This is a genomic window from Simplicispira psychrophila DSM 11588 (assembly GCF_000688255.1).
Classification (GTDB): domain Bacteria; phylum Pseudomonadota; class Gammaproteobacteria; order Burkholderiales; family Burkholderiaceae_C; genus Simplicispira; species Simplicispira psychrophila.
This window is the reverse complement of the sequence record NZ_JHYS01000012.1, coordinates 1-55,741: the sequence shown is the minus strand read 5'-3', so window position 1 is coordinate 55,741 and position 55,741 is coordinate 1. Positions and strand designations below refer to the sequence as shown.

At 63.7% G+C, this 55,741-nt stretch carries 50 protein-coding genes (1 of these 50 cut by a window edge); 26 read left to right on the top strand and 24 right to left on the bottom strand.

The genetic code is table 11. The features are described from left to right. The 3 genes in view from Q390_RS0112505 to Q390_RS19180 are tightly spaced (each overlapping or abutting the next) and all read left to right on the top strand, a layout consistent with a single transcriptional unit that may run on beyond the window. Window positions 1–107: the 3' end of a hypothetical protein gene (locus tag Q390_RS0112505; protein WP_156949898.1), read on the top strand. Its footprint begins 403 nt before the window's first position; only the last 107 of its 510 coding nucleotides appear in the window; its start codon lies beyond the left edge, outside the window; it ends in the stop codon at window positions 105–107. After that, window positions 104–1,597, top strand: a complete 1,494-nt coding sequence (locus Q390_RS0112500; protein WP_027996369.1) for an ATPase domain-containing protein — start codon at window positions 104–106, stop codon at window positions 1,595–1,597. Before Q390_RS0112505 ends, Q390_RS0112500 begins: the two co-directional genes overlap by 4 nt. Continuing rightward, entirely contained in the window at window positions 1,566–2,399 is an 834-nt protein-coding gene (locus tag Q390_RS19180) for a GGDEF domain-containing protein (RefSeq protein ID WP_027996368.1), read from the top strand. The genes Q390_RS0112500 and Q390_RS19180 overlap by 32 nt, the downstream gene beginning before the upstream one ends. Before the next feature lie 19 nt (window positions 2,400–2,418). Here the strand turns inward: Q390_RS19180 and Q390_RS19960 are convergent, their stop codons facing one another. Next, a complete protein-coding gene (locus Q390_RS19960; protein WP_156949897.1) occupies window positions 2,419–2,622 on the bottom strand; it encodes a hypothetical protein in 204 nt (67 codons plus the stop codon). A gap of 310 nt (window positions 2,623–2,932) precedes the next feature. Here Q390_RS19960 and Q390_RS0112490 point away from each other — a divergent pair, with 310 nt between their 5' ends. After that, on the top strand, window positions 2,933–3,652 hold the full coding sequence (locus tag Q390_RS0112490) for a Crp/Fnr family transcriptional regulator (protein WP_027996367.1): 720 nt from the start codon (window positions 2,933–2,935) through the stop codon (window positions 3,650–3,652). 190 nt (window positions 3,653–3,842) lie between these two features. Beyond that, window positions 3,843–4,544, top strand: a complete 702-nt coding sequence (locus Q390_RS0112485; RefSeq protein ID WP_027996366.1) for a Crp/Fnr family transcriptional regulator — start codon at window positions 3,843–3,845, stop codon at window positions 4,542–4,544. 3 nt (window positions 4,545–4,547) lie between these two features. Here the strand turns inward: Q390_RS0112485 and Q390_RS0112480 are convergent, their stop codons facing one another. Together Q390_RS0112480 and purU are read right to left on the bottom strand one after the other, a co-directional pair. Further along, a complete protein-coding gene (locus Q390_RS0112480) occupies window positions 4,548–6,062 on the bottom strand; it encodes an FAD-linked oxidase C-terminal domain-containing protein (RefSeq protein ID WP_051603219.1) in 1,515 nt (504 codons plus the stop codon). A gap of 47 nt (window positions 6,063–6,109) precedes the next feature. Further along, complete coding sequence (gene purU / locus Q390_RS0112475) at window positions 6,110–6,955, bottom strand: formyltetrahydrofolate deformylase (protein WP_027996364.1); 846 nt, start codon at window positions 6,953–6,955, stop codon at window positions 6,110–6,112. Between the two features lie 31 nt (window positions 6,956–6,986). Between purU and Q390_RS0112470 the strand changes: the two genes are divergently transcribed. Next, window positions 6,987–9,680 carry a sensor domain-containing protein gene (locus Q390_RS0112470; RefSeq protein ID WP_245606915.1) on the top strand — a complete coding sequence of 898 codons (2,694 nt, stop codon included), beginning with the start codon at window positions 6,987–6,989 and terminating at the stop codon, window positions 9,678–9,680. Between the two features lie 26 nt (window positions 9,681–9,706). Here Q390_RS0112470 and Q390_RS0112465 read toward each other — a convergent pair whose 3' ends face one another. Beyond that, window positions 9,707–10,531: a ChaN family lipoprotein gene (locus Q390_RS0112465; protein ID WP_027996362.1), complete on the bottom strand. Its 825-nt coding sequence runs from the start codon at window positions 10,529–10,531 to the stop codon at window positions 9,707–9,709. 62 nt (window positions 10,532–10,593) lie between these two features. Here Q390_RS0112465 and Q390_RS0112460 point away from each other — a divergent pair, with 62 nt between their 5' ends. Continuing rightward, window positions 10,594–12,519 carry a type IV pili methyl-accepting chemotaxis transducer N-terminal domain-containing protein gene (locus Q390_RS0112460; RefSeq protein WP_027996361.1) on the top strand — a complete coding sequence of 642 codons (1,926 nt, stop codon included), beginning with the start codon at window positions 10,594–10,596 and terminating at the stop codon, window positions 12,517–12,519. A 5-nt stretch (window positions 12,520–12,524) separates the two neighbouring features. Next, window positions 12,525–13,238: a response regulator gene (locus Q390_RS0112455; protein WP_027996360.1), complete on the top strand. Its 714-nt coding sequence runs from the start codon at window positions 12,525–12,527 to the stop codon at window positions 13,236–13,238. Window positions 13,239–13,327: 89 nt separating this feature from the next. On the opposite strand, the gene Q390_RS0112450 is transcribed toward Q390_RS0112455, so the two are convergent. Both Q390_RS0112450 and Q390_RS0112445 read right to left on the bottom strand, forming a co-directional pair. Next, on the bottom strand, window positions 13,328–13,633 hold the full coding sequence (locus Q390_RS0112450) for a BTH_I0359 family protein (RefSeq protein WP_027996359.1): 306 nt from the start codon (window positions 13,631–13,633) through the stop codon (window positions 13,328–13,330). A 135-nt stretch (window positions 13,634–13,768) separates the two neighbouring features. Beyond that, on the bottom strand, window positions 13,769–14,980 hold the full coding sequence (locus Q390_RS0112445) for a DUF3108 domain-containing protein (protein ID WP_342666097.1): 1,212 nt from the start codon (window positions 14,978–14,980) through the stop codon (window positions 13,769–13,771). Between the two features lie 80 nt (window positions 14,981–15,060). Between Q390_RS0112445 and Q390_RS0112440 the strand changes: the two genes are divergently transcribed. Continuing rightward, on the top strand, window positions 15,061–16,041 hold the full coding sequence (locus tag Q390_RS0112440) for a fumarylacetoacetate hydrolase family protein (RefSeq protein WP_027996357.1): 981 nt from the start codon (window positions 15,061–15,063) through the stop codon (window positions 16,039–16,041). 43 nt (window positions 16,042–16,084) lie between these two features. After that, window positions 16,085–16,723 carry a response regulator gene (locus tag Q390_RS0112435; RefSeq protein ID WP_027996356.1) on the top strand — a complete coding sequence of 213 codons (639 nt, stop codon included), beginning with the start codon at window positions 16,085–16,087 and terminating at the stop codon, window positions 16,721–16,723. Window positions 16,724–16,840: 117 nt separating this feature from the next. On the opposite strand, the gene Q390_RS0112430 is transcribed toward Q390_RS0112435, so the two are convergent. Then, window positions 16,841–19,516 carry a hybrid sensor histidine kinase/response regulator gene (locus Q390_RS0112430; protein ID WP_027996355.1) on the bottom strand — a complete coding sequence of 892 codons (2,676 nt, stop codon included), beginning with the start codon at window positions 19,514–19,516 and terminating at the stop codon, window positions 16,841–16,843. Window positions 19,517–19,736: 220 nt separating this feature from the next. Between Q390_RS0112430 and Q390_RS0112425 the strand changes: the two genes are divergently transcribed. The 3 genes from Q390_RS0112425 to Q390_RS0112415 all read left to right on the top strand — a co-directional run bounded on the left by Q390_RS0112425 (window position 19,737) and on the right by Q390_RS0112415 (window position 22,831). After that, a complete protein-coding gene (locus tag Q390_RS0112425; RefSeq protein WP_027996354.1) occupies window positions 19,737–21,101 on the top strand; it encodes a dicarboxylate/amino acid:cation symporter in 1,365 nt (454 codons plus the stop codon). A 288-nt stretch (window positions 21,102–21,389) separates the two neighbouring features. Beyond that, on the top strand, window positions 21,390–22,388 hold the full coding sequence (locus tag Q390_RS18410) for a LysR family transcriptional regulator (protein WP_051603218.1): 999 nt from the start codon (window positions 21,390–21,392) through the stop codon (window positions 22,386–22,388). Continuing rightward, a complete protein-coding gene (locus tag Q390_RS0112415; RefSeq protein ID WP_027996353.1) occupies window positions 22,385–22,831 on the top strand; it encodes a DUF2214 family protein in 447 nt (148 codons plus the stop codon). The genes Q390_RS18410 and Q390_RS0112415 overlap by 4 nt, the downstream gene beginning before the upstream one ends. 27 nt (window positions 22,832–22,858) lie before the next feature. Here Q390_RS0112415 and Q390_RS0112410 read toward each other — a convergent pair whose 3' ends face one another. Next, window positions 22,859–23,173 carry a PsiF family protein gene (locus Q390_RS0112410; protein WP_027996352.1) on the bottom strand — a complete coding sequence of 105 codons (315 nt, stop codon included), beginning with the start codon at window positions 23,171–23,173 and terminating at the stop codon, window positions 22,859–22,861. Between the two features lie 123 nt (window positions 23,174–23,296). Further along, entirely contained in the window at window positions 23,297–23,584 is a 288-nt protein-coding gene (locus tag Q390_RS0112405) for a PsiF family protein (protein ID WP_027996351.1), read from the bottom strand. Between the two features lie 124 nt (window positions 23,585–23,708). Here Q390_RS0112405 and argS point away from each other — a divergent pair, with 124 nt between their 5' ends. From argS to rpoN, 6 genes are all read left to right on the top strand, one after another. Beyond that, window positions 23,709–25,406: an arginine--tRNA ligase gene (gene argS, locus Q390_RS0112400; RefSeq protein ID WP_027996350.1), complete on the top strand. Its 1,698-nt coding sequence runs from the start codon at window positions 23,709–23,711 to the stop codon at window positions 25,404–25,406. A 13-nt stretch (window positions 25,407–25,419) separates the two neighbouring features. Next, window positions 25,420–26,130, top strand: a complete 711-nt coding sequence (locus Q390_RS0112395) for an SPOR domain-containing protein (protein WP_027996349.1) — start codon at window positions 25,420–25,422, stop codon at window positions 26,128–26,130. Window positions 26,131–26,185: 55 nt separating this feature from the next. Then, a complete protein-coding gene (locus Q390_RS0112390) occupies window positions 26,186–26,833 on the top strand; it encodes a thiol:disulfide interchange protein DsbA/DsbL (protein WP_027996348.1) in 648 nt (215 codons plus the stop codon). A 122-nt stretch (window positions 26,834–26,955) separates the two neighbouring features. After that, on the top strand, window positions 26,956–27,591 hold the full coding sequence (gene lptA, locus Q390_RS0112385; RefSeq protein WP_027996347.1) for a lipopolysaccharide transport periplasmic protein LptA: 636 nt from the start codon (window positions 26,956–26,958) through the stop codon (window positions 27,589–27,591). Further along, window positions 27,588–28,382, top strand: coding sequence for an LPS export ABC transporter ATP-binding protein (gene lptB / locus Q390_RS0112380; protein WP_027996346.1), 795 nt, complete (start codon window positions 27,588–27,590; stop codon window positions 28,380–28,382). Before lptA ends, lptB begins: the two co-directional genes overlap by 4 nt. Before the next feature lie 39 nt (window positions 28,383–28,421). Next, on the top strand, window positions 28,422–30,056 hold the full coding sequence (rpoN, locus tag Q390_RS0112375) for an RNA polymerase factor sigma-54 (protein ID WP_027996345.1): 1,635 nt from the start codon (window positions 28,422–28,424) through the stop codon (window positions 30,054–30,056). A 52-nt stretch (window positions 30,057–30,108) separates the two neighbouring features. On the opposite strand, the gene Q390_RS0112370 is transcribed toward rpoN, so the two are convergent. The 4 genes from Q390_RS0112370 to Q390_RS0112355 form a co-directional block, all read right to left on the bottom strand. Next, window positions 30,109–31,020: a class I SAM-dependent methyltransferase gene (locus tag Q390_RS0112370; RefSeq protein WP_027996344.1), complete on the bottom strand. Its 912-nt coding sequence runs from the start codon at window positions 31,018–31,020 to the stop codon at window positions 30,109–30,111. A gap of 117 nt (window positions 31,021–31,137) precedes the next feature. Next, window positions 31,138–32,337, bottom strand: a complete 1,200-nt coding sequence (locus tag Q390_RS0112365) for a glycosyltransferase family 4 protein (protein WP_027996343.1) — start codon at window positions 32,335–32,337, stop codon at window positions 31,138–31,140. A 129-nt stretch (window positions 32,338–32,466) separates the two neighbouring features. Beyond that, complete coding sequence (locus Q390_RS0112360) at window positions 32,467–34,185, bottom strand: ABC transporter ATP-binding protein/permease (RefSeq protein WP_169737281.1); 1,719 nt, start codon at window positions 34,183–34,185, stop codon at window positions 32,467–32,469. A 299-nt stretch (window positions 34,186–34,484) separates the two neighbouring features. Further along, on the bottom strand, window positions 34,485–34,754 hold the full coding sequence (locus Q390_RS0112355) for a hypothetical protein (RefSeq protein WP_027996341.1): 270 nt from the start codon (window positions 34,752–34,754) through the stop codon (window positions 34,485–34,487). 230 nt (window positions 34,755–34,984) lie between these two features. On the opposite strand from Q390_RS0112355, the gene Q390_RS18405 reads away from it, so the two are divergent. Both Q390_RS18405 and Q390_RS0112345 read left to right on the top strand, forming a co-directional pair. Then, the gene (locus tag Q390_RS18405; protein WP_051603217.1) at window positions 34,985–36,277 is read left to right on the top strand and encodes a THUMP domain-containing class I SAM-dependent RNA methyltransferase; all 1,293 of its coding nucleotides are present in this window, start codon (window positions 34,985–34,987) and stop codon (window positions 36,275–36,277) included. After that, window positions 36,267–36,716 carry a putative toxin-antitoxin system toxin component, PIN family gene (locus Q390_RS0112345; protein ID WP_027996340.1) on the top strand — a complete coding sequence of 150 codons (450 nt, stop codon included), beginning with the start codon at window positions 36,267–36,269 and terminating at the stop codon, window positions 36,714–36,716. Before Q390_RS18405 ends, Q390_RS0112345 begins: the two co-directional genes overlap by 11 nt. Before the next feature lie 121 nt (window positions 36,717–36,837). Here Q390_RS0112345 and groL read toward each other — a convergent pair whose 3' ends face one another. Then, window positions 36,838–38,487: a chaperonin GroEL gene (gene groL, locus Q390_RS0112340; protein WP_027996339.1), complete on the bottom strand. Its 1,650-nt coding sequence runs from the start codon at window positions 38,485–38,487 to the stop codon at window positions 36,838–36,840. 84 nt (window positions 38,488–38,571) lie between these two features. Beyond that, window positions 38,572–38,862: a co-chaperone GroES gene (locus Q390_RS0112335; RefSeq protein ID WP_027996338.1), complete on the bottom strand. Its 291-nt coding sequence runs from the start codon at window positions 38,860–38,862 to the stop codon at window positions 38,572–38,574. Between the two features lie 346 nt (window positions 38,863–39,208). Here Q390_RS0112335 and Q390_RS0112330 point away from each other — a divergent pair, with 346 nt between their 5' ends. Genes Q390_RS0112330 through Q390_RS0112320 form a run of 3 tightly spaced genes read left to right on the top strand, consistent with a single transcriptional unit; the run spans window position 39,209 to window position 42,234 of the window. Further along, window positions 39,209–39,583 carry a DUF2304 domain-containing protein gene (locus Q390_RS0112330; protein ID WP_027996337.1) on the top strand — a complete coding sequence of 125 codons (375 nt, stop codon included), beginning with the start codon at window positions 39,209–39,211 and terminating at the stop codon, window positions 39,581–39,583. Beyond that, window positions 39,580–41,049, top strand: coding sequence for a mannose-1-phosphate guanylyltransferase/mannose-6-phosphate isomerase (locus tag Q390_RS0112325; protein WP_037472935.1), 1,470 nt, complete (start codon window positions 39,580–39,582; stop codon window positions 41,047–41,049). The genes Q390_RS0112330 and Q390_RS0112325 overlap by 4 nt, the downstream gene beginning before the upstream one ends. 27 nt (window positions 41,050–41,076) lie before the next feature. After that, complete coding sequence (locus Q390_RS0112320; protein ID WP_245606914.1) at window positions 41,077–42,234, top strand: glycosyltransferase family 4 protein; 1,158 nt, start codon at window positions 41,077–41,079, stop codon at window positions 42,232–42,234. A 25-nt stretch (window positions 42,235–42,259) separates the two neighbouring features. Here Q390_RS0112320 and Q390_RS19175 read toward each other — a convergent pair whose 3' ends face one another. The 9 genes from Q390_RS19175 to Q390_RS19165 form a co-directional block, all read right to left on the bottom strand. Next, complete coding sequence (locus Q390_RS19175) at window positions 42,260–43,342, bottom strand: acyltransferase family protein (protein ID WP_051603216.1); 1,083 nt, start codon at window positions 43,340–43,342, stop codon at window positions 42,260–42,262. Window positions 43,343–43,345: 3 nt separating this feature from the next. Beyond that, window positions 43,346–43,954: a YdcF family protein gene (locus tag Q390_RS19170; RefSeq protein WP_051603215.1), complete on the bottom strand. Its 609-nt coding sequence runs from the start codon at window positions 43,952–43,954 to the stop codon at window positions 43,346–43,348. Window positions 43,955–43,958: 4 nt separating this feature from the next. Beyond that, window positions 43,959–46,466, bottom strand: a complete 2,508-nt coding sequence (locus tag Q390_RS0112310; RefSeq protein ID WP_027996334.1) for a glycosyltransferase — start codon at window positions 46,464–46,466, stop codon at window positions 43,959–43,961. A gap of 71 nt (window positions 46,467–46,537) precedes the next feature. Continuing rightward, on the bottom strand, window positions 46,538–47,035 hold the full coding sequence (locus Q390_RS0112305) for a GNAT family N-acetyltransferase (protein ID WP_027996333.1): 498 nt from the start codon (window positions 47,033–47,035) through the stop codon (window positions 46,538–46,540). Beyond that, the gene (locus Q390_RS0112300; RefSeq protein ID WP_027996332.1) at window positions 47,032–47,319 is read right to left on the bottom strand and encodes a type II toxin-antitoxin system TacA family antitoxin; all 288 of its coding nucleotides are present in this window, start codon (window positions 47,317–47,319) and stop codon (window positions 47,032–47,034) included. Before Q390_RS0112300 ends, Q390_RS0112305 begins: the two co-directional genes overlap by 4 nt. Window positions 47,320–47,392: 73 nt before the next feature. Beyond that, window positions 47,393–48,655 carry an ABC transporter ATP-binding protein gene (locus tag Q390_RS20545; protein ID WP_037472934.1) on the bottom strand — a complete coding sequence of 421 codons (1,263 nt, stop codon included), beginning with the start codon at window positions 48,653–48,655 and terminating at the stop codon, window positions 47,393–47,395. Further along, the gene (locus Q390_RS0112290; protein ID WP_051603214.1) at window positions 48,652–49,482 is read right to left on the bottom strand and encodes an ABC transporter permease; all 831 of its coding nucleotides are present in this window, start codon (window positions 49,480–49,482) and stop codon (window positions 48,652–48,654) included. The genes Q390_RS20545 and Q390_RS0112290 overlap by 4 nt, the downstream gene beginning before the upstream one ends. 7 nt (window positions 49,483–49,489) lie before the next feature. Further along, a complete protein-coding gene (locus Q390_RS0112285) occupies window positions 49,490–50,515 on the bottom strand; it encodes a glycosyltransferase family 4 protein (protein WP_027996329.1) in 1,026 nt (341 codons plus the stop codon). A gap of 95 nt (window positions 50,516–50,610) precedes the next feature. Beyond that, window positions 50,611–51,981 carry a methyltransferase domain-containing protein gene (locus Q390_RS19165; protein WP_169737280.1) on the bottom strand — a complete coding sequence of 457 codons (1,371 nt, stop codon included), beginning with the start codon at window positions 51,979–51,981 and terminating at the stop codon, window positions 50,611–50,613. A gap of 356 nt (window positions 51,982–52,337) precedes the next feature. On the opposite strand from Q390_RS19165, the gene Q390_RS0112275 reads away from it, so the two are divergent. Beyond that, window positions 52,338–54,869 (top strand): hypothetical protein, encoded by a 2,532-nt coding sequence (locus Q390_RS0112275; protein WP_027996328.1) that lies wholly within the window; start codon window positions 52,338–52,340, stop codon window positions 54,867–54,869. Window positions 54,870–54,984: 115 nt separating this feature from the next. Beyond that, window positions 54,985–55,221 carry a DUF6447 family protein gene (locus Q390_RS0112270; protein ID WP_027996327.1) on the top strand — a complete coding sequence of 79 codons (237 nt, stop codon included), beginning with the start codon at window positions 54,985–54,987 and terminating at the stop codon, window positions 55,219–55,221. The last annotated feature ends 520 nt before the right edge of the window (window positions 55,222–55,741 follow it).

Below are 55,741 nucleotides of genomic sequence, written 5' to 3'. Positions count from 1 at the left end.
GCGACCTATTGGCCAGACTCCTCGGCGAAGCACTTTCGCAGAAGCTGCTCCAGCCGGTCTGGCTGCGTCCCACCCTCCACACCCCCACACAGGGCGACCCTTCATGACCCACGACAGAGCGATCATCCATCAACTACAGACCGGCGTCCCGGGCCTGGACGAAGTCCTTGGCGGCGGGCTGCCGGAATTTTCGTTCAATCTCATTGCCGGACAGCCCGGCAGTGGCAAGACCACGCTGGCGCACCAGATCATGTTTGCGCTGGCGAGCCCGGAGCGTCCGGCGCTGTATTTCACGGGGCTCGGTGAGCCCCCCATCAAGATGCTGCGCTACCAGCAGCAGTTCAAATTCTTCGATTTCGACAAGCTCAACCAATGCATTCGTTTCGTCAACCTGGCAGACGACACCGCCTCCGGCGTCCTCGACTCGGTGCTCCAGCGCATCGTCAAGGAGGTCGAGGCCAGCGGCCCGGGCTTGGTCTTCATCGATTCGTTCCGCTCGGTGCTGCTGGCGGGCCAGGGCGGTGATGCTTCTTATGAGGGCGTGCAGCGCTTCATCCAGAACCTCGGCGTGCTGATGACGAGTTGGCAGGCCACCACGTTCCTGCTGGGAGAGCACCCATCCGAAACCGAACACAACCCTGTTTTCACGATCGCTGACGGGGTGATCTGGCTGCGCCAGAGCGTGCTGGGCAACTCGATTGTGCGCAAGATGGAGGTCATGAAGATGCGCGGCCAACCCACCTTGCCGGGGTTGCACACCTTTCGCATGAGTAACAGCGGTATCCGCATGTTTGCGCCCTCCGCCCTGGTGCCGGCCTTTGCGGCGGACGTCGGGTTGGCGGCATCACCAGGCACACGGCTGGGGACAGGTGTCCCCGGGCTGGACGCGATGATGGGCGGCGGCCTGCCGCGCGGCTATTCGCTGCTGGTCTCGGGGCCTTCCGGCTCGGGCAAGAGTCTGCTGGCGTCGGCCTTCTTGCTGGAAGGCGCGCGCCTGGGCGAAACCGGGGTGATCGCCGCGTTCGAGCAGCGCGCGGCGAATGCGCGCGGTCCGGTGGTGGCAGGCCTGATTGCCAGCGATCGCATTGGCATGATCGATACCAGCGCCCCCGATCTTTCCGTCGATGAGATCGCCTCCCTGCTGGTCGCCGAGATCCACCGGCTCAAAGCCAGCCGCGTCGTGATCGATTCGCTGTCGGGCTTCGAACTCGCGCTGGCGCCCACCTTTCGCGAGGGCTTTCGCGAATCCCTGTCGCGCATGTTGTGGGCGCTGGCGAGTACCGGCGTCACGGTGTTGATGATTTCGGAACTGGAGGATCGCTTCAGCGAGCTGAGCTTCAGCCCCTACGACACCGCCTTTCTGACCGATGCCATCATCGTGCAGCGCTACGTGGAGGTAGAGAGCCGCCTGCAACGTGTGATGGCGGTGGTCAAGGTCCGTGCCAGCGCGCACTCCAACGCTCTGCGCCTGTTCAAGATTGATGACAACGGCATCCACCTCGGCGACATGCTTCCCTTGCAGGAAGGATTGCTCTCGGGCCGCCCGGGGCAGCGACTGGACATGGATGCGCTGGCTGAAGTTGAGCGTGATGCCTAGAAAAAGGAACACCCAGACGCTAGCCACGGCGCGCTTGCTGAGAGCGCTGCGCCTGGAAAATCAACGGCTGCGCGCAGAGCTGACAGCACAGAAGCGGGCGTTACCGACGTCATGGGCGTTGTCCGAGCCACCGCGCAGCGCCGACAGTGCGCATGCCGGGCTGCTGCTGGCGGCCAACGAGCGGCTGCTGATGACCGCGCTTGACGCGGATGCCCTGTCGGATGACCACGCCCTGCAAATCGAACTGCTCACGCGCACCAGCCAGCGCGATGCGCTCACTGGCACGCCAACCCGCGCCGTGATGGCCGACCGTCTCGACAAGGCGATCGGCATGGCGCGGCGCCATGGGCTGCGCACGGCGCTGCTGTTCGTGGACCTCGATGACTTCAAGTCGATCAACGACCAGCTCGGCCACCTTGCCGGGGACGAGGTGTTGCAACTGGTGGCGCGCCGCCTGGAATCGGGTGTGCGCGATTCCGACACCGTCAGCCGGCACGGGGGCGACGAGTTCCTGGTGCTGCTGGCCGAACTGTCGCATGCCAGCGATGCGGCGGCGATCGCCACCAAAATGCTCGCCGCCGTGGCGGAGCCGGTCTGTGTGGCGGGTCGCGAACTGGTGATCTCGGTCAGTGTGGGAATTGCCGTTTACCCCGAGGACGGCGAGGATGCCTTGACGCTGATGGCCAAAGCTGATGAAGCGATGTATTGCGCCAAGAAGAACCGGCACGGCAGCTTCGTGTTTTACCGCAAGCCTCCCTGCCTGCAGCTGCTCATCGTGCCAGGCGGTGCGGCGCATCGGTGAACTGCGCCCCAGGAACGCGTCAGAGCAAGGCTTGTGCCCTGGAGATGGCGACGCCTGAAACGCTGGCGGGCCAGGTTGCGCTCGGCGTTGCGCCGAGCAGCGTATCGGTACGCGCGCGTGCGGTATGGGGGGCCAGATCCAGTACCCGCTGCTCCGCCACCAGTGCGGTTTTGAGAGCCGTGAGGCATGTGCTCTCTTGCAGGGGGAATTTTGTGTCAGACATAGCGGTTTCCCATCATTGATTATTTGGCGCTCGGTGAGCGCGCGCGGCACCTGTTGGTGCAACCGCGCGATCGCGGCAAAAGTTTCCTTGGCCAAGTCGGTACAAGCATGGCCCCTGGACGCGTTTTTATCCGTGCGCTAGCGTACGGATCGTTGCATTTCGAAACGCATTAACCCAGGCGCTGATCTCGGGAAACCATCGTATAAGGTGGCGTCTTTTGTGCGCTAGCGCACAGATGAAACCGACCCAACTGCCTATGCTGGGTCAGTCTCACATACGTCCAAGACCAGACTCCGTCTGAAAAATTCACATGGGTATTACTCCAGATCCATCGGCCAACAGTTTGCTGGCTTCGCTTCCCGAGCCTGAATGGCAGCGCATCGCACCCCTGCTGGAGGCGGTGGATCTGCCGCTGGGTCAGGTATTGCATGAGTCGGGCGGCAAGATGAGCCATGTGTACTTCCCCACCAACGCCATCGTCTCGCTGTTGTATGTGCTGAAAAACGGTGATTCGGCCGAAATCGCGGTGGTCGGCAACGAGGGCGTGGTGGGCATTGCGCTCTTCATGGGCGGCGAAACCACACCGAACCGCGCGGTGGTGCAGAGTGCCGGCAAGGGCTACCGCCTGCGCAAAGCCGACATCAAGGAAGAATTTGCCCGCTCCGGCCCGGTGCTGCACCTGTTGTTGCGCTACACCCTGGCGCTCATGACGCAGATAGCGCAAACCGCCGTCTGCAACCGCCACCATACGCTGGATCAGCAGCTGTGCCGCTGGTTGCTGCTGAGTCTGGATCGCCTGAGCGGCAACGAGCTGGTGATGACGCAGGAATTGATTGCCAACATGCTGGGCGTACGCCGCGAGGGCGTGACCGAAGCGGCGCTGAAGCTGCAAAAGCTCGGCCTGATCCGGTACGCCCGTGGCCGCATTAGCGTGCTCGACCGTGCTGGACTGGAAGAGCGCACCTGCGAGTGTTATGCGGTGGTGAAAGATGAATACGACCGCCTGCTGCCTTACAGCAAGGCATTGTAGGGGCCCATAGGGCGATGCATGTGGCGTGGCCCTGAGCCCCCAGCCCTGACCCTGGTGTGCGCTGGCAGACAGTCAGAACTTGCGGCGCACTGCAATACTGGGGGGGTGGTGGATTCATGCGCGTGGGTATGGGCGCTGCCAGAGGCCGCCCCCCTTTGGGTGTTTCTGAACGAACAGTGAGGACATCCTGATGGTACAAGCCGAAAACCTGCTGATCCAGCAACTGCCCAAGGCGACGCGCAAGCGCCTGCTGGATCAGTGCGAACCGTTTGAACTGGTGCTCTCCGCCGAATTGAGTGTGCGCGGTAAGCCGCTGAGCCATGCCTACTTCCCGCAGTCGGGCTTTATTTCGCTGGTGATTGATGTGGACACCTACCCGGCGTTAGAGGTGGGCATGGTGGGGCGCGAATCCATGGTTGGTTCTGAGCTGGTGCTGGGCCTGGCCAAGACGCCGTGGCGTGCGCTGGTGCAGGGGGCCGGCCACAGCTATCGTATCGACGCCAAGACCTTGCGGCGGGAATGCCTTGTCAGCCCGAAGCTGCGCCAGGTGATGCAGACCAGTCTGCTGGTGCGGCTGCACCAGCAGACGCTGGCCTCGGCCTGCGAGCGTTTTCACGCGATCAGTCAGCGTCTGGCCCGCTGGCTGCTGATGAGCCAGGACCGGGCGGAGGCGGACACCTTTCGCGTCACCCAGGAGTCCATGGCGCTGATGCTTGGCGTGCGCCGCGTCGGCGTCACGGTGGCCGCCAATGAGTTCAAAAAGAGCGGCCTGATCAAATACCACCGGGGTGCAATCACCGTGCAGAACCGATCAGCGCTGGAGGCGCAAGCGTGTAGCTGTTACGCCACCGACCGGCAGCTGTATGCCGAACTGACCGAAGGCCCGGCTTAGGCTTCAGAAGCGCGGCAAATCCGGGTGCTTGATCTGCCCGCCGCGCACCAGCATTTTTCCGTACTCGGCGCAGCGGTGCAGCGTCGGAATGACCTTGCCCGGGTTGAGCAGGCCGGCGGGGTCAAACGCCGCCTTGAGGGCCAGCATCTGTGCGTTTTCTTCTGCGCTGAACTGCACGCACATGCTGCTGAGTTTTTCGATGCCGACGCCGTGTTCGCCGGTGATGGTGCCGCCCATGGCGACGCTGGTTTCCAGAATGTCGGCGCCAAACAATTCGCAGCGGTGCAGCTGGTCCGGGTCGTTGGCGTCAAACAGGATCAGCGGGTGCAGGTTGCCGTCGCCGGCATGGAACACGTTGGCGCAGCGCAGTTGGTACTTTTTCTCCATCTCCTGGATGGCCAGCAGGATGTCGGCCAGGCGCTTGCGCGGGATGGTCGAATCCATGCACATGTAGTCGGGACTGATGCGCCCGCTGGCCGGAAAGGCGTTTTTGCGCCCGCTCCAGAAGCGCAGGCGCTCGGCCTCGTTCTGGCTCACGGCAATGGCGGTGGCGCCGGCAGCGCGCAGTACGGCGCTCATGCGGCCCATTTCTTCTTCCACTTCTTCGGGCGTGCCGTCGGATTCGCACAGCAGGATCGCCTCGGCGCTCAGGTCGTAGCCGGCGTGGACAAAGTCTTCGACGGCGGCCGTCATCGGCTTGTCCATCATCTCCAGCCCAGCCGGGATGATGCCGGCGGCAATCACGTTGGCCACGGCGTCGCCGGCTTTGCGCATGTCGTCAAAGCTGGCCATGATGCAGCGCGCCAGTTGCGGCTGGGGGATGAGTTTGACGGTGACTTCGGTCACCACCGCCAACATGCCTTCGCTGCCGACGACAGCGGCCAGCAGGTCGTAGCCAGGCGCGTCCAGCGCAGTGCTGCCGAAAGTGACGGCTTCGCCCGCAGCAGTAAAGCCCCGCACCTGCAGCACGTTGTGCAGGGTCAGGCCGTATTTCAGGCAGTGCACGCCGCCGGAGTTTTCGGCCACGTTGCCGCCGATGGTGCAGGCGATCTGGCTGCTGGGGTCGGGCGCGTAGTACAGGCCGTAGGGCGCTGCCGCCTCGCTGATGGCCAGGTTGCGTACACCGCACTGCACCACTGCGGTGCGGCTGCGCGGGTCCATTGTCAGGATTTGGTTGAACCGGGCCAGCGACAGCGTCACGCCCAGGGCGTGCGGCAGGGCGCCGCCCGACAGCCCGGTGCCGGCACCGCGTGCCACCACCGGCACGGCTAGGCGGTGGCAGGCCTGCAGCAGCGCCTGCACCTGTTCGGTGGTCTCGGGCAGCGCCACCACCAGCGGGCGCTGGCGGTAGGCGGTCAGGCCGTCGCACTCGTAGGGCGTGGTGTCTTCGCTGTGCCACAACAGCGCGTGCGCCGGCAGGTGTTGCAAGAGCGCCTGCACCACCTCGGCCTGGCGTGCGGCGCGGCTGGGCGAGGGGGCGATGGGGGCGGCAGCTGGGGTAGGGTGGGCGGACGTCATGGTGGGGACTGTAGAGGAAACGCGCGCGGCCACAGCCCCGGCCTGGTTTAGCGAAAGATGACGGTTTTGTGGCCGTTGAGCAGCACCCGGTGCTCGCTGTGCCACTTCACGGCGCGCGCCAGCACCTGACTTTCGGTGTCGCGGCCACGGGCAGTTAGAGCTTCTACGGTGTCTTTATGGTCCGCACGTGTAACGTCTTGTTCGATAATCGGGCCTTCATCGAGATCGGCCGTGACGTAGTGCGCCGTGGCGCCAATCAGTTTCACCCCCCGGTCGTGCGCCTGGTAATAGGGCTTGGCGCCCTTGAAGCTGGGCAGAAAGCTGTGGTGGATATTGATGGCGCGGCCGGCCAGTTTGGTGCACAGGTCGTTGGACAGCACCTGCATGTAGCGCGCCAGTACCACCAGCTCGGCGCCTTCGGCTTGGATGATGTCGTATTGGCGTGCTTCCGCCTGGGCCTTGGTGGCGGCAGTGACGGGAATGTGGTGAAACGGGACGTTGTAGCTGGCCGCCAGCTGGTAGAAGTCGCGGTGGTTGCTGATGATGGCGCGGATGTCTACCGGCAGTAGGCCTGACTTCCAGCGAAACAGCAGGTCGTTGAGGCAATGACCTTCGCGGCTGACCAGAATTACCGTGGGCATAGGCTGCGCGGTGGCGCTCAGGTTCCAGCGCATTTGGTAGGGCTGGGCAAAGGTGGTGAGGTGTTCAGACAAGGCCGTGTGGCTTTGTGCACAGGCAAATTGCACGCGCATGAAAAACAACCCGGTCGCGGGGTCGTTGTATTGCGCAGCTTCTTCGATGTTGCCGCTGTGTTCGAGCAAAAAGCCCGACACAGCGTGTACCAGCCCGAGTTGGTCGGGGCAAGAGAGGTTCAGAACATAGGCGTGGGTCATAGCGGCAAGATTGTCGCAGCATGACCGACGCATGAAGGAACAGATGAACGCATCGATGGATAAAAACAACCGCCCCCCATTTTGGCGACCGTGGATTGGCTTGGTCTCGTACCTGGTCATTGGGGCGCTGTGGGTGCTGGTGGGCGAGCCTTGGCTGGCCGATATGGCTGTCGATAAAGAGCATTTGCAGCACTACCAAATATGGAAGGGCTGGCTGTATGTGCTGTCCACCGGGGCGCTGGCCTGGTGGCTGCTGCGCCGCGCGCAGCGGGCCGAGGGCGTTCGCCGGCTGGCCGAGAAAAAAACCATGAATGTGCTGCGCAACGCCCCCGCCGGCATTGCGCGCATCACCATTCCGGGACAGTTTTTGTGGGCCAACGAGCAGATGCTGCGGATGCTGGATACGAATCCCGAGGAGGTGCTGGGGTTCAATTTTCGCGAGGTGGTGCGCGCTGCCGATCGCAACTGGGCGGTGCAGCAGCTTGACCGCCTGCTGGCGGGCGAGATTGACCACTATGTTGGCGAGCGCGAATGCCACCGCCTCAGCGATGGCCGGCGCGTACCGGTGCTGTGCACCGTGACGCTGGTGCCGGCGCTGGCCGATGAAGCCGCGCACTTGCTCTGCGTGCTGCAAGACACCGGCCCGCTGCATGCCGCACGCGCTGCCTTGGCGCGCAGCGAGACGCGCTTGCAACTGGCGCTGGAGGCCAGTGGCAGTGGGGTGTGGGATTGGGACATGCTGCAGCGCCAGTGTGATTTTTCTCCCGGCATGGCGCGCATGTTGCGCTACACCGGCGACAACCTAAGCCGTGATTTTCGCTTTGAAGCTCGCCTGCATGACAGCGAGCGTGCCTCGGTGGTGGCTGGCTTGCGCCGCGCGATGGCGTCGGGCGGGCTCTGGATCGACAACATGCGGCTGCTGTGCTATGACGGCACGTACCGCTGGTTCATGGCGCGCGGCCAGTGCGTGCTGGGTGCGCAGGGCCAGACCGAGCGTTTTTCTGGTGTGCTCACCGATATGTCGGATGAGCGCGACGCCCAAGAGCGCCAGCGCCTGGCCTCTACCGTAGTCGATAACACCACCGAAGGCGTGCTGGTGACCGATGCGCACAGCCGCATCCTGTCGGCCAATGCCGCCGTCACGCGGCTGCTGGGTTACACCGAGAGCGAATTGCTCGGCAAGACGCCCAACCTGTTCAAGTCCGGCCGCCACGATATCGCGTTCTACAGCGCCATGTGGGCCACCATGGCCGTCACCGGTCGCTGGCAGGGTGAGATCTGGAACCGGCGCAAAAACGGCGAGATTTTTCCGGAGCACATGTCCCTGAGCGCGGTACGTGACGAGACCGGGACCGTCACGCACTACGTGTGCATGTTCAGCGACATTTCAGAAGAGAAAGCCCAGCAGAAACGCCTGGACGCGCTGGCGCAGAACGACCCGCTGACTGGCCTGTCCAACCGCTCCTGGTTTATTCAGCAGCTCGATGCCGCCGTGCAGCAGGCGACGGCCTCGGGCGAGATGCTGGCGGTGCTGCAACTCAACCTGGACCGCTTCAAGGACGTCAACGACAGCTACGGCCATGCCGCCGGCGATGCAGTGCTCAAGCACATTGCGCTGCAGGTGCATTCGGCGCTGCGCCCCGGCGATTTGCTCGGGCGCATGGCGGGCGATGAAATGGCGGTGGTGGTGCGCCATTTGCGCCACCCCGAGGGCGCCGCTGCCGTGGCGCGCCAACTGCTGGCTGCCGTCGCGGTGCCGTGGTGTTCGCCCGATGGCTTTGAGGTGGTGGCTGGTGCCAGCGTCGGCATCTGCATGTTCCCGACGCACGCTGCCAGTGCCCAAGCACTGCTGCAAGGCGCGCACGCGGCGGTGTATGGTGCCAAGGCGCGCGGGCGCGGCGCCTGGTGCTTCTTCCATGAAGAGATGACGCAGGCGGCGCGTGAGCGGCTGGAGCTGGAGGCGCGTCTGCGCCAGGCCATGGCGCAAGGCCATTTGTCGCTGCACTACCAGCCGCAGGTCGATATTGCCAGCGACCGCATCGTCGGCGCCGAGGCACTGCTGCGCTGGCACGATCCGCAAGAGGGCTGGATCTCGCCGGTGCGTTTCATTCCGGTGGCCGAGTCGTCCGGGATCATTGGCCCGCTGGGCGAGTGGGTACTGGAGACCGCCTGCCGCCAGGGCCGGCTCTGGCTGGATGCCGGACTGGCGCCGGTGACCATCGCCATCAACGTCTCGCCGCGCCAGTTTCACCTGACCGATCTGGTGGACTGCGTCAGCGGCGTGCTGTCGGCCACGGGTTTTCCGGCCAATCGGCTGGAGCTGGAGATCACCGAAAGTGCTCTGGCCGAGCAGCCCGAGGAGGCGCTCAAGGTGCTGCGGCGCATGGGTGACCTGGGTTTGCGCCTGGCGGTGGATGACTTTGGTACCGGCTATTCGTCGCTGGCACACCTCAAGCGCTTTCCGATCGACGTACTGAAAATCGACCAGAGCTTCATCCGCGAAATTCCGCAAAGCGCGGACGACATGGCCATCAGTGCCGCCATCATCGCCATGGGCCAAAGCATGGGCTTGGAGGTGCTGGCCGAAGGGGTGGAAACGCCCGAACAACTGGCGTTTTTGCGCGCGCGTGGCTGCCACAGTTACCAGGGCTATCTGCGCAGCCGCCCGCTGCCGGCAGCCGAGTTTGCTGTGCTGCTGCAGGCACAAAAACTGGCGCCGGTGTGAGGCCGGTGGACGGGCGCTGAGGGCGGTTATTGGGGCTTGGTGCCTGCTGCGCCCGGCCACTGCTGGCGCAGCGGCGCGCAGGCGTCGTGCGCTGGCAGGGCGGGCGTCTGGTGTACCCAGTCTGCTTCTTCTTCGATAGCGGCTAGCGCTTGTCCTGCCTGGGCTACAGCCACTTTTGCCACTAAATTCTTCGGCAGGTACAGCGGCACCCCCAGGGTGCGCTGGACATGGCCGACGCCGGCCACCACCACCACCACCTTGCCGCGTTGCACGGCAGCGGCAGCGGTGTGCGCCAGCTGCAGGTCGCGGGCAATCTGCACGCGCACCATGCCGGGCAGCATTTTTTCGGGCAACAGATCGCAGTGGCCTTCGCGCACCGCCTGCTGCTGGCGCTGCCAGGCGGCGGCGGGCAATTGGGCGTCCAGGGCGGTATCGGTCGTGGTGGCGTTGAGCCGCTTGCGCGGCAGGTTGCCGCCCAGCACCGGCACACCCTCGCGCACGGCGGCCATGGCCACCGGCCCATACGCGGCCCAGGGCCAAGCGGCGTCGTTCCAGTACAGCGCTTTTTGCACTGCGGCTTCGCTGGCATCGGGCGCCAGTGCCTGGGTGCTGCGGCCTTGCTCGGCCATTTCCAGCACCAGCGCCGCCAGTTCGCCGCGCTGCGCCAGCCATTGCACGGTGTCCTTCTCCCACGTCTGGTGTTCAGGGGCGTCGTGCTGCTCGCCCAGCAGCAGGATATCGGCCGGCAGCAGGGCCTGGCGCGCGCGCAAGGGCAGCGGCGCCGTGCACGCCGTGCTGCCCAGTACCAGGGCCAGGGCGCAGAGACAGAGGAGTAAGGAGCGAGGGCGCATGGCCACCATGGTAATGGGGCGGGGGCGGGGGCTGCGGCAGGGGCCTCTCTTACACTGCCGCCATGCGCAAGTCCCACACGCTCACCACCAAGCTGCTGGCCATGGGGCTGGTGTTTTTGCTGGTAGCGATGGCCTCGATCAGCCTGACGCTGTGGATCGCCTGGCGGCTGGAGGGCAGCGCCGCTGCGGTCAATGAGGCCGGGCGCTTGCGCATGCACACCCTGCGCATAGTCTTGGCGTTGCCAGGTGAATCGCCCGCCGAACTGGCGCAGCGGGTGCTGCAGTTCGATGCCAGCTTGGAGTTGCTGCGCGTGGGCGACCCGATGCGCCCGCTGTATGTGCCCTGGAGCGAGGACACACGCAGCCGTTTTGACGCCATTCGCACCGCGTGGGCCAGCGTGCACGGGCAGTGGCTGGGCTCCCAGCGGCCCGGCGCGGCGGCGGTGTTGGGGCAGGCCGATGCCTTTGTGCAGCGCATGGATGGTTTTGTTGATGCCATCGAGGTGAAAATCATGCGTTGGACGGCCGTGCTGCACCTGTTCCAGCTGCTGCTGGTAGCGGTGGCGATTGCCGCTGCCGTGGCCTTCATGGCCATCAGTTACTGGGTGGTGCTCAGCCCGGTGGCGCTGCTGCAGCAGGCCTTGGCACGCATCCGCCAGGGCGAATTGGGGACGCGTCTGGAGGTGGCGTCGAACGATGAATTTGGCCAGCTCATGCAGGGCTTTAACCTGATGGCCCGGGCGATGCAGACCTCGCACGCCGATCTGGAATCGAAAGTGCGCGAGAAAACCGCCAGCATCGAAATCAAGAGCCAGCGCCTGGCGGCCTTGTACCAAGTCAGTGCACAAGCCTCCGAGGCCGGCAATCTGGAGGTGCTGGCGCGCGGCTTTGTGCGCCAGGTGCGCAGCGTCTCGGGCGCCGATGCGGCGGTGGTGCGCTGGTCGGACGAGGGTAACGAGCGCTACGTCATTCTGGCCACCGATGGCCTGCCGCGCGCCATGGCCGAGCAGGAGCAATGCCTGCAGGCGGGCAGTTGCTTTTGTGGTCAGCCGCAGCGCAAACCGGGCGCGCGGGTGATCTCGATCACGCCGTCCACGCCGATGTTTTTGCCGCATTGCCACGAGGCCGGCTATGAAACCCTGGTGGCTCTGCCGGTGCAGGTGCACCAGCGCGTGCTGGGTGAACTGAACCTGTTCTTTCGCTCGCCGGTCGAGCTGACGCCGGACATGCGCGAGCTGCTCGAAGCCATGGTGCGCCATCTGGCCAGCTCGATGGAAGGGCTGCGCGCGGCGGCGCTGGAGCGCGAGGCAGCGGTGGCCGAAGAGCGCAGCCTGCTGGCGCGCGAGTTGCACGACTCGATTGCCCAGTCGCTGGCGTTTTTGAAAATTCAGACCCAACTGTTGCGCGATGCGGTGGCCAAGGGCAATGTCGCCGCACGCGAGCGCAGCATGGCCGAACTGGATGTGGGCGTGCGCGAGTGCTATGCCGATGTGCGCGAACTGCTGGTGCACTTTCGCACGCGCACCAGCGCCGAAGACATTGAAGCGGCGCTGCGCACCACCCTGTCCAAGTTCGAGCACCAGACCGGCATGGCCACCCAGCTGACCATGCAAGGCCACGGCCTGCCGCTGGCGCCGGATGTGCAGATCCAGGTGCTGCACATCGTGCAGGAGGCGCTGTCGAATGTGCGCAAGCACGCCCAGGCCAGCCGCGTGCAAGTGCGCGCCTATCGCCATCCGCACTGGCGTATCGAGGTGCAAGACGACGGCGTGGGTTTTGACCCGACACCTACCGCAGCCGACTCCTTGCATGTCGGTCTGGGCATCATGTACGAGCGCGCGCTCGGCATTGGTGCGCGCGTGCATGTCCAGTCGGCGCCCGGTCAGGGCACCATGGTGACCATCGAGTTGGCACCCGGCGCCCCGGCACACGCCATGCTGGCGCCCCCCTCTGCGCGGGGCAAAAATTCCACCCTTCCGTTGCACTGAACTCCATGCCCGATTGCACGCCCCTTGCTCCCATCACCCTGTTGGTGGTCGATGACCACACCTTGTTTCGCCGTGGCCTGATTGCGCTGCTGGAGCAGGATGCCGGCCTGCAGGTGGTGGGCGAAGCCGGCGACGCTGCGCAGGCGCTGCGCCTAGCGCCGGCGCTGCAGCCCGACGTCATCCTGCTCGATAACCACCTGCCCGGTGTGCGCGGCATCGATGCCGTGAAAGACCTGCGCCAGCTCGCGCCGCAGGCACGGGTGCTGATCCTCACCGTGAGCGAAGACGCGCACGACTTGGCCCTGGCGCTGCGCAACGGCGCGCAGGGCTATCTGCTCAAGACGATTGAAGGCGATCTGCTGGCCCAGGCCATCCGCCGGGCGATGTGTGGCGAGCCGGTGGTGAGCGTGGAGTTGATGGGCAAGCTGGTAGCGGCGTTTCAGGCCCAGGACGCGCTGGCGCCGGCGCTGCTCGCGGCGGCGGTGCCAGCCCCGGCCGGGCACGGCTGCGCCAGTGCTGCAGCGCCTGCCCTATCGCCACGTGAAGAAGAGGTATTGCGTGAAATCGCCCGCGGCGCCAGCAACAAGGAGATTGCGCGCACGCTGGACATTGCCGAAACCACGGTAAAAATCCACGTGCAGCACATTTTGCGCAAGCTCAACCTGAGCTCGCGTGTGCAGGCTGCGGTCTACGCCGCCGACCGGCTGCGTCTGTCTTGAAGGCTGGGGGTCTATGTGCTATTGAATAAATAGCATATAGCGCATGTCACTCAAGCGTTTGAGGCTGTTTTGAGGCTGAATTCGTCACTTTAATGCACCACCACCGGGTTTTGCGCCAGCCCGGTATAGCGGTCCAGGGTGTCTTCGACCTCTTCCTGGGTCGGTGCATCGCGCTGCCAAGCCAGAATTTTCTGCTGGAACATCTCGGCCCAGGAGCCATCCAGATACAGCTCTTTGCCCGAGCGCTTATCGACGATCTGAAAACCGTGGCGGGCCAGTTGTGGCACCGGTTCGGGGCTGTCGGGGCTGTCCGCGCTGGGGACGTGCTCCTGCTCCAGGGCGTCCGGCAACATGTGGACAACCACAAAAGATTCTGAGTCGTAGAGCATTTGCATGGTGATCTCCCTGATCGGTGTGCTTGTCAGATGACAGCATTTGCGCGGAGTTCAAGTCCTGCGCGGGCGTAGTGCCTGTTGGGGAGTATCCCCCAAGCCCTGCGGCGCTGCTGTGGCTGGGGGACTGGCCGCTGCTCAGGGCGGTGCCTGGCTGCGCAGACGCAGGTCGGCAAAGTCGCCATTGGCCTGGGTAATGCGGATGCGCACCGGCAGGTAGCCCAGCGTGGGCGCCAGCCACAGTTCGGCCTTCTGGTCGTACTCATGGTCGCGCCGGGGCAGGCGCTGCAGTTTGAGTGCGCTGAGGGCCCCGGTCGGCAAATCCAGCATTTCCGTGCCCTGCACCGTGAACGCCCACACATCGGCCGCGCGTGCACCCACCGTGGCCAAGCTGATGCGCGTGCCGGGCGGATAGCGCTCGGGCGCCGCCGCCAGCAGGGCGCCCAGCTGGATAAATACGCTGAGCCGGTCTTGCGTGCCCACCACCATCGCTGCCGGCGGCGTGTTGGCGCTGAAGGTGACCTGGCCTTGGGCGTAGTCGAAATGTGCGGCCTGCTCGTTGCGCGCGCGGTCACCAAAGCGCTGCGGGCGCAAACCGCCGTCGCTGAGGGCCCCCACGCTGGTTTGCGTGCGCGCGCCCAAAAACAGCAGGCTGATCTCCTGGCGCGCCTGGTAATGCTGGCCGTCGTGCTGCCACAGCAGCTCGGCACGGGCGCTGTAGTGGAATTTCTTTGCTTCGCCGCTGACATCGAACTGCAGCCGCCGTGGTGCCGGAATCTGCACTGCTGGTGTCGTGCCGGGGCCGCTGCGGGCCACGGCGCCGGGCACTTCGATGTCGATGGCGCCGGTCGGTGCCAGGGACGTGGGCAGCACGGGTTCTGTTGGAGCGGCAGAGGTGCTGCCGGCAGGGACGTTGGGCGTGGGGTTGGGATCGGTGGCGGCAGCTTGCGCGCCCGCCCCTTCCGGCGCTGCAGCGGCGCCGGGCGTTTCAGCCTCTGCGGGGGGGGTGGACGCGTTCTCGGCGCTGGCCTCGGATGGGGCCATGGCGGCAACCGCACTGGCGGGCTGCGGCGTGGTGTCTGGGGCGGGGAGGGCCTGCGGCGTGACCGGCGCCGGCGGTTGCTTGCGCACTGGCGTACGGCGCACCGGGGCGGACTTGGGGACGGCAGCGGCTGCGCTGGAGGGGGGCGGGGACGGCGCGGGGGCCGGCGCGGCCAGCGTGCGCGTGCTGAACACCTGCGCCGGCGGGGTCAGGGGAGCGTGCTGCTGCAGTGGCAAGCCGACCAGCACCAGCCAGTGCAGCGCCAGCACCAGCGCCGTCAGCCGCCACCGCGTCAGGCGCGGCATCATTGCCGCCACGCCTGACGCTGGCAGCGGCCGACAATACGGCCGCGCGTAACCCTTTTGACATTCACAAAGACCTTGCTCCCATGAAATTAGCCACCTACAAAGACGGTTCCCGCGACGGCCAACTGGTGGTGGTGTCGCGCGACCTGAGCAGCGCGCATTATCCGACCGGCATTGCCAGCCGCCTGCAGCAGGTGTTGGACGACTGGACTTTCCTGGCGCCACAGCTGCAGGACCTGTCGGTGCAGCTCAACGCCGGGCGCGTGCGCCACAACTTTCCTTTCGATCCACGCCAGTGCATGGCCCCGCTGCCGCGAGCCACCCAGTATCTGGGCGCCGTCACCCCGGCGCTGCAGCAAAGCACTGCCGGCACGCCGCTGATGTACCAGGGCGCCAGTGACGATTTTCTCGGCCCGTGTGACGACGTGCCCATCGCCAGCGAAGCCATGGGCATTGACTTTGGCGCCGAAGTGGCGGTCATCACCGGCGACGTGCGCCGCGCCTGCACGCCCGAGCAAGCGCTGGACAGCGTGCGCCTGCTGCTGCTGGCCAATGCCGTCTGCCTGCGCCAGCTGCTGCCGGCCGAACTGGAGCGCGGCTGGGGCCCGCTGCAAGCGCGCCCGACCACGGCGTTCAGCCCGGTAGCGGTGACGCTGGATGAGCTGGGCAGCGCTTGGCAGGGTGGGCGACTGCACTGGGCGCTGCAATCGAGCTGGAATGGGCGCAAGGTCGGCCTGAGCGACGCCGGTGCGGAGATGCCGTGGCACTTTGGTCAGCTGATCGCCCACGCCGCGCGCACCCGCTCGCTGCGCGCCGGCAGCATCGTCGCCAGCGGTACCGTGCGCAGTCCCGCGGTGCCCGCCAGCAAAGGCCGCACCGACTGGCCCAAGGGCTACCACTGCCTTGCCGACAAGCGCGCCATCGAAACCCTGCAGGACGGTCAGCCCAGCACCGACTACCTGCGTTTTGGCGACACCCTGCGCATCGAGATGAAAGGCGCTGACGGCCACAGCCTGTGTGGCGCCATCGATCAGGCGATTGCGCCCGTGGCGACAGCGGGGTAAATAGGGTTTCGGTGCCTTCAATGCCCGTGGCAGACTGCAGGCCATGTCCAAGCCTACGCTGTTGGTCGCCGATGACCACCCTTTGTTCCGCGCTGCGGTGCTGCATGTGCTGCACCAGCGGCTGCCGCAGTTCTGCACGCTGGAGGCCGCCAGTGCCGCCACGCTGGGCAGTACGCTGCAGCAGCACCCGGAGGTCGAACTGGTGCTGCTCGACCTGAGTATGCCGGGCGCACGCGGTTTTTCAGCGCTGCTGCATGTGCGCGGTGAATACCCCGAGGTGCCGGTGGTGGTGATTTCATCCAACGACCACCCGCGCGTCATCCGCCGGGCCCAGCAGTTTGGCGCCGCCGGTTTTATCCCCAAGTCAGCCCCGGCGGAGTCCATGGGCGAGGCGATTGCCAGCGTGCTCGATGGCGGTAGCTGGTTTCCCGCGATGGCCGCCGAGCGCTCGGAGGCCGACGCCGAGCTGGCCGCGCGCCTGGCGCAGCTGACGCCGCAGCAGTTTCGCGTGCTGCTGTGCCTGGCTGATGGCTTGCTGAATAAACAGATCGCCGCTGAGCTGGGACTGGCCGGCAACACCGTCAAAGTGCATGTCACCGCCATCCTCAAAAAACTGGCCTGCTACAGCCGCACCCAGGCCGCCGTGCTGGTCAAAAGCCTCGAGCCTGAGAACGGGCTTTGACCCAGAGTCCAAGTTGCTTGGCTGGGTAAATTTATGCCAAAAATAGCCTCTAGACCTTGATGGGTAAGCGCTGATAGCTATTAATTAAATAGTATTTTGAGCGCCTGCGTGACTGGCTTAGTCCGTCCCACTTTCGCGCAGGCGCAGCAGGGTTTGGCTCATCAGCGCCCGCAGTGCCGGTGCCCGCACCGGTTTGGCCAGAAAACCCCAGCCGCGTTCGGCGGCTTGGCGGCGCAGCGTGGCGTCGCGCTCGGCGGTGACCAAAATCACCGCCGGCGTTTGTCCCCAGCGCTCGCACAGCTGGGCGTACAGGTCGGGGCCGTGGTGGCTGCCTAAGTGGACGTCTAACAACACCAGCTGCGGCGCCTGGCCGGGCAGGGCCTGGGCCAGTGCCTCGGGCGCGCCGGCGGCCAGGGGCACGGCGCAGCCCCAGCGCTGCAGCAGGGCGCGGGTGGCGGCGCAGGTGGGGCCATCGTCGTCGATCACCCAGGCGCTGGCGCCGTGCAGCGGAGCGTCTTCTGCCGGCTCGGGGGCGGTAGGAGGGGGATCGATGCGTTGCGTGGCGGCCGGGTCGCCCAGCGGCACCCGCACCCAGAACACGCTGCCTTGGCCCAGCTGTGAGCGCAGGCCAATCTCGTGGCCCAGCAGGCGGCCCAGGCGCTCGACGATGGCCAGGCCCAGGCCGGCGCCCCGGTCGCCATCACCGCCCTCGTCGAGACGGCGGAACTCTTCAAAAATCTCGCGCTGCAGCGCTTCGGGGATGCCCGGGCCCTGGTCGTGTACCTCGATGCGCACATGGTCGCCGCCAGGGCCCCTCTCATGGCGGCAGCCGACCACAATGCGCCCGCGCCGGCTGTAACGGATGGCGTTGGAGACAAAATTCTGCAGGATGCGCCGCAGCAGGTTGTCATCGGTGCGCACCACGCAGCGGGTGTCCACGCACGACAGCGCCAGACCCCGGCTCTCGGCCAGCACGCCAAAGTTGTGCGCCAGCACCTGCAGCACCGGCCCCAGCGCCACGTCGCGGATGCGCACCTCCAGCTGGCCGGACTCCATGCGCGCAATGTCCAGCAGGCTGCTCAGGATGGCGTCCTGCGCCGCCAGCGCGCCTTCAATACTGTCGGCGGCGTGGCGACCCGCCTCGTCGTACAGGTGCGCGCGCAGCAGCGAGGTGAACATGCGCGCCGCGTTCAGTGGCTGCAGCAGGTCATGCACGGCGGCTGCCACAAACCGGCTCTTGGAGCGGTTGGCCTGTTCGGCTTCGCGCCGGGCAACGTCCAGGTCGCGGGTACGGTCGGCCACGCGTTGCTTGAGCGCGTCGGCCAGCGACCGCAGCTCGCGCGCCGCATTTTTGTAGCTGGTGATGTCGGCATAGCTGGTGACAAAACCGCCCTCGGGCAGCGGGTTGCCGCGGATCTCCAGCACCGTGCCGTCGTCCTTGGCGCTTTCGTGCAGGTGCGGTGTGCCGCTGCGCAGGTGTGCCAGGCGCCGTCCAATGGCATCCTCCACCGAACCGGGACCGAGCAGGCCGCGGCGTGCGTTGTGGCGCAGCAAGGCCTCAATCGGCTGGCCGACCCGTAGCAGGTCCAGCGGAAAGCGAAACAGCTGCACGTAGCGCGAGTTCCAGGCCACCAGTTGCAGCGCAGCATCGATGATGACCACGCCCTGGGGCAGATGCTCCAGGCTGCGCGACAGGCCGGTGTCGGCTTCTTTGGCGGCCTGCACGATGCCGTCCTGTGCGGTGCGCAGTTCCTGGGCGTGTTGCTGCAGCACCGTCTCCAGTTCCTGGCGGCTGCGCTGGCGCAGCGTGGCCAGGCGTTGGCGCTGGTGGACAAACAGCACCAGCAGCGCCAGCGCCAGCCAGCCACCGCCGCCGGCCGCCGCTGCCCAGCGGCTCTCCGCCACACTGCTTTGCGTGCCATGCAGCAGATGCAGCTGCCAAGGCGTACCGGGCAATTGCTGCGTCTGCCACAGGATGCGACCGGGCAGGGCGGGAAGATCGGCTGTCTGCAAGCGCACCAGGCGCCCACCGTTGTCCAGGTGGTCATCGGTGCGGTAGTCCAGCGGCCGCAGTGCTTGCCCGGAGTACTGCCGCGTGGCACTGAGTTCACGGCGTTCCCCGGCGTCCAGCGGTGCCAGCAGGCGGTAGCGCCAGACGTCCTGGCTGGCCAGAAACACCACGCCATGGGCGTCCGAGGCCAGCACGATGTCGGGTGTCTGCAGCCACTCGCGTTCCAGCTCCTGCAAAGCAATCTTGATCGCCACCAGCCCCAGGGTTTGGCCGCTGTCGTCCCGAACCGCCTGCGACAAAAAATACCCCGGCTCGCCGGTGGTCACGCCAATGCCATAAAAGCTGCCACGGCCCTGGTTCAGCGCCTGCTGCACATAGGGCCGAAAGCTGTAGTCCATGCCGACATTGCTGGTGGCGGTGCGCCAGTTGCTGGCGGCAATGGCGGTGCCGTCGCGGTTGATCAGCGTCAGGGTCGAGGATTGGCTGGCGCCGTTGGCTTGCTCCAGTTTGCGGTTGAGCTGCTCGACCTGCGCCGCGCTCAATGGCTGGCGCAGGGCATCGCGCAGCTGCATGTCCAGCGCCAGCACCTCGGGCAGGGTGCGATAGCGGTCGATGCGCTGCGCCAGCGTCTGCCCATACAGCGCCAGCTGGCGCTGCACGGTGGCGTTTTCAGCGTGCAGCGAGCGCCGCCAGGCCCACTGGCTGGCCACCCACATGCTGGCGGCCATACCGCCCAGCAGCATGAGCACCGTCCAGAATTTGCGCAGGTGGGGTCTCGACATGGTGGCGGGGTGTGGTGGTATCGGAATGGAAAAGGGTCGCCCAGGGCCGTCGTCGGGTTCCTGTGGCATAGGTGTTTACCCTAGGCTTGCGGTGGCGCTCGCCTATGAAAGGGGCACAGCCTAATACCAATAGGTTATCGGCGCAAAAAGTGTTCGGCGGTACAAACGGCTCCCTCGACGCACCCCGCAGGTGCTGTCCCCCTCACTTCTGGAGCACCTTATGCACGTCATTCATGCTGAACCCACCGACAACGTACGGTTGCCGTTTTACCGACAACTGTATTTTCAGGTGGTGGTAGCGATTGTGCTGGGTGTGCTGCTGGGCCACTTTCAGCCCGAATTTGCCACCAGCTTCAAGCCGCTGGGCGACGCCTTTATCAAGCTGGTGAAGATGATCATCGCACCGGTGATTTTCTTGACCATCGTCACCGGCATTGCCGGCATGACCCACTTGCGCACGGTGGGCCGGGTGTTTGGCAAGGCGATGGCGTACTTCCTGTTCTTCTCCACGCTGGCGCTGGTGGTCGGCCTGATCGTGGCCAATGTGGTGCAGCCCGGTGCGGGCATGAACATCAATGTCGCCGATCTCGACCAGACGGCAGTGAAGTCGTATGTCGCCAAGTCGCACGAGATGACGCTGGTCGGCTTTGCCATGGACATCATTCCCAAAACGCTGATGAGCCCGTTTGTCGGCGACAACATTCTGCAAGTGCTGTTTGTGGCGGTGCTGTTTGGCGCGGCCCTGGCCATGGTGGGTGACCGTGGCGCGCCGGTGTTGAGCTTTCTCGAATCCCTTACGGCACCGGTGTTCAAGCTGGTGAGCATCTTGATGAAGGCGGCGCCCTTGGGTGCGTTTGGTGCCATCGCCTTCACCATCGGCAAGTTTGGTCTGGGCTCGCTGGTGAATCTGGCCTGGCTGGTCGGTTCGTTCTACCTGACCTCGATCTTTTTTGTGGTGGTGATTTTGGGCATCGTCGCCCGCCTGTGTGGCTTCTCGGTGCTCAAGCTGATCCGCTACCTCAAGGCCGAACTGCTGCTGGTGCTGGGCACGTCGTCATCGGAGTCGGCCCTGCCTTCGCTGATGGAAAAAATGGAAAAAGCTGGTTGCAGCAAGTCGGTGGTCGGCTTGGTGGTTCCCACCGGCTACTCGTTCAATCTGGACGGCACCAATATCTACATGACGCTGGCTGCGCTGTTTATCGCCCAAGCCACCAACACCGACCTGACGCTGGGCCAACAAGTGACGCTGCTGCTGGTGGCGATGCTCAGTTCCAAAGGCGCGGCGGGCGTGACCGGTGCCGGTTTCATCACCTTGGCCGCCACCTTGGCAGTGGTGCCTGAAGTGCCAGTGGCCGGCATGGCGCTGATTTTGGGTGTGGACCGTTTCATGAGCGAATGTCGCTCGCTGACCAACTTCATGGGCAATGCCGTCGCCACGGTGGTGGTCTCGCGCTGGGAAAACGCGCTGGATCGCGATCGCTTGAATGCGGCGCTGAACGGCCATGTGCAACCGGGTTTGGTGGCGGCGGCACCGGTGACCGCCGCCCCGATGCCCGTGGGTGCCGTGGCGCGTTTTGCCGCCTGAGCCTGCATGGCCCTTGGTTCTAGCCTGCCGCAACGGCGGTGCGCGCCTTGCGGCCCGCACCGCCGTTGGCCTTTTCGGGTCGCCAAGAGGTTGCCGGGCGGCGAGGCGCGCTGCGCTGCCAGAGGTGATGGGTCGGTGAGAAATAGAGACTAAATTGGCCTCTGGCGCTTGTGTGATAAGCGCTATAAGCTATTAAATCAATAGTAAATGGCTGGCTGTGGCGGCGGCCCACGGGGGCAATGACCGTGCCGTCCCGCGCTTATGCCGGCGTCCGCATAATCAGCGCCCATGGACAAGCTCAAGGCGTTTGAATCTTTTGTGTCGGTCGCCACGCGCGGCAGCCTGACGGCGGCGGCGCGCGCCGAAGGCGTGGCCCCGGCCATCATGGGGCGGCGGCTGGATGCGCTGGAAGAACACCTGGGCGTGAAACTGTTGGTGCGCACCACGCGGCGCATCAGCCTGACCCATGAAGGTAGCGCCTTTCTGGAGGACTGCCAGAAGCTGCTGGCCGACGTCGCCAACGCCGAGGCCAGTGTGTCGGCCGGCGGTATGCGCGCCAGCGGCCACCTGCGCCTGACGGCGCCGGCGGGTTTTGGCCGGCGCCACGTGGCGCCGCTGGTGCCACGTTTTCGCGCCCTGCACCCGGAGGTGGTGATTTCGCTGAATCTGAGCGACCGCGTGGTGGATTTGGCCGGTGAAGGCTTTGACTGCGCCGTGCGCGTCGGTGACTTGCCCGATTCCTCGCTGGTCAGCGTGCGCATTGCCGAGAACCGCCGCCTGTGCGTCGCCGCGCCGCACTATCTACAGCGCCGTGGCGTGCCGCGGCATCCCGGCGAGCTGGTGCAGCACGACTGTCTGGCGCTGTCGAGCGACGCCTCGCAAACGCGCGGCTGGGCGTTTCGCCTGCCGCCGACGGCGAGCGGTACCGGAACCGGTGCCCACGGCGAACTGGTCCATATCCGCCCCGGCGGGCCACTCGACTGCTCGGACGGGCAGGTGCTGTACGACTGGTGTCTGGCCGGTTATGGCATTGCCTGGCGCAGCATCTGGGAGGTGGAAGATGAAATTGCCTCCGGTCAATTGGTGGCGGTGCTGGACGAATTTGCCGCGCCGCCGAATGGGGTGTACGTGGTCTTTCCACACGCCAAACACTTGCCGCTGCGCGTGCGGCTGTGGATTGATTACCTCAAGCACCATTACAGTTTGCCGGGCTTCTGGAATGCCCGCACGGCCTCTGCGCTACCGCTGCAGGCCGGCGCTCTCGATCACAACAAGGATATGCAATGACTTTGGAAGCGTTTTTGGCCAGCCTCCACCTGGTGGCGATTTTGGCTCTGGTGACGTTCATGAGCAGCCAGGCGGCGCTGTGCCGCATCGAGTGGATGAACGCCGCTGTCGTCGAGCGCCTAGTGCGCCTGGACGTGATCTACCAGACCACGGCGGCGGTGCTGCTGGCCAGTGGACTGGTACGCATCTTCTGGGGCATCAAAGGTGCGTCCTGGTATCTGACGCAGCCGATGCTGCACCTGAAAATCACGCTGTTTGTGGTGATGGTCCTGTTGTCGATTGCGCCCACGCTGGCGTTTCGGCGCTGGCGCCGCGCCTTGCATGTCAGCGGCGCCTTGCCCGCTGCTGCCGAGGTGCGCCGGGCGCGCCGGCTGATCATGGTGCAGTCGCACATCCTGCCGGTGGTGGCGGTGATTGCCGTGTTCTGGGCGCGCGGCTGGTAAACCAGCGCTGGCGGGGGCGCGCTGCCGTTATTGTTTGATGCAGGTGCTGAGCGCGGCCGTGCGCCCCTCGCCCTTTTCGGCGGTGGCCTGGACGTTGCATATCTTGAGCCGCTGCACCGGCACTCCCTTGCCGCGCGTGCGGCTTTTGCGTGGGGCCGCCCGCTGGGCGGGCGCGGCCTGGCTGGCGAACGCAGGCACTGCTGTTGAGGCGATGGCGACCGGACTGACCGGGGCCCCCGCTGCAGCCAGGGGCGGTGCGGTTGCGGCGGGCACGGTTCGGGCCTGGGCCGCTCCCACTGCCAAAGCCAGGCTCAGGGTGGTCAGTAAAAAAATCTGTTTCATTACAAAGCCTGCACTTCTTCATCCGCTACGATGTCGCAATATACCGGCCGCGCGCCCCAGCGGCTGTCGTGCAGACAACAAAAAACCCGCTGGGCCGGGCGGGTGAGGTGAGGGCAGCTGGACTTACTTCTTCAGACATTCGCTCATGAAGGCTTTGCGCTCGTCGCCCTTCTTGCCGGTCGCGTCGGCGTTGCAGCTTTTCATTTTTGCCTGCTGGGTGGCCGGTTTGTTGCTCAGGCAGGTTTTCATGAAGCCCTTGCGCTCATCACCCTTCATGCCGGTCGCTTCTTTATTGCAGGTCGCCATTTTGGATTGCTGCTTGGTGGGGGCGGCAGCGTCGGTGTCGGCAGCGTGGGCGCTGCCCAAGCAGAGGGCCAGGCCCAGGGCGGTCAGGGAGAGAAGCTGTTTCATGGAAGACTCCTGCAAGTGAAAACACAAAAAATCATCCCGAGGGGATGGCTCTACACACAACGCCGCAGATTGTCGCGCGGATGACGCACCGGCGCAGCGCCCTGCACCCCCGTAAAATCCCTGGATGCTTTCTGTCAAACAAGAACTTCTGGCCGCACTAGCCGCCGAACTGGAAAAAATCGCCCCCGGTGGCGCTGCCCGCGCCGCTTTTGAATCACCCAAAGTGGCGGCGCACGGCGACTTTGCCTGTACGGCGGCCATGCAACTGGCCAAGCCGCTCAAGCTCAATCCGCGCCAGGTAGCAGAGACGTTGCGCAGCGCGCTGCTGGCGACGCCAGCCTGCCAGCGCTGGGTCGCCGATATCGATATTGCCGGCCCCGGCTTCATCAACATCCGCCTCCAACCCGCTGCCAAGCAGGAAGTGGTGCGCGAGGTGCTGGCCAGTGGCGCACGCTTTGGTTTCCAGGGCGAGCGCGGTGAGAAGGTGCTGGTCGAATTTGTCTCCGCCAACCCCACCGGCCCGTTGCACGTCGGCCACGGCCGCCAGGCGGCGCTGGGTGACGCGCTGTGCAACCTGTTTACTACGCAGGGCTGGAGCGTGCACCGCGAGTTTTATTACAACGACGCCGGTGTGCAGATCCAGACGCTGACCCACAGCACGCAACTGCGCGCCAAGGGTTTCAAGCCGGGCGACGACTGCTGGCCCACCGACCCTGAGAACCCGGCCAGCAAGGCGTTCTACAACGGCGATTACATCCAGGACATTGCCAACGATTTTCTGGCGAAGAAAACCGTCAAAGCCGATGACCGCGCGTTCACTGCCAGTGGTGACGTGCAGGATGTCGAATCGATCCGCCAGTTTGCGGTGGCCTATTTGCGCAACGAGCAGGACAAGGACCTGCAGGCCTTTAACCTGAAATTCGACGAGTACTACCTCGAATCGAGCCTTTACACCAGCGGCCGCGTCGAGGCCACCGTCAACAAGCTGATCGCCAACGGCAAAACCTACGAACAAGACGGCGCGCTGTGGCTCAACAGCACCGACTACGGTGATGACAAAGACCGTGTCATGCGCAAGCAAGACGGCACCTACACCTATTTTGTGCCGGATGTGGCCTATCACATCGCCAAATGGGAGCGTGGTTACAGCAAGGTGGTCAACATCCAGGGTACCGATCACCATGGCACCATTGCCCGCGTGCGTGCTGGCCTGCAGGCGGCCGATGTTGGCATTCCACTCGGCTACCCGGATTACGTGCTGCACACCATGGTGCGCGTGGTCAAGGGCGGCGAAGAAGTCAAGATCAGCAAGCGCGCCGGCTCGTATGTGACGCTGCGCGACCTGATCGAGTGGACCAGCAAGGACGCGGTGCGGTTTTTTCTGCTCTCCCGCAAGCCCGATACCGAATACACCTTCGACGTCGATCTGGCGGTGGCGCAGAACAACGACAACCCGGTGTACTACGTGCAATACGCCCATGCGCGTATCTGCTCGGTGCTGGCGGCGTGGGGGGGGGATGTGGCTACGCTGCAAGGGGTAGACCTGTCCGCGCTGGATGGTCCGCAGGCCCAGGCGCTGATGCTGCAGCTGGTCAAATACCCGGAGATGCTGACGGCCGCCGCCGACGGTGAGGCACCGCACGACGTCACCTTCTACCTGCGTGACCTGGCCGCCAGCTACCACAGCTACTACGACGCCGAGCGTATTTTGGTGGATGACGAGGCGGTGAAAAATGCCCGCTTGGCACTGGTCGCGGCCACCGCACAGGTGCTGCACAATGGCCTCGCGGTGCTGGGCGTGTCTGCCCCGCGCAGAATGTGACAGGATCGAATTTATGAAAAAACAGCAGCAGGGCGGAACCATTCTGGGCTTTATTCTGGGCTTGGTGGTGGGCCTGGGGGCCGCGTTCGGTGTGGCCGTCTATGTCAGCAAAGTGCCGGTGCCGTTCTTGAACAAGGCCGGCCTGCGCGGCATCGATCAGGACGCCGCCGAAACCGAGAAAAACAAGAACTGGGACCCTAATTCACCGTTGTATGGCAAAAATCCGGCGCGTCCCAACGTGCCTGTCGCCACCGGTGTGGTCAGTGCAGAAGCTGCTGCGCCCGATGCGGCACCAGACGCCGCCGCCGTGCCGGCAGTGCCGGTCGCCGCCAAGGATGCCAAAGCCGCCAAGGAGTCCAAGGAGTCCAAGGAGTCCAAGGAGGTTAAGGAAGTTAAGGGCGGTAAGGACACTCCCCGTGCCTCGTCGGCTGATCCGTTGGGCGATCTGGTCAAGACCAAGGCTGGCGCAGCGACCGATGGCACGGATCCATTTAGTTATTTTGTGCAGGCCGGTGCCTTTCGCACCCAGAGCGATGCCGATGCCCAGCGCGCCAAACTGGCCATGCTGGGCTGGGAAGCGCGCGTCAGCGAGCGCGAACAAAATGGCCGCACCGTGTTTCGCGTCCGCGTAGGTCCCTTTGACAAGCGCGTGGATGCCGATCAGATCCGGGAAAAACTCGATAGTGCGAAGGTCGAATCGAACTTGGTGCGCGTGCAGCGCTGAACTTTGCAGCGTCTGCGTGCTCACACCCCGCAAACCAAATAAGGAGAATGTTTGAATGAAGCGTCGTGATTTTTCTTTGTCTGCCGCCTCTGCGCTCGCCGCATCGGCCCTGTCGCTGCCCGCATTGGCCCAGTCTGGAGCCTTCAAAGAGGGCAAAGACTACGCCAAGCTGGCCAAACCCGTCGCCTCCAGCGCCCCCGCCGGTCAGGTCGAGGTCATCGAATTTTTTTGGTACAACTGTTCGCACTGCAACGAGTTCGAACCCACGTTTGCCAACTGGGTGAAAACGGCGCCCAAAAACGCCAGCGTGCACCGTGTGCCAGTGGCCTTCAACGCCAGTTTTGCCCCGCAGCAAAAGCTGTACTACACGCTGGAAGGCATGGGCAAAGTGGACGAACTCCACGCCCGCGTGTTCCGCGCCATCCATGTCGAGCGCCAGAACCTGAGCAAGGAAGAGGCGATTTTTGCCTGGATGGCCAAACAGCCCGGCGTGGACATGGCCAAATTCAAGGAGACCTACAACTCCTTCACCGTCTCCAATCAGGTGCGCCGCGCCACCCAGCTGCAACAAGACTATAGCGTCGAAGGCGTGCCCTCCATGGGCGTGGCCGGGCGCTATTACACCGACGGCACCATGGCCGGCAGCATGCCCGGCGTGTTGGCCGTGGTGAATCACCTGATCGGCATCAGCGCCAAGGCCTGACCCGGTACTTGTCTGCACCCGCACGGTGCAGACAGCTTGTCACCCATTCAAGCCCGCCCATGCGGGTTTTTTTATGCCTGGCGCAGCAGCGTGGCTACAATGATTGCAAGAATCGTGCCCTTATGAAACGCCTCCTTACGCTCCCCCTTCTAGCCTGTCTGGCCTGCGCCCCTCTGGGGTTGGTGCATGCTGAAAAAGCCGACCGCAACAAGCCGATGAATATTGAAGCCGATGCGTTGCGCCATGACGACCTGCAGCAAACCAGCGTTTTCACCGGCCACGTCGTCATGACCAAAGGCTCTATCGTGTTGCGCGGCGCACGCCTGGAGGTGCACCAGGGTGCCGACGGCTACCAGTCAGGCACGGTCACTGCCGACGCCGGCAAGCGCGCCTTTTTTCGCCAGCAGCGTGACACCGCACCGGGTGCGCCCGATGAATTTATCGAGGGTGAAGGCGAGTTGATTGAATACAACGGCCGCGCCGATACCGTGCGCTTTCTGCGCCGCGCCGAGTTGCGACGTTACCGTGGCAGCACCTTGAATGACGAAATTTCCGGCGCCACCATTGTTTATTACAACCTGACCGACGTCTTCACCGTGGATGGCCAAAAGACGGCGCCCAACGCGGCCGCCACGCCGGGTTCGCGTGTGCGCGCCGTGCTGGCACCCAAAGAAACTGCCGCTGGTGCCACCCCTGTGCCCGGGGCGCCCGGCCCGGCGCTGCGACCCAGCAACAAGCTGGGCAGCGACAAGCCATGACCCATTCCCCCGCGGTCGCCGCTGCTGGCGCAGGTGCAGCAGCCCAGACGGGGAGCCGCCTGGAAGTGCAGCACCTGCAGAAATCCTATGGCAGCCGCCAAGTCGTCAAGGACGTTTCGTTGGTGGTGCAAAAGGGGGAGGTCGTCGGCCTGCTGGGCCCCAATGGCGCCGGCAAGACCACTTCGTTCTACATGATCGTTGGCTTGGTGCCCAGCGATGGCGGTGACATCCGCATTGACGGCCAGTCGGTGGCGCACATGCCCATCCACCGCCGTTCGCGCCTGGGCTTGTCCTACCTGCCGCAAGAGGCCTCGATTTTTCGCAAACTCACGGTGCAGGAAAATGTGCGCGCTGTGCTGGAGCTACAGCGCGACGAGTACGGCAAGTCCCTGTCCAAGAGCGACATCGAAGAACGCCTGAACGCGCTGCTGCAAGAGCTGCGCGTAGACCACCTGCGTGACTCACCGGCGCTGGCGCTGTCCGGCGGGGAGCGCCGACGTGTCGAAATCGCTCGGGCGCTGGCCACCCAGCCACGCTTTATCCTGCTGGACGAGCCCTTTGCCGGCATCGACCCGATTGCCGTGATCGAGATCCAGCGCATCATCGGCTTCCTGAAGGCGCGTGGCATCGGCGTGCTCATCACCGACCACAACGTGCGTGAAACGCTGGGCATCTGCGACCACGCCTTTATCATCAGCGACGGCAACGTACTGGCCCAGGGGACGCCGTCCGACATTGTCGATAACCCCGAAGTGCGCCGGGTCTACCTGGGCGAGCACTTCAGGATGTAACGTGGCAGTCCAATACCGCTCCGCGCAGGAAGGCCGATGATGAAACCCGGCCTGTCCCTGCGCATGTCGCAGCACCTGACGCTGACGCCACAGCTACAGCAATCGATCCGGCTGTTACAGCTGTCCACCCTCGACCTGGCCGCCGAGGTTGAGCAGATGCTCGATGACAACCCCTTTCTGGAGCGCAGCACCGAGGGATTCGAAGGCGCCTCGCGCGAAGAATTCGGCCTGCCGCAGGCCGATACACCGCTCCAGGAAGAGACTGAATATGCTATGTATTCAGGAGCTATCAGCGCAGACAGTACTAGCGCTACAGGCCAAAATGATGCTGAAAATGATGCCGCCGAGCTGTCTGACTTGCCCGACTGGGGTGGTGATGGCAGCAGCGACATGGCGCCCGATGACGGCGAATGGGGCGGCGAAGCGCTCGCGCGCCAGCACAACGATACCGACAGTGAGGCCGATGCCACCGATCTGGCCCACGGCCATGAATCACTGGCGCAATTTCTGCACCGCCAGGCGCTGGCGCTGCGCCTGTCCGAGCTGGACCGCGCTGCGCTGCACTTTTTGATTGAATCGTTGAATGAAGACGGCTACCTGTCAGAGACGCTGCCCGAACTAGCGCGTGCCCTGTTGCAGGGGCCGCAGGCCGTAACGCAGAGCGCAGAGGGTGCTGAAAATGCCGCAAGCACCCCTAGCGAAGCGTACGAAGAACTGGTGCACCGCTTCACTGTCGCCCTGCACCTGCTGCACAGTCTGGAGCCCACCGGGGTGGGTGCGCGCAACTTGGCTGAATGCCTGACGCTGCAACTGCAGGTGCTGCAGCAAGACCCGCAGGCGCGTGCCAGCGCCAGTGCAAATGCCGAGACCGTGCACACCGCCCTGTGCGCTTGTCAGCAGCCGCTGGAATGGCTGGCCCGCCGCGACGTGCGCCGCCTGGCGCAGGCCTGCGGCGCCGCTGAAGAGCGCGTACGCGCTGCCCTGGGCCTGATCGCGCGGCTGGAGCCGCGCCCCGGGCGGCGCTTTGCCCAGGTTGAGCGCAACGCCATCCTTCCCGATGTGCTGGTGCGTCCCATTGGCCACACGGGGCAGCAGTGGAGCGTACGCCTCAACCCGGATGTCATGCCGCGCCTGCGCGTGCACGATATCTATGCCCGCGCGCTGCGCGGTCACAAAGGCACCGAAGGCCACCAGGCGCTGCAGCAGCGCCTGCAAGAAGCGCGTTGGTTCATCAAGAATATCCAGCAGCGCTTTGACACCATCCTGCGCGTCTCGCAAGCCATCGTCGAACGCCAGAAAAACTTCTTCGTCCACGGCGCCCTGGCCATGCGCCCGCTGGTGCTGCGCGATATTGCCGACGAATTGGGACTGCACGAATCCACCATTTCGCGCGTCACCACCGCCAAATACATGGCCACGCCGCAAGGCACGTTTGAACTGAAACACTTTTTCGGGTCGGGCCTGGGCACCGACACCGGCGGCAATGCGTCGAGTACCGCCGTGCGTGCCCTGCTGCAGCAATTCATTGCCGCCGAAAGTCCGGTCAAACCCCTGTCTGACAGCCAGCTGGCCGAGATGCTGAAAGAACAGGGCATCGAATGCGCCCGCCGCACCGTCGCCAAATACCGCGAGGGGTTGAAGATTCCGGTGGCCTCGCTGCGCAAGGCGCTGTAGTCGCTGGATTTTTTGCGTAGGCCGTGCTGGCACTCGTCAAGCAGAAACGGTGCTATTTTCTGATGGCAAGGGTGAAAATGGGCAGGCCGGCCCACTTCGGCCATTTGGCTGCAGCCTGGCGTTTGGCCCCGTGCTCGGAAAGGATGGCGGATATTCTCCACGGCCTTTTGGCGATCGACAGGGAGGTTTGAAAAAAGCTGGGCGCCCTGAAAGTCGGTTTCTTCGCCGACCAAGGCCTGAAAACCCGGTCGGCCAGGCGTGATTCTGAATAATCGAACGATTTTAAAAATTGCAGCAGAGTCGGCGGCGCAAAGTACCAGCGATGGTCCAATTGCCACGCCCACCAGCCCCGGCCGCACAGCAGTCTTTCTGCGCTTTGGTAATTGCCTGTTTCCAGAATCAGCCAGCCGCCCACAGCCACCCGGTCCCAGGCGTTTTTCAGCATCGGCTCCGGGTCGGGCAGATGCTCAACCACATCCCACATCGTGACGCACATGAATTTTTCATCTGGTGGCAGATGCTCCAGACTGGCGCTGGTCAACTTCAGATGGGCCAGCGTTGTCTGCTGCTCCTTCTCGGGTGGTATGGCCGGGTCCAGGCCGAGCGCAGTCCAGCCGTTTTTGGCGGCCTCAGTAGCAAAATTTCCATCTCCACAGCCAATATCGAGAAGGGTTTTTTCCTCGATGTCCAGTTCATTCAAAAAACCCAACTGAAGATTCGATATCTGGCTGCGCAGATGCGTATCAAAATAACTGGCTTCGCGCTTGTTTTCATATGCATGCTGAAAAAACGCATTGCTTTGCTCGACGGTTCTTTCCAGCGGCCATTGCCAAGCAAAATCACAGGCGGGGCAGGTGCGGACTGAAACGGTTTTATCTGCCTGATCTGCATCGCAGGCAATGCATTCCATCTCAATAATCGCATCGTGCTGGCAAAGTGGACAGGTGCTGCTGGCAGGGTTCATGAAAATACCTCCGGTACATGGTTTTCATAATCAAAAGGTGATAGCCCGTATCTTGAAAACTGCCCACAAGGTGCTGGTTGCCCGATGCACAGCACGCTGTGGTTGCCTAGCGTGCCTCTATTGCAGGCGCGTATCTGGCGCCGGCAGCGGGCGTGGTGCCCTGTATTGCTCCAAAGTCCGAGCCCAGGTGAATTGGGCTGCGACGTGGTGGTGCAGTTGGGCGCCCAGACGCTGCGCCAGCAGTGGTGTATCCAGCAGCGTGCGCAGGCCCGCTGTCAGGGCGGCAGCCTCCTGCGCCGGCACCAGCAGGCCGTTGACGCGGTCCTCAATCAGTTCGGCAATTCCCCCCACGTTCGAGGCAATCACTGGCAGCGCAAAAGCGCCGGCTTCCAGCAGTACCAGGCCAAAAGCCTCCTGGCGGCTGGGCAGGCAGAAAATCTCTGCCTGCTGAAAGAATCCTGCCACTTGGGAATGGGGCACATCAACAAAAAAATGCACGCGCTCCTGCAGGCCTTGCTGTGCGCACAACTGCTGCAGCCCCGCCAAGGCGTTGCCGCTCGCACCGACCAGCACCAGTTGAAGGTCGGCATACTCCTGCGCCAGGGGGACAAAAGCCCGGATCAGGACGTCCTGGCCTTTGAGAGGAATGAATTTGCCGACGCTCAAAATGACCCGCCCGGCCAGGTGCGGGGCGGTGCGGGCGGTGGCAGGCAGGCCCGTGAACGACGCTGTATCGATGCCGTTGTAGATCAACTGCAAGGGCAAATCTTCGCCCAGCGCCTGCACCACCCGGCGGCCCAGATCGGCCGAGCACACCACGATGCGTTGCGCCTGGTGCAGCAAGGCACGCCAGTGTTTTTTGATGGCTGGCGGCGCAGTCTGCAGGGGTTCGATATCTGAGCCGTGGAATGAAAAGACAAAGGGCACCGGCTGGCTGAACCGCCGCACGGCATGGTGCAGCGTCAAGGCAGTTTTTCCAGGGGAATGCGGGTTGATGGCTACCACTTGGTAGGTTTGGCAAAAGCGCTCGAACGCTGGCTGAAATTGCCACATCCAGGCCAGAAACGCCAGTTTTTCCTTGATGCCAGCCTGCGCAGGCCAAGACCGGATGCGCCAGCGCACCGTCTGCACACCCTGCACCCTTTGCCACACTGGCTGGGGTGCATTCCAGTCACATACCAGCACCAGCGGGCGCACGCTGCCCGAGTGGTACATGGCCTGTGCCAAGCTGATGACCACCTGGTTCACGCCACCCAGCGCCTCCAGCGACCAAGGGAGCACAAAAAGATGGCACGGCGCTGGGTGCAAATTGGACATGGGATGTTTCTTGCCTGAGCAGTTTTTGTTCTGAGTCCGATTATTCGTTCCCTTTGGCCACGCCGTGGCTCAGCGGTTGCAACGCTTCGTGACTTCCTGCACGCTTGTCACCGTAGTGGCCGCCGTGCTTTAGCCTGTGAATTCGAACTCGGCTGCGGCGTGCAACTGCCAGGCGCCGTCGCTCTTGAGCTCCAGCACGTGGCTGTGGTGTTGCAGCACCGAATGCCGGTGCGCAATGCTCACCAAAGTGACGCCGCTGGCGCGCAGTCGCTGGTAGAGCGCGGTCTCGTTGGCGCTGTCGAGCGCGCTGGTGGCTTCGTCCAGAATTACCATGCTGGGATTGCGCACCAGTACCCGTGCAAACGCCAGGCGCTGCTGCTCGCCGGTGGACAGAAGTTTTTCCCAATCGTGTGTTGCGTCCAGCCCGCCGACCCGCTCGGCCAGCGTCTCAAGATGGATTTCTTGCAGCAGTTCCAGCAGCCGCTCATCGGCCAGCTCGGTGGTGGTCGAGGGATAAATGATCTGGCTGCGCAGCGTGCCGCTTTGCATGTAGGGGCGCTGTGGCAAAAAGAACATGTCTTCGATGGAGGGGTGCTGTACCACCCCGGTGCCGCTGTTCCACAAGCCGGAAATGGCGCGCAGCAACGAACTTTTGCCGCAGCCGCTGGGGCCGGTGATGAGCAATGCATCGCCGGGGACCAGGTGCAGCGACAAGCCCTGCACCAGCAGGCGGCGAAAATCGGGTGTGTACAGGCTGAGATCCTCGATGGTCAGGGTCTCGCCAGCGCGCCTCTGTATCGTCTGCGCAGGACTGGGCTGCACGATGGCTGCCAACCCGTCGATCGCCGCCGCCTCGGCCCAGGGTGCGGGGGAGACCGGGGTTTTCAGCACCACTTGTGAGAGCGCGTGCAGTCGGTCGATGCCGGCCACGAAGCGGCTCAGGCTCTCGAAGTTGTCCACGATGAGCGACACGGCCGCCAGCACGGCGGTGAAGGCCCCTGCGGCCTGCACCGCGCGCCCGACTTCCATCTCGCCCGCCAGCACGGCACCCGCCAGTACGATGCTGGGCACTACCAAGGTGAGTTGGCTGAAAGAACGCTGGAACAGGTTGAGCGAGCGCTGCTGCTTGATCATGCGGGCGAAGTTGTTGAATGCCGCCTCAAAGCGTTGATTGAGTTGTGCGCGCTCCTGCGCTTCGCCGCGGTAAAACGCAATCGATTCGGCGTTCTCGCGCAGCCGCATCAGACCGAAACGGAAATCGGCCTCCCGGCGCAACTGCCAGAAATTCATACGGATCAGGGGCGTCCCGAAAAGGTAGAGCGCGCCGAAGGTGCCGAGAAAGGCGTAGACCGCTAAAATGGCGACCAGGGTGTGCGAAATCGACCAGAGCACTGCACTGAAGGCCACCAGCTGCATCAGCGAGCCCATGAAAATCAGCAAAAAGTTGGTGGAGCGTCCGGTGAAGGTGTTGATGTCTTCGCTGATGCGCTGGTCCGGGTTGTCGATTTCGCCGCGTGCACCAATTTCGTAGTATTTGCGCTCGCCCAGGTAACCATCCAGAAAGCGCGACGTCAGCCAGCGGCGCCAATAGTTGGAAAACGCATCGCGCATGTAGTAGTAAAACGCGTACACCGGCACCGCGAAGGTCAGTACATAAAGCGTGGTGCGCACGGCGGCCCAGAAGCGCGGGGCATCCTTGGCCGCCAGCGCGGAGGTGATTTCGCCGCTCTTATCGACCAGCATCACCGCCAACTGGGTATCGACGACCATCAGCCCGATCAGGAGTGCCATCAACCCCCAAGCCGTGCGTTTTTTGTCGCCCTGCCAATACGGCCTGGCGACGCTCATAAATTGCTTCCAAGCGGCAAGCGACAAGGTCGGCGGGCGCCTGCGCCGGGTTTTTGGGGGTTTCAAGGGGGCGCCAGCGCCAAGTCCCTTGGGGGAAGTGTCAGGCGGGGCTGTAGTGGATGCGGGTGTAGACATGGAGCGTGTGCGGGTACGGGGGAGCGAAAGAGCATCCGCTTGCAAGCATAGGGGCATCCCCCGCACCGATCTGTCAGCCAACGCACGCTGTGGTGTAGGCGGGCGCCGCGACATGCACCGTCTGCGCTGTAGCACCACCGCGCCCAGCCAGGGCCGGATGGGCCTCAGCTGCGTCCCAAAGCCCGGTGGGCGTCCTCGGCCTCCAGCCGGAACACGGCCACCGCTTGTGTCAGCCGGTCAGCTTGTTGTTTGTCGCGCACCCAGGCCGAGAGCTGTTCAGCATAGATCTGCGTTAATTGCTCAATACGCGTATCGACCGATGCCAGCGTGTCTTGGCGCACCGTGAAAAAAGTAGCGGCTGAGAGCAGCACTAAAGAAGCCAGTGTGATGCCGATGCAAATGACAATCAGGCGGGCGCGGATAGTTCGTAACAAGATAAATCCTTGGTTTGGATGGGTGCAAGGGGTAAAGGCAGAAGACAGGCCCTGGTGGGGCGATAGTCTCTGGGGGTGCACGTTACTCTGGCGCAATACAACATCAACACTGCCCGTGTTTCGGGTTGTCGGCAAAATACAGAGACATCCAAGCCAATTATTGGCTTGCCTTGGCTGCTTTGGCCTAGGTGCCGACCCGAATCCGACAGTGGCTTTTTCGATCTGAACCCATGAACCAACTCCAACTTTTCCTGCCCTGCGCCGCCGGCGTCGAGGGCTTTCTGGCCGAAGAGGTCCACCAGATCACCGGCCTGAGCGGCCACGACCTGCTAACCGCGCGCGGCGGGGTGATGCTGAACGCCTCGTGGCGCAATGCGCTGTTGCTGAACCTGCACTGCCGCCTGGCGCAGCGCGTGCTGGTGCAACTGGCGCACCAGCCGTACCGCAGTGAAAAAGACCTGTACGACATCACCAGTGGCGTCGCCTGGGAAATCTGGTTCACCACGCGCCAGACGTTCAAGATCGAAGTCACCGCCCAGCACAGCCCGCTGACCAGCCTGAACTTTGCTGCCCTGCGCGTCAAAGACGCCGTGGCCGACCGCTTCCGTGCCAAAAGCGGCGTGCGCCCCGACGTCAACACGCAGTGGCCCGATGTGCGTATCCACCTGCACCTGACCACCGAGCACGCCACGGTCTACATCGACACCTCCGGCGAGCCGCTGTTCAAACGCGGCTGGCGCGAAGATAAGGGCGACGCACCGCTGAAGGAAACCCTGGCCGCCGCCATGATTGCCGCCAGCGGCTGGGACCCACACGGCGAGTCGCCTGTGCCGCTGTACGACCCGTGCTGCGGCAGCGGCACCATCGCTATCGAAGCGGCGCAGATTGCCTGCCGCATCGCTCCCGGCCAGCGGCGCCGCTTTGCCTTTGAAAAGATGCTGCCGTTTCAGGCGCATGTCTGGGATGCTATTAAAAGAGAAGCTGAAAGCGCAGAGCAGGAAAGCCCTGTCGCCATCTTTGGCAGTGATGTGGCCCACCGTATGGTGGACTTTGCCGAACGCAACGCTGAGCGTGCTGGCGTCGCTGGCGTGGTGCAATTGCGCGGCGGTGATGCCTTGCAACGGATGCCACCGTGCGAGCAGCCCGGTGTGATGCTGCTGAACCCGCCCTATGGCGAACGGATTGCTGCCGCCGGCAGCGCCGGGCAGAATGCCGCCGAGCGCGCCCGCACCGGCACCGTGGGTCGCGAGGTGGCGCAGACCGAAGAGGGGGGGGGCGGCGGCGAATTCTTCAGCCAGCTGGCCACGCACTGGAAGAAAAATTACGCCGGCTGGCAAGCCTGGTTGCTGACGCCCGACCTGAAACTGCCCAGCAAGATGCGCCTGAAAGAATCGCGCCGCGTGCCGATGTGGAATGGCCCGATCGAATGCCGGCTGTTCTGTTTCGACATGGTGCGCGGCACCGCCCGGGGGCCGCGTGTCGGCGCCTCTGACCAGCCAGCCATCCCGCCCGATGCGCGTTGAGTTGCGCTGGCCGCTGGAGTCTTTGGGCTCCGCCCGCGCGCTGGTGCTGGACACCAACATGGTTCTTGACCTGCTGGTGTTCAGCGACCCGGCCACTGCGCTGCTGCGCGAGTTGCTGCACGCTAAAACCCTGCGCTGGGTGGCCACTGCCGCGATGCGCGAAGAGTTGGTGCGCGTGTTGGGTTACCCAAAAATCGCTGCTCGGGTGGCGTTCTACGACTTGACCCCGGCCAGCGTGCTACAGGCCTTTGACGCACAAACGCAGACCCTGCCTGTCCCGCCCCGCATCCCCGCCACCTGCCGCGACGCCGACGACCAGAAATTCCTCGATCTCGCCGTAGCGGAGCGCGCCGTGTTGCTGAGCAAAGACAAAGCCGTCATTGCCCTGCGCAAGCGCCTGCTGGCTTACGGCACCCATGTAGGCAGCGCGCTGGTGTAAATAAACGAAACGCCCACAAAAAAGCCCGCAGGTTGCAACACCTGCGGGCTTTTGATTTTTGGCCCAAGGGCCGGGAGCTCAGGGCAGGTGCAAGACCTGCCCCGAAGGCACCACAGGCAAATTACATGCCCATGCCGCCCATACCACCCATGCCGCCCATATCGGGCATACCGCCGCCGCCAGCGCCTTCGTCCTTAGGCGACTCGGCAACCATGCACTCGGTTGTCAGCATCAACGACGACACCGAAGCGGCGTTCTGCAGTGCCGTGCGCGTCACCTTGGTGGGGTCCAGAATGCCCATCTCGATCATGTCGCCGTAGGTGTCGTTGGCCGCGTTGAAGCCGTAGTTGCCCGAACCAGCCAAGATGGCAGCGACGACCACCGAGGGCTCGCCACCGGCGTTGGCGACGATTTCGCGCAGCGGTGCTTCGATGGCTTTGAGCACCAGCTTGATGCCGGCGTCTTGGTCAGCGTTGTCACCAGCGATGGTGCCCACCGACTGACGGGCGCGCAGCAGGGCCACGCCGCCGCCGGCCACAATGCCTTCTTCCACGGCAGCGCGGGTGGCGTGCAGTGCGTCTTCGACACGGGCCTTCTTTTCCTTCATTTCGACTTCGGTAGCCGCGCCCACCTTGATCACGGCCACGCCGCCGGCCAGCTTGGCCACGCGCTCTTGCAGCTTTTCGCGGTCGTAGTCGCTGGTGGCTTCTTCGATTTGCACACGCACTTGCTTGACGCGCGCTTCGATGTCCGCAGCTTGGCCTTCACCGTCGATGATGATGGTGTTTTCTTTGCCCACTTCAATGCGCTTGGCCGAACCCAGGTCGGCCAGCGTGACTTTTTCCAGCGTCAGGCCGACTTCTTCCGCGATGACCTTGCCGCCCGTCAGGATGGCGATGTCTTCCAGCATGGCCTTGCGGCGATCGCCAAAGCCTGGGGCCTTGACTGCAACCACTTTCAGGATGCCGCGGATGGTGTTGACCACCAACGTTGCCAGGGCTTCGCCTTCGACATCTTCCGAAACGATCAGCAGCGGACGGCCCGACTTGGCGACTTGCTCCAGCGTCGGCAGCAGATCGCGGATGTTGCTGATCTTCTTGTCGTACAACAGCACAAACGGGTTGTCCAGAATTGCGGATTGCTTTTCAGGGTTGTTGATGAAGTAGGGCGACAGGTAACCGCGGTCAAACTGCATACCTTCAACCACTTCGAGCTCGGACTCCAGCGACTTGCCGTCTTCCACGGTGATGACGCCTTCTTTGCCGACCTTGTCCATCGCATCGGCAATGATCTTGCCAATGGTCTCGTCCGAGTTGGCCGAAATCGAACCGACTTGGGCGATTTCCTTGCTGGTGGTGGTGGCCTTGGAGGCCTTCTTCAGCTCGGCGACGAGGGCGGTGACGGCCTTGTCGATGCCGCGCTTCAGATCCATCGGGTTCATGCCGGCGGCGACGTACTTCATGCCTTCGCGCACGATGGCCTGGGCCAGCACGGTAGCCGTGGTGGTGCCGTCGCCAGCGATGTCAGAGGTCTTGGAAGCGACTTCCTTGACCATCTGCGCGCCCATGTTTTGCAGCTTGTCTTTCAGCTCGATTTCTTTAGCGACAGACACGCCGTCCTTGGTCACCGTGGGGGCGCCGAACGAGCGCTCCAGCACCACGTTGCGGCCTTTAGGGCCCAGGGTGGTTTTGACGGCGTTGGCCAAAATGTTCACACCTTCGACCATGCGTGCGCGGGCTTCGCCGCCGAAAACTACGTCTTTTGCTGCCATGTTGGAGCTCCTGAATATGGGTTAAATAGGGGTCTAGCGCTTATACGGTAAGCGCTATTAGCTATCAATTAAATAGCGTTTGAATTACTTCTCGACGACGGCAAACAGGTCGTCTTCTTTCATGACCAGCAGCTCGTCGCCATCGACCTTGACGGTCTGGCCGCTGTACTTGCCAAACAACACGCGGTCACCGACCTTGACGCTCATCGCGCCCAGCTCGCCCTTGTCGTTCTTCTTGCCGGGGCCGACGGCCAGCACTTCGCCTTGGTCTGGCTTTTCAGCGGCGTTGTCGGGGATGAAGATGCCGGAGGCGGTTTTGGTTTCGCTTTCGATGCGCTTGACAATCACGCGGTCAGCAAGGGGGCGAAGGTTCATTGCGATTTCCTCGGTATAAAAGTTGGTTACACAAAAAATGCCCAGGACACCCAGGCACTCCTCAAAATTCAACCAGGCAGTGCTGGCTGGCACTCTCTGGTATCGAGTGCTAATGATAAGGGCGTTTATCGGCCTTTCAAGAGCAAGGCAGGGTAAGAGCTTGTTCAGCGTCTCGCCGCAGCTGCCCTGGCGGGGTCGCAGCAGCTGTGGCGAATACAATCCCAGCCTTCCTCCCACGCCTCTGCAACGCCCTGTTTTTTGGCCGGCCCTGCCGCCCTGTGCTGCAGAGTCCCGCTCCCGCCCGGCCTGCCTGGCGCAACGAGACAGACCCAAACGACCCCCGCACATGGCACCACTGCAACTCACCACCACCTTGCTCGGCCTGGGCCTTGCGGCCCTGATCCTGTTGCTGGTGCGGCGCGACCGCCTCTACCTGATGCACGGCCTGTTTTGGGTGCTGGTGGCTGCGCTGACGGCCTTGCTGGGCGCCTGGCCCGGCCTGATTGATCACCTGGCCCACATCGCCGGCATCAGCTACCCGCCGGCGCTGCTGCTGCTGTTGGCCTCGGCGCTGCTGCTGCTCAAGGCGCTGCACACCGACATGGTCAACACCCGCATCGAGCGCGACGTGCGCCGCCTCAACCAGCGCCTGGCGCTGCTGGAAGCCGGCCTCGCATCGCCTTGCGTACCCACTTCCGCAGACACCTCCACCACACCATGACCCTGACTTCCACCCTCGTCCCCGTCATCCTGTGCGGCGGCTCCGGCACCCGCATGTGGCCGCTGTCGCGCGAAACCTATCCCAAGCAATTTTTGGCGCTGGCCGGTGAGCACACCATGCTGCAAGACACCGCTCTGCGCCTGCACGGCCTGCCCGCCAGCGCCGGCCTGTCGGCCACGCCGATCGTGGTGTGCAATGTGGAGCACCGCTTTTTGGCTGCCAGCCAGCTGGCTGCGGTGGGCGTGCACAACCCGGCTATCGTGCTGGAACCGACGGGCCGCAACACCGCGCCCGCGCTGACCCTGGCCGCCCTGCAGGCCAGCGCCAACGGCACCGACCCGCTGCTGCTGGCCATGCCGGCCGACCACGTCGTCACCGACCGCCCCGCTCTGCACGCCGCCGTGTTGCAAGCGCAAGCCGTCGCCGAACGCGGTGCCATGGTCACCTTCGGCATCGTCGCCGACCGGCCTGAAACCGGCTACGGCTACATCCAACGCGGTGCAGCGCAAGCGCAGGGTGGCTACAGCATCACCAGCTTTGCCGAAAAACCCGACGCCGCCACTGCCAGCGCCTACATCGAGGCGGGCGACTACCTCTGGAACAGCGGCCTGTTCATGGTGCGCGCCAGCGTCTGGCTGCGTGCCATCGCCGCCTGTCGCCCCGACATCCTGCAAGCCTGCGAAGCAGCCATGCAGCACGCCGTGCGTGACCTCGATTTCGTCCGCCCTAATGCCAACGCCTTTGCCGCCTGCCCGTCCGACTCGATCGATTACGCCGTGATGGAGCGCCTGCCCCAGCGCCCTGACCTGTGCATTCCTGCTTGCGTGCTGCCACTGCAGGCCGGCTGGTCCGACCTGGGCGCCTGGGATGCGCTGTGGGACGTGTTGCCGCACGACGCCGACAACAACGCCACCGTGGGTGACGCGGTGCTGCACGATTGCCGTGACTCGCTGTTTTTGTCCAGCCACCGCACCCTTGCCGGCGTCGGCCTGAACAACATCGTCGTCATCGAAACCGCCGATGCGGTGTTGATTGCCGACAAAAACCAGACGCAAAGCGTCAAACACATCGTCGCCCAGCTGAAAACCCAAGGGCGCGAACTGACCCACACCCACCGCAAAGTGCACCGCCCCTGGGGCTGGTACGACAGCATCGACGGCGGCGAGCGCTTCCAGGTCAAGCGCATCGTTGTCCACCCCGGTGCCAGCCTGAGCCAGCAAATGCACCACCACCGCGCCGAACATTGGGTGGTGGTGAAAGGCACGGCGCAAGTCACCAACGGCGACAAAACCTTTTTGTTGGGCGAAAACGAATCCACCTACATCCCGCTGGGCCACATCCACCGCCTGGCGAACCCCGGCAAAGTGCCGCTGGAAATCATCGAAGTGCAGTCGGGCAGCTATCTGGGGGAAGACGACATCGTGCGCTTTGAAGACACCTACGGCCGCGTGCCGACAGCGCTTTAATCCCTCGCGCGCACTCTTTCACTCTTTGTGGCCATCGATCTCATCCTCGGCGCCGACAGCATCAGCGCGCCGCTCACCGGCATTGGCCGCTACACCCTCGAATTGGCGCGTGGCTTGCCGCAACACCCCGACCTCGCGCGCATCCGCTACTTTGCCTTGGGCCGCTGGTTGGCGCTGCCCCAACTGCTGACCGCTGAAACTAACGCCCCCGCCGCAAGGCCCAGCCTGCGCAGCCAGCTCGCCGGCAACCGGGCGGCCGTGCGCGCCTTTCGCCTGCTGATGCCCACCCTGCAACGCCTGCGCCTGCGCGGTCAGGAAGGCTCCATCTACCACTCGCCCAACTTTTTTCTGCCACCGTTTGCCGGACGCACCGTCACCACGGTGCATGACCTCTCGCACCACATCTACCCTCAATTCCACCCGCCGGCGCGCATCGACTACATGCGCCGCATGTTGCCCGACAGCCTGCAGCGCGCCAGCCACGTCATCACCGTTTCTGCATCGGCCCGGCAAGACCTGATCACCCATTTTGGCCACCCGCCCGAGCGCATCACCGCCATCGCGTTGGGCGCCAACCCCGCCTTTCGCCCGCACAGCGCGGCCGAACTGGCCCCAGTGCTGGCCCGCCTGGGTCTGCAAGCGCAGGGTTACAGCCTCTACGTCGGCACCATCGAGCCGCGCAAAAATCTTGACCGCCTGCTCGACGCCTACGAAAGCCTGCCCGCGCCGCTGCGGGTACGCTACCCGCTGGTCATGGCCGGTAGCCCCGGCTGGCGCTCCGAAAACACCCATGCCCGCATGGCCCGCGCCGCCAGCGCTGGTTGGCTGCACTACCTGCGCTACGTTGCTCAAGCCGACCTGCCGGCGCTCTACGCTGGTGCGCGCTTGTTTGCCTACCCCTCGTTGTATGAAGGCTTTGGCCTGCCGGTGTTAGAGGCCCTGGCCTCAGGCGTGCCGGTGGTCACGTCCAACACCTCCTCTTTGCCCGAAGTGGTCGGCAACGCCGCCCTGCAGATCGACCCGCACGATGTCCCCGCCCTCAGCGCGGCTCTGGCCCAAGGCTTGCAGGACGACCCCTGGCGCGCCCAAGCGCGGATGGCCGGCTTGCAGCGCGCCAGCCAGTTCACCTGGGCACGCTGCGTGGACCGCACCCTGCAGGTGTATGGGCAACTGCGCACCGCCTGAGTGCCCGTGCGCCTCCGAAACATCGTTACTGCCGGTACATGCCGCGCAGCCGCAAAAACGGCCGCTCAATCGTCGTGTAGGACAGCGCCGCCAGGCCCAGCGCCAGCGGCAGCAGCACTGCAAAATTGACCAGCGCATTCAGCGCCACCGAGCCAAACGGCGTCCACACACCCACGTAGCGCTGCAGCACGTACAACAGCAGCCCGTGCCACAGATAAAACGAATAACTCCACTCCCCGCCGCGCTCCAGCGCACGGGCCACGGGCGTTGGCCAGGCAATGCGCGCGCTGACATAGCCCAGCACCAGCGCTGACCACATCAGCGCCTCCACCGTGCCCCACACCACCCACGCCGCCTGGCGCGGATCGGGCGAGAAATGGCTGGCAAAACGCGCCTGCCAGCTGGTCGCTGCCCACACCAGCGCCACTGCCAGCGCCAGCAGCACCCGGCCATGGCGCTCAAACCAAGCGCGGTGCTGCGTCCACAGCACTGCCGCCAACATGCCCCATAAAAACTGGTCAAAGCGCCCGACCAGCGTCGAATAAAACATGTGGGTGGACCGCTCCGTCACCCCATAGGCGGCCAGCTTGACCAGCGCCATCAGCGCAATCAGGCGCAGCAAATAGCCCGCGCCCTCCGCGCGTACAAAGCGCGCCAAAAACGGAAACACCAGATAGAACGTGAACTCGACCGAAATCGTCCATGCCGCGCCGGTAATGAACGAGCCCGAGGTCGGTGCCTGCCCCAGATTCGAGAAAAACACATACAACACATCGCCGGCCCGAAACACATCGCGCCCGACCGAAATGGCAATGAAGAAAAAAAACAGAAACAACGGAAAAATGCGCAAAAAGCGATTGCGGATAAACGCGCCATAGCGGATCTCGCCACCCTGCAAACCAATGCACATGAACAAAAAGCCCGATAGCACAAAAAACAGCGCCACCCCGGTGTGTCCCTCAGTGATCAAACCCAACGCCGCCGCATACGGCGCCGGCTGCCACTGGCCAAAGTAAAAATGGAACACATGAAAGGCAAACACCAGCAGCGCTGCCAGCAGACGCAAATGGTCCAGCGCCGGCATGTGGGCCACATTCAAACTCTTCATATTTCAAACATCCTGTATCCGTTGTTTTCTTACGCGCGCCGCTAAAAACTCCAGATGCGCCGCGCTGTCTCCCGGCGCTACGTCCGCTTGCCGCAGCGCGCCCACTTGCAATGCAAACGCCAGCTTCTCGCGCCAGCGCAGGCGCCAACTGCCCGCATGGCCCGTCCCCACACAGCCTGCGGGCGCGTGGCCCCAGACGCGCTCAAACAACTGGCTGCTGCGCCACAGATGGAAATCGTCCGATATGACCACCAGCCGCTGCAGCCCATGGCGCGCCGCCAGTGCGCCGCCCAGCGCCACATTGCCCAGCGTGTCCAGCGCCTGCGCTTCCTGCAGCACATGCGCCGCCGGCACGCCCTGCACCTGCATAAAGCGCGCCATCCACGCCGCTTCGGTCAGCCCCGCCGCCATGCCCATGCCCACCCCCTGGCCGGTGCCAGGCTGGCGCACCAGCGCGCCGCCGGTCACCAGCAGGCGCGGCAGCGCCACGCCCGCTGCCCGACACGCCAGGTAGTAGCGCACTGCCGTGCGGCTGCGGTGCCATTGGGTGCGGTCTTCACCACCCAACACCAGCAGCGCTTGCGCGCCCTCGATCAGCTTCAGATCCCGCACTCCCTCATACCACCGGCGCCAGCGCACGGGCAATCGACTCCCAGCCGTACACCTGCTCGGCCAAGGCCCGCGCTGCCGTGCGCAGTGCCAGGTGCGGCGCGGGTACCAGGGGCGCCAGGGCGGCCAGTGCTGCGCCAAAGTCGCTGGCCTCGCACTCCACATAATGCGTACCTGGCACAAATGCCAGGCCGCGTGCGCCCACTGGCGTGCTCAGCACCAGCAGGCCGTGGCCGGCATAGTCCAGCATCTTCAGATTGGTGCCCGAGCCGCTGGACATCGGGTTCAGTCCGACATCGGCGGCGCGCAGCAATGCCGTCAGCGCCCCCTCCGACACCACCCCCAGCGCGCGCACATTCGCCGCCAGGGGCTGCTGGTGCGCCTGTGCCTGCACATGCTGACAAATGCTGCCGACCAGCGCAAACGACCACTGCGGGCACTGCGCCGCCAGCGCCAGCACCGTATCCGCCGCCACCAGATTGGGCCCGTGGTAACTGGCCACAAACAGCGCCAATGGCCGCTCGCCCCAGCCCAGCTGGCGCTTCAGTGCCGCGCGCCGCTCGGACTCCAGCCAGGCATCGGTGGGCAACTGCGTGCCATTGGGTGCCAGCTCAATGCGCTCGGGTGCGCGGCCATACAACTGCGCCAGCCGCTCGCGGTTGGACGCGCTCACCGCCCACACCCGCTCGGCGCGCTGCACCAACTGCGCCTCTGCCGCCGCCACCTGCTGCACCGCCCGCTGCGCCGCCCCGGGCGCGCGCAAATCCAGCGGCGCCCGGGGCGTGCGCGCATCCTCGGGCGATGGCAAGGGCACGCCCAGCACCACTGCCTTCATGTCGGCCTCCACGTTGTGCGCGTCGTACCACACCGGCCCCTGCCACAGCGCAAACACCAGCGGCGCCATATACACATGCGCCGCCACCACCACATCCGCCTGCGCCGCCAGCACCTCAAACGCCTGGCGAAACTCGCGCAACTCGCCGTGGTACAGCAGCGCCGCAATATCCGTCACCGAACACCGCAGCGCCTTGGTCAGCGCGTGCTCCGCCTGCTCAAAGCGCTCCGACGCGGCCACGCACACCTCGCGGTAATGTGGGCCAAAGCAGCGCTCCTGCGCCGCACTGCCCACCGGCCCCAGGTTCAGCAGCGTCACATCGGCCCACTGCGCCAGTCCCTGCGACAAATAAAACAGCCGCTTCCGGCCGCCGTTGTCCGGCGGATACACGCCAAACGTATTCACCACCAGCAAACGCTGGCGCCCTGACCTGGCCCGCTGTGCCACAGGTGCGGTGCTGATGGCGGCCGTGGCTGCCGTTACTGCCGTGGCTGCAGTTACTGCCAGCCCCTGCTCCGCCGCCGCCAGCAAGCCCTGCGCCGTGCGCTGCCACGACACCTGCGCCGCCGTCTGCTGCGCCGCCGCGCCCATCTGCGCCAGCCGTGCCGGATCGGCCAGCATCTCGTCCAGCGCTTGCGCCAGCGCTGCCTCGGTGGGGGCCACCAGCCGGCCATTGACGCCGTCCTGCACAAACTCGGTCACCCCGCCGGCGTCGCTCACCGTCAGCACCGGCTTGCCCGCCGCCATGGCTTCGAGCGTGATCAGCCCCATGTCCTCGTCCAATGGAATGAACGGTACCAACGCCGCGCGGCTGTAATGCTCCACCAGCGCATCGTCGTTCAGCCGCCCAGCAAAACGAATGCGCGCATCGCCCGCCGCCAGCGCGCGCAGGTTCTCGGCTTCGGGCCCATCGCCAGCAATGCACAGCGCCACCGTGGTGCTGCTGCGCCGATAAGCGCGCACCAGCAAATCCAGCCGCTTGGGCGCATCCAGCCGGCTGGCGGTAAAGACAAACTCTGCCGGCCCGCCGTGCAGACCCTCTAAATTGGACGGATGTGGCAACACCTCCACCTGCGCGCCGGCTGGAAAATACCCCTCGCGCCGCGCCACCACCCCTGAAATAGCGAAATACCTTTGAATCGCTCCCGGCGCCAGCGCAATCGCGTCCAGCTTGTGCACCAGCGCCCGCACCAGTGGGCCGGGCAGGGCGGTCAAAGTCCGCAGCGCTTCGGGGTCGAGGCTGGCGTCCTGTTGCAACGCCCGTACCCGCGCAAAAATCTCCGGCAACAACGCCCGCTCACAGCCCGGCGCTTGCAACAGCCGCCACAGCCCCTGCAGCGCCGGCGGCAAGCGCTCGGGCTGGCGCGCCATGCTTTTGGGGTAGGTGTCGTACAGCCCGCGCAGCGTGTGCTGCAAATACACCACATGGTTGGGGTGCTGCACCATCCACGCCGGGTACTTGGTCGAGATCACCGCATCAAAGTGGCTCAAGTCCAGCAGGCTCCAGCGCTCATAGCTGGCGGCAATCTGCCAAAAATCTTGTTCTGGCGACGGCAGCTTGATCAACTCCATCGCGTGCTGCGTGTGGCGGTTGACATGGCCACTCAGGCCCCACCACAACTTCTCCGCCCCGCCCACGACAAAGGGCACCCCACTCGGGGCAATCAGTGCAATTTTCATAGCTATCAGCGCTTGTGTTTATTGGGCTACAGCCATTTTTTGTCTAAATTTTGTGAGCGCGCCGCTCAATATCACGACAGCCCTGCGCGAAGATCGGCAATGGTGGCCATCAACGTCATGGGATCAAGTGGAGAGGAATCGAATCCCACACGTTCGTAAAAATTCTGTGCAGCAGGCGATAGGGCGTGGACTATCAGGCCGCGAATACCAATGGCGTCGGCCGCCGCCACCACGCGCAAGCAGGCATCGCGCACCAGCGCGCGCCCGATGCCACTACCTTGCAGTGACTGGTCGATGGCCAATCTCCCCAGCACGACGACCGGGATCGGATCGGGCATATTGCGCCGCAAACGCCCCGTGGCCATATCGGGCGCCACTGCGCTGGAGGCCAGAGCGTAATAAGCGCGCACCCGACGGCCCTCACACACGACAACAAAGGTGCGTGATGCACCCGTGGCCTGATTCTTCAGGGCACGCTGCTTGAGCCAGTGGTCCAAGCTCTCAACGCCACAAGCAAACGCTGTCGTGTCGTGATGCGCCGCCAGCGGCTCGGGAGCCAGCAAGCTCACTGGATATCCCACGGAGCCGGTGTTTGCAGGGTTTTTTGTAGGCGAGCGTTGGGGGCTGGAGGGCGATTCAGACGCACCAAGAACTCGGCATAAGCCTCTGGACTGACCACCAGCAAGGCCTGATCGAGCAAAGCCTCTTCTGCCGCGACACGTGCCGCATCCAAGATGAAGTCGGTGCGGTTCTTTCCCCGCACTTTGGCCGCGCGGTCAATCAAGCTACGCACTTCAGGCTTGATGCGCAGGTTAAGTGTGTCGCGCTTGGCGCTGAGGGGGGTTGCAGTCATGCGCTGAGTATAAGTATCTGTAATGTCTTTGTCATTACTTGCTTGGCGTGGAGTGGCCGTTGGATTAGCCAATTTAATTGGAATCTGACCCCAATAAAACCGCCGCCACGCCATTCAAATGGCACACGCCCTCAAACAAAGGCTCTGGCCCGCGCACCACCTCGATCAGCGCCGCCTTGTCCCACCAGTCGTAGCTGTTTTCGACGTGCGTCATGTCGCCGTGCAGCGCCACTGAAATCGTGTAACTTCCCGGCCCGATGTCCAGCGCGGGGATGCGCCAGCACAGCGTCGCCTCCACGCCCGGTGCCAACTGCGCCAGCCCCTCGGTCTTGACGTGCCAAGTGTTGGTGCCAAACACATCGTTGCCCAGCCGGTCGCGCAGCAAAAAACCCACCGTCAAATCGTCCACCGCCTGCTGTTTGCACAGGCGCACGCGCAGCTGCAGCGCCTCGCCGACGCGAAACACCTGCGCCGGCCCGTGGGCGTTGTGCGCTGACACCGCCAGCAGCCGCGCGCGTCCGTCGCCCGAGCGCACGCCGACGCTGCGCTCGCCCACCGGCGCGGCGGTGGCTTCAAAGCTGGTGTTCTCGCGCTCGGCCACCAGTGCGTTGTACAAATCCAGCACCTGGTCGGGCGTGTCGTCGGCCACAATGCGCCCGGCGTCCAGCAGCACCGCGCGGTCGCACAGGCTCTTGATGGCGCCGGGGTCGTGCGAGACAAACACCAGCGTCATGCCCTGCGCTCTAAATTCACGGATGCGCGCATAGCACTTGTGCTGAAAATACACATCGCCCACCGCCAGCGCCTCATCGACGATCAGCACATCCGGGCGCAGCGCCGTCGCCACGCTGAACGCCAGCCGCACCTGCATCCCGCTCGAATAGGTGCGCACCGGCTCGTCCATGTAGTGGCCAATCTCGGCAAAGGCTTCGATCGCCGGCATGGCGGCGGCAATCTCATGGTCGGCCAGCCCCAGCAGCTGCGCTGAAATCCAAGCGTTTTGCCGACCGGTGAAGTCGCCGTGAAAACCCATGCCCAGCTCCAGCAGCGCCGCCACCCGGCCGTGCATCTGCACCTGGCCCTCGGTGGGCGTGGTGGTGCCGGTGACCATCTTCAGCAGCGTGCTCTTGCCGGCGCCATTGCGCCCGATGATGCCCAGCGCCTGCCCCTGCGGCACGCACAAATCGAGGCCGCGCAAAATCCACAGCAGCTCATGGCGCGGCGGCGCCTTCGGGCGCAGCCACTCGGCCAGCCGGCCCCAGCGCGACGGATAGCGCTTGTACGCCTTGCCCAAGTTCCCCAGCGCAATCGCCCACGGCTGTTCATTGGTACTCATAACTCATCCGCCATTTCCGGTGCCCGCTGCTGATACACCCGCCAGCCAAACCACAACAACGCCAGCCCCGCCAGCGCCAGCCCCGCCAGCGCCAGCCAGGCCGCTTGCCCCGGCAAACGCGCATAGACAAACACCTGCTGGTAATGGTGCACAAACACCGCAAACGGGTTCAGCCACGCCCAGCCCTGCGCCCACGCCGGCAACACCGTCGCCGGATACACAATCGGCGTCAGCCAGAACCAGAACAGCAGCCCGACATTCACCAGTTGCCCGACGTCGCGAAAAAACACATTCACCGTCGCGGCCAGCATCCCCAGCGCCAGCGTCCACACCACCTGCACCGCCAGCGCCGGCAACACCCCCAGCAGCACCCAGCCCGGCCAATTGCCACTGACCAACAAAAACAGCAAAAACAGCCCGCTGATCACCGCAAAGTTGAACGACGTCACCCCCAGCGACACCAGCGGCAGGCAAATGCGCGGAAACGTCGCCTTTTTGAGCAAATTGGCATTGGCGACAAACACCCCCTGCAGACGCCCCAGCGATTCGGCAAAAAACGTCCACGCCAGCAGCCCGGCGCACAGGTAAATGCTGTAGCCATAGGTCGATTCGACCCCCGCCAGCCGGTTGCGCATCACATTGGCAAACACCAGCGTGTAAATCGAAATCATCGCCAGCGGCTGGATCAGCACCCACGCCCCGCCCAGCAACGAGCCGCGAAACTGCGCCTCAATATCGCGCCGCACACTGCCCACAATGAACGTGCGAAAGCGCAGCACATCGCGCACGATGCCCGGCAGCGGCCACTTCAACCAATTTAGCGACATAACAAACCTAACGACATAACACCTCCACCACCCGATCCCACGACAACCCCAGCCCCAGCACCCGCGCACGCCCGGCCTCGCCCATGGCGCGGCTGCGCGCCTTATCCATCCACAGCGCCTCGATGGCATCGGCCAGCGCCTGCGGCGACGGCTCCACCACCCAGCCGGTCTCGCCCGGCACCACAAATTCGAGTGGCCCGCCCGAATCGGTGCAGGTAATCACCGGCTTGGCGGCGTACATGGCTTCAAGCGTGATGTAGCCCAAATCCTCATCGCGCGGCACAAACACCACCCCCAGCGCGTGCGCATACAGCGCTACCCGCTCGGCCTCGGTAAAACTGCCGATCAGCCGCACCCGGTCTTGCAAGCCATAACGCTCTATCAACTGCGCATAGCGGTCGTGCTGCCCGCCGGTGCCGCCCAGCAAAATCTTTACCGGGCAACGCAGCAGCCGCGCCGCCTCGATCAACAAGTCCTGGCGCTTGAGCGACTCCAGCCGGCTCGGAAAAAACACATAGCCCCACTCTGCAGCGCAGTGCAGCGCCTCGGCCCCCGGCGGCGGGTGGTACAGCGGGGCGGCGGTCACGCCATTGAACTGCTGCATCCGCTCTGCCACCCGCTGCGAATTGGCAAACACGCGCTTCAGCCGCGGCAACACCCGGCCATCAAACCCCAGCACCTGTGCGCGCAACTGCACCAGTGCCGGCGAGGCCTGCGCCGCATCAAACAGCTCGTACACCGCCCGGTGCTGGTGCAACACCCAGGCCACATGCTCCGGGTGCGCCATGCCATAGCCGGGGAATTGCAAGCTGATCACCCGATCGACCGGCTGGCCATTGGGCGCGCTCAGGTCAAAGCCCTCGCAAAACGCCATCAGCCGCGCAATGTCTGCTTCGGGTGAAAACTTGAACGGCAGCCGAATGCGCTCGATGGCATGGCCCGCCCGCTGCAGCGCCGCCTCCAGGTTGTCGGCGTGCATCTCCGCCCCACCGCGCAAAAACGGCGCTTGGCTCGAAGTCAACAAAATACGCATGGCAAGAGGTGCTTAAATAGGTCGATAAATATCAAAAATGATAGCTGCTAGCGCACGTGTTTAAAGGGCTAGAGGCCGATTTGGCTTAAAAATGCTTAAACTTTGCGCCCAATCACCGCAAAATCCTGCCCGCCACAGGTCATATGGTTCAACCGCTGCACCACCGGCGTGTCGCCGGCCACATTCGACTCGACCGGATACGGATGCAAACGCGGCACCGCCACCACCTCCAGCCCGCAGTAACGCACCAAAAATGCCAAGCTGTCCGGCGTCAGCGGCTGGCTGTGCGTCGGATCGTGGTGAAAGGTGTGCGTCGCCACCCAAATGTTCTCTGGATTGGGCGTTTCCATAATCAGCAGCCCGCCCGGCATCAGCACCCGCGCGCACTCTTGCACCAGCGCCAGCCGCAGCGCAAACGGCAAATGCTCCATCAGGTGAAACGCCGATACCACCAGCGCCGACGCCTCTGGCTGCGCTTGCAACCACGCCAGCGCATCGCCCACCTGCACCTCTAGCCCCAGCGCCTGCGCATCGCGCACGGCGGCGGCATTCAAATCCACGCCGCGCCCCTGCAAACCGTGTTCGCGCAGCACCTCCAGCCACACGCCGCGCCCGCAGCCCAAGTCCAGGCACGGCCCATCCACCCCCAGCGCCGCGCGCGCGTCTTGCACATAACCCACATAGTCCTGCGCCAACTGCGCCCGCAGCAGCGGCGCCGGGCCGCGAAACGACACCTCCAGCGCCGCCAGAAAAGCATCCACCGCCGCCGCACTGGCCGGCGTGCGCGCCGCCAGCGCCCGTTCCAGCACCGACTCCAGCGCCCCCACCTGCATCTGCTGCTGCGCCAGCCCCGCCTGCATCTGCGCTTGCAGCTGCGCCAGTTGCCCCTGCAACGCCACCTGCTGCGCCTCTTGCCGCGTCGCTACCTGCCACGCCAGCCCCAGCGCCCCGCGCTGCAGGCGCCGGGTTAGCCAACGCTCACTGCGCCGCCACACCCCGCGTACCAGCCACGGCCCGCGCAGCAGCGGCGACTGCACCGCCCACAGCGCCAGTTGCGCCAGCCAGCCCCAGCGCAGCGCCTGTCCACCGCGCAGCGTCTGCGCCTCGGGCGACAGCGCCAGCGCCGCCAGCAACTCGGTGCGCGGCACGTGCTGGCGCAGGCGCTCCAGCACATGCGCTTGCCCGCCGGCATCCGGCGCCCGCGCCAGCAGTTGCCGATACGCCAGCGCCACAAACCCCGCCTCATCCGCCAGCAAAAACGGCCCCAGCCCACCGGCCCGCGCCGCCAGCGCCCACGGCACCGCCGCCGCCGTTTGCCCCGCGCCCGCCGCCGGCCCGCCCGCCCCCAGCCATGGCCGCGCCACCACCGGCGCCGCGCCGGTTGCCTCCCCGTGCTCCTCCGCTGCTGCGCGCAAGCGCTGCAGCAAAGTGTCCAGGTCCAAAGCTTCCACCGCAGATTGATCCATATCCATCACAGGCCCACACAAAACAACACCCAATAAAAAAAGGCGCACTCTGCGCCTGCTATCCATCCCGCCCGCCAGTGTAGCCAACGGGCCTGCCGCGCTCCCGCGTTTCTAGCCATGTGCGCAGCGGTGCATATATATATGGCATCTCAGCCGGCCCACCCTCGCCAGCGCCCTAGCACTGCAACTGCAAAAGGCAAGCATCTTGCGCTGTTTGTATTTTTTGCCCCACATTCGCGGGCCGTGCAGGCGCCAGACAGCGTAAATTGCCTTCGAATGCCAATAGCGGTGTGGTATCGTCACCGTGCACTCCTCAAATTGTGGAGGCAGATTCACTTTTCAACGGAGAAAAATCCATGGCTGCAGCTCAATATTTCGAACAAGTTCAAAAAATCTTCATCGCGTTTTACCAGCGCCCTGCCGACCCAGCTGGTCTGAAATACTGGGCTGAGCGCGTGGACGCGGCCGGTGGCAACATCAACGAAGTGATCAACGCCTTCGCTTCTTCGGCTGAAGCCACCGCCCTGTACGGCGCTGTGAATGCCACCACCATCGGCGCCGTCGTTGACAGCCTGTACATGGCCCTGTTCAACGTCGCCCCCGACGCAGCCGGCAAGGCCTTCTACGTCAACGGCTTTGCCGCTGGTACCTTCACCGCCGGCACCATTGCCCTGGCCGTGCTGAACGGTGCCCAGAAAGACGACCGCATCGCCATCAACAACAAGGTGCAGGTTGCCAACGAATTCACGCACCAGGTCGATGGCCGTGCGCTGACCGATGCCTACTTTGGTTCCGGCGCCAGCTTCAACGTCACCTACTCGGGCGATGCGGATGCAGTTGCTGCCCGTGGCATCCTGAAGGCGGTGACGTTCTCGCCTTCGACGGTGATCAGCCCTTCGGCTGTGACCGAAGCACTGAAGGCGCAGATTGCTAATCCAGGTGATGTGATCATTGGTCAGACCGGTGGTCAGACGTTCACGCTCACTACGGGTATTGACAACCTGACCGGCACCGCTGGCAATGACACCTTTGTCGGTGTGGCTGATGCCACTACCGCGACGCTCAACACTTTGTCTGCTGGCGACTCCGTCAATGGCGGTGCTGGCATCGATACTCTGAAAGTTATTGTTGCCAATACAGTCGGTGCTAATACTCCTCTGGCCGGCGTGACTCTGTCCAACATCGAAAAAATCACAGTGCAAAACGTCGCTGTTGGTGCTTCGACCATCAACATGCAGCCTATCGCTGGTGTGACCACCGTTGGTTCGCTGAACAGCACTGGTACTGTGACCTTCCAAAACTTGGCTGCTGGCACGAACGTCGCTGTGGGCGGTTCCGCCCAAACCGGCGCTGTGAACTTCAACCAACTGAACGCTTCTGATGCAGTCAACGTGACAGTTGATGGTGGCGTGAATGGTGTTACGGTTGCAGCTACTGCTGGCACGGCGACTACCGCGACGATTAACTCCACCGGCGCTGCCAATGGCAACGTTGCTGTTGGTAATGACACCTTCGTTCTGAGTGGCGGCACCAATACAGTGACCAAGCTGAATGTCAATGCTGCCACGAACCTGCGTGCAACGTTGACTGTTAGCGACTTCGCTACTGCTGGTGCAGACTTGGTTGTTGCCGGTGCTGCCAGCAGCGTGAATCTGGGCAATGCAGGTGTGTTCAAGACCATTGACGCCTCCGGCTTGACTGCTGGTGGCGTGAATGTTGCACTCAATGCAGTGACCACCAGCTTCAAGGGTGGTGCTGGCAATGACAGCGTGACTGGTGCTGCTGTTGTTACTGCTAGCGCTTCCATCGATGGTGGTGCTGGCATCGATACTGTTGCTGCTACCCTGGTGAATGCCGGCAACTCGGCTGCCTTCAAGAACTTTGAGTTGATTGACTTGGCAGGTGCCACTGGCACTCTGGACGCTGCGCTGTTGACTAACTCGACGATCACTGGTGTCGCCTATACCGGTGCTCTTGGTGGTGCATTTGTTCTGAGCAACTTGGTTGAAACCGCTGCTGGCTTCAATGTTGACGTTACTGGTTCCGCTGGCTCCGCAAGCACCCTTGGCTTCACGGCTGCAAGCGTTGCAGGTACTGCCGATGTTTTGAACTACAACTTTGCTGCTGCTAACGCTGCTAGTGCAACGGTCATCAATGCCAACACTATTACTTCGGCTGGTATTGAAAATATCAACATCAGCTCGAAGGGTGGCCTGAACATCACCAACGCACTGACTGTTGTTGACAATACTGCGAAGTCGATCGTGATCACTGGTGACCACGCTCTGAGCTTGGGCATCACTCAAGCTGCTGCTTCAGCAACTGCCTCTTCGGCACTGACTAGCATTGATGGTTCTGCTGCTACCGCAGCCCTGACCATCACTGTTGGCGCGGTGACCACAGGTTTGCAGTCTGCATACACCATCAAGGGCGGTTCGGCTAATGACGTCATCACTGTTGCCACTACCGCTGGTGCAACCTCGGTTGGCGCTACTGTGACGACTGGTGCTGGTAACGATAACGTTAATGTTACTGCTGCTACGGCTCAGGTCGCAACTGCTGCATTCCAATTCACAACTATCACTGACTTCCAGAAGGGCGATAGCCTGACTTTCGTGAACCATGGTACAGAAGTGTTCAATGCTGCTGCGGTTAACGTTTCTACAGCGGTGACTTTGGAAGCTGCTGTAAACTTGGCTTCTTTGGGTGACGGTGCTACGGCAAACAGTATCATCAGCTGGTTTGTGTACGGTGGTAACACCTACGTTGTTGAGGACAACTCTGCTGGCATCACTTTTACTGCTGCCGACAATATCGTTAAGCTGACCGGTATTCTGGATCTGTCCGCTTCGACTGGTGCAGGTACTAACGTTATTACCTTCGCCTAATCTCTCTAGGAGACAAGCACTCGCCTTCAGGTAGGTGCTTGAGGTGAAAGCCACTCAAACCCCTGTGACTTCGGTTGCAGGGGTTTTTTCACATCTAACCCACAAAGCAAAACCAATGAACCAAGAGCAAAAAATCTCCATCGACGGCCTGGACTACCCGCTGTCCACATTGAGCGATGCGGCCAAAGCACAGCTGCAAATGCTGCAAATCACCGAGCAAGAAATCCAGCGCTTGCAGTGGCAACTGGCGATTGCACAGACAGCGCGCAATGCCTATGCGCAGGCGTTGAAAGCTGCACTGCCATCAGCGACTGAACTGGCATTGCAAAGCGACACCTTGAAGCTGAACTGAGCCAGAAGTCAAACAGCATCCCCGTGACTCAGTTGCAGGGTTTCTACTTCTCCTGTGGCTCAGTGGCACCGCATTCCATTGATAAAAGAGAGGTTGCCGGTTCGACCCCGGCTCGGGGCACCATTGTTTATCCTCAAGCTGGAATGGGCTGTGCAAACCCAAGCTCCAGCCATACAAGCCAGCCATGCTGTGTCAGCGTATGTGCATCCAAAACCAACGCTTCTAACCCGCTTTGCACAGTCTTGTAATTGCTAATGCAAAGCCTTGTCAGGCTTCAATGGGTGCTGTGTGTACTAATAACTGCCTTTGATGGCTCATACCTCTACTTGCTTTCTGCAATAAGGCACACAGCAAGAGTCTAAGCAGACAGTACGCCAAGAAGATGATGCTCTAGCGTCTTGAACGGCTACTCTAAGACCTTGAACCAATAAGTAATCTAGTCTAGGTGACTAAAAGGACACCCACTTTAGTTGCCTAAATAAACAGCGCCGCCTAAACTGGCACCATGAATCGCCCGCCC

What these genes read in the sequence shown, in the direction of transcription:
- Q390_RS0112310 (WP_027996334.1), bottom strand. Translation starts at nt 46,466, where the DNA reads ATGAAAATTGCACTGATTGCCCCGAGTGGGGTGCCCTTTGTCGTGGGC.
- Q390_RS0112300 (WP_027996332.1), bottom strand. Translation starts at nt 47,319, where the DNA reads ATGACTGCAACCCCCCTCAGCGCCAAGCGCGACACACTTAACCTGCGC.
- purU (WP_027996364.1), bottom strand. Translation starts at nt 6,955, where the DNA reads ATGACCCACGCCTATGTTCTGAACCTCTCTTGCCCCGACCAACTCGGG.
- Q390_RS0112270 (WP_027996327.1), top strand. Translation starts at nt 54,985, where the DNA reads ATGAACCAAGAGCAAAAAATCTCCATCGACGGCCTGGACTACCCGCTG.
- lptA (WP_027996347.1), top strand. Translation starts at nt 26,956, where the DNA reads ATGAAACGCCTCCTTACGCTCCCCCTTCTAGCCTGTCTGGCCTGCGCC.
- Q390_RS0112405 (WP_027996351.1), bottom strand. Translation starts at nt 23,584, where the DNA reads ATGAAACAGCTTCTCTCCCTGACCGCCCTGGGCCTGGCCCTCTGCTTG.
- Q390_RS0112435 (WP_027996356.1), top strand. Translation starts at nt 16,085, where the DNA reads ATGTCCAAGCCTACGCTGTTGGTCGCCGATGACCACCCTTTGTTCCGC.
- Q390_RS0112485 (WP_027996366.1), top strand. Translation starts at nt 3,843, where the DNA reads ATGGTACAAGCCGAAAACCTGCTGATCCAGCAACTGCCCAAGGCGACG.
- Q390_RS0112345 (WP_027996340.1), top strand. Translation starts at nt 36,267, where the DNA reads ATGCGCGTTGAGTTGCGCTGGCCGCTGGAGTCTTTGGGCTCCGCCCGC.
- Q390_RS0112450 (WP_027996359.1), bottom strand. Translation starts at nt 13,633, where the DNA reads ATGCAAATGCTCTACGACTCAGAATCTTTTGTGGTTGTCCACATGTTG.
- Q390_RS0112290 (WP_051603214.1), bottom strand. Translation starts at nt 49,482, where the DNA reads ATGTCGCTAAATTGGTTGAAGTGGCCGCTGCCGGGCATCGTGCGCGAT.
- Q390_RS0112395 (WP_027996349.1), top strand. Translation starts at nt 25,420, where the DNA reads ATGAAAAAACAGCAGCAGGGCGGAACCATTCTGGGCTTTATTCTGGGC.
- Q390_RS0112370 (WP_027996344.1), bottom strand. Translation starts at nt 31,020, where the DNA reads ATGAACCCTGCCAGCAGCACCTGTCCACTTTGCCAGCACGATGCGATT.
- Q390_RS0112325 (WP_037472935.1), top strand. Translation starts at nt 39,580, where the DNA reads ATGACCCTGACTTCCACCCTCGTCCCCGTCATCCTGTGCGGCGGCTCC.
- Q390_RS0112470 (WP_245606915.1), top strand. Translation starts at nt 6,987, where the DNA reads ATGAAGGAACAGATGAACGCATCGATGGATAAAAACAACCGCCCCCCA.
- Q390_RS0112480 (WP_051603219.1), bottom strand. Translation starts at nt 6,062, where the DNA reads ATGACGTCCGCCCACCCTACCCCAGCTGCCGCCCCCATCGCCCCCTCG.
- Q390_RS0112335 (WP_027996338.1), bottom strand. Translation starts at nt 38,862, where the DNA reads ATGAACCTTCGCCCCCTTGCTGACCGCGTGATTGTCAAGCGCATCGAA.
- Q390_RS0112425 (WP_027996354.1), top strand. Translation starts at nt 19,737, where the DNA reads ATGCACGTCATTCATGCTGAACCCACCGACAACGTACGGTTGCCGTTT.
- Q390_RS0112500 (WP_027996369.1), top strand. Translation starts at nt 104, where the DNA reads ATGACCCACGACAGAGCGATCATCCATCAACTACAGACCGGCGTCCCG.
- Q390_RS0112490 (WP_027996367.1), top strand. Translation starts at nt 2,933, where the DNA reads ATGGGTATTACTCCAGATCCATCGGCCAACAGTTTGCTGGCTTCGCTT.
- Q390_RS0112430 (WP_027996355.1), bottom strand. Translation starts at nt 19,516, where the DNA reads ATGTCGAGACCCCACCTGCGCAAATTCTGGACGGTGCTCATGCTGCTG.
- Q390_RS0112285 (WP_027996329.1), bottom strand. Translation starts at nt 50,515, where the DNA reads ATGCGTATTTTGTTGACTTCGAGCCAAGCGCCGTTTTTGCGCGGTGGG.
- Q390_RS18410 (WP_051603218.1), top strand. Translation starts at nt 21,390, where the DNA reads ATGGACAAGCTCAAGGCGTTTGAATCTTTTGTGTCGGTCGCCACGCGC.
- Q390_RS19960 (WP_156949897.1), bottom strand. Translation starts at nt 2,622, where the DNA reads ATGTCTGACACAAAATTCCCCCTGCAAGAGAGCACATGCCTCACGGCT.
- Q390_RS20545 (WP_037472934.1), bottom strand. Translation starts at nt 48,655, where the DNA reads ATGAGTACCAATGAACAGCCGTGGGCGATTGCGCTGGGGAACTTGGGC.
- lptB (WP_027996346.1), top strand. Translation starts at nt 27,588, where the DNA reads ATGACCCATTCCCCCGCGGTCGCCGCTGCTGGCGCAGGTGCAGCAGCC.
- Q390_RS0112330 (WP_027996337.1), top strand. Translation starts at nt 39,209, where the DNA reads ATGGCACCACTGCAACTCACCACCACCTTGCTCGGCCTGGGCCTTGCG.
- Q390_RS0112410 (WP_027996352.1), bottom strand. Translation starts at nt 23,173, where the DNA reads ATGAAACAGATTTTTTTACTGACCACCCTGAGCCTGGCTTTGGCAGTG.
- Q390_RS0112455 (WP_027996360.1), top strand. Translation starts at nt 12,525, where the DNA reads ATGCCCGATTGCACGCCCCTTGCTCCCATCACCCTGTTGGTGGTCGAT.
- Q390_RS0112440 (WP_027996357.1), top strand. Translation starts at nt 15,061, where the DNA reads ATGAAATTAGCCACCTACAAAGACGGTTCCCGCGACGGCCAACTGGTG.
- Q390_RS0112415 (WP_027996353.1), top strand. Translation starts at nt 22,385, where the DNA reads ATGACTTTGGAAGCGTTTTTGGCCAGCCTCCACCTGGTGGCGATTTTG.
- Q390_RS0112390 (WP_027996348.1), top strand. Translation starts at nt 26,186, where the DNA reads ATGAAGCGTCGTGATTTTTCTTTGTCTGCCGCCTCTGCGCTCGCCGCA.
- Q390_RS0112365 (WP_027996343.1), bottom strand. Translation starts at nt 32,337, where the DNA reads ATGTCCAATTTGCACCCAGCGCCGTGCCATCTTTTTGTGCTCCCTTGG.
- Q390_RS19175 (WP_051603216.1), bottom strand. Translation starts at nt 43,342, where the DNA reads ATGAAGAGTTTGAATGTGGCCCACATGCCGGCGCTGGACCATTTGCGT.
- Q390_RS0112360 (WP_169737281.1), bottom strand. Translation starts at nt 34,185, where the DNA reads ATGAGCGTCGCCAGGCCGTATTGGCAGGGCGACAAAAAACGCACGGCT.
- groL (WP_027996339.1), bottom strand. Translation starts at nt 38,487, where the DNA reads ATGGCAGCAAAAGACGTAGTTTTCGGCGGCGAAGCCCGCGCACGCATG.
- Q390_RS19165 (WP_169737280.1), bottom strand. Translation starts at nt 51,981, where the DNA reads ATGGATCAATCTGCGGTGGAAGCTTTGGACCTGGACACTTTGCTGCAG.
- Q390_RS18405 (WP_051603217.1), top strand. Translation starts at nt 34,985, where the DNA reads ATGAACCAACTCCAACTTTTCCTGCCCTGCGCCGCCGGCGTCGAGGGC.
- rpoN (WP_027996345.1), top strand. Translation starts at nt 28,422, where the DNA reads ATGAAACCCGGCCTGTCCCTGCGCATGTCGCAGCACCTGACGCTGACG.
- Q390_RS0112465 (WP_027996362.1), bottom strand. Translation starts at nt 10,531, where the DNA reads ATGCGCCCTCGCTCCTTACTCCTCTGTCTCTGCGCCCTGGCCCTGGTA.
- argS (WP_027996350.1), top strand. Translation starts at nt 23,709, where the DNA reads ATGCTTTCTGTCAAACAAGAACTTCTGGCCGCACTAGCCGCCGAACTG.
- Q390_RS0112445 (WP_342666097.1), bottom strand. Translation starts at nt 14,980, where the DNA reads ATGATGCCGCGCCTGACGCGGTGGCGGCTGACGGCGCTGGTGCTGGCG.
- Q390_RS0112460 (WP_027996361.1), top strand. Translation starts at nt 10,594, where the DNA reads ATGCGCAAGTCCCACACGCTCACCACCAAGCTGCTGGCCATGGGGCTG.
- Q390_RS0112275 (WP_027996328.1), top strand. Translation starts at nt 52,338, where the DNA reads ATGGCTGCAGCTCAATATTTCGAACAAGTTCAAAAAATCTTCATCGCG.
- Q390_RS19180 (WP_027996368.1), top strand. Translation starts at nt 1,566, where the DNA reads ATGCGCTGGCTGAAGTTGAGCGTGATGCCTAGAAAAAGGAACACCCAG.